Below are 57,671 nucleotides of genomic sequence, written 5' to 3' on the forward strand. Positions count from 1 at the left end.
TCACAATGGGCGACACGACAATAGCGAACGGCGCGTACAGACTAGGCGATCGGCACACCCTGCTGGGGCTGGGCGACGTGCGACCACTTTCCGCCCAATTGCATCGACGCGCCGGATGCGTTGGGTGTATACAACCCGCCCGACACAATCAGCTTCATGGCTTCTTCGACCGAAATATCCACCGCGATCACTTCCCGCTCCGGCACCAAAAGAAAATATCCCGAAGTGGGATTGGGCGACGTCGGGACATACACATGGACGAGCGGGTCGGGCGAGAGCGTCTGGATCTCACCTTTGGTCACGCCGGTCACAAACGCAAAGCAATAGTGCCCGTTCTTCGGAAACTGGATCAGTACTACGCGACGGTAGGTCTCTCGCTCGGCGAACGACAGGATATCCATCATCGACTTGATCGTCGAATAGATCCCGCGCACCACCGGCACGCGATTGAGCAAATTTTCCCACTGCCGCACGACATGGCGCCCGATGAAATTCGCGGCGAAGAGGCCGGTGAGAAAAATCAGCAGCACCAACGCAACGATTCCGAGCCCAGGGATATAGTACCCTCTGGTCACCAACCGCGCCGCCGCATCACCCAAAATCCCGTCCAGACTCAGGAACAGGGTCTTTAAAATCAGCACCGTTCCCCAAATGGGGATCATGACGAGCAATCCCGTCAAAAAGTACCGCTTTAACGAGGCTTTTAGCATGCGTCGGCAAGGGACCCGAGGTAGAGCGTCATGATACCGAGATTCGAATGGTTCGGGCAAGCCTTTTCTTGCTATTTTCAATAACTTGGAATAGGATTCCGCCCCGTCATTCACCATCCGAAATGGATCGAAAACGTGGCGCGACGTCGGCGGCGGTTCCCGGGCATCTTCATCACCCTGGAGGGCATCGAAGGCAGCGGCAAATCCACCCAGGCCAAGCGGCTGGGGGCGCACCTCCGGGCCCTCGGATACCGTATCGTGGAAACCAGGGAGCCCGGCGGAACGCCGCTCGCGGAAAAGATTCGTGCCGTCCTGCTCGATCGCACCGCCGAACCCTTCGCTCCCGAAACCGAAGCCTTTCTCGTTTTCGCGGCGCGGCGCCAACACGTGACGCAAGTCATCGAGCCGGCCCTGTCCCGCGGCGCCATCGTCCTCTGTGACCGCTTCAATGATTCAACCCTTGCGTACCAAGGATCCGCGCGCGGCCTCGACCTCGCCTCGCTGGAACGCATGAACGGTCTCGCCACCGACGAGCTCGAACCGGACCTGACATTGCTCTTCGACCTGCCGGCCAAGACCGGCCTCGCGCGCCGTCGTCGGGCCGCCGAGACGAACCGGCTCGACCGCGAAACGCTTCGTTTTCACGAAAAAGTCAGGGCCGGCTTTCGCTCCTTGGCCCGACGGGAACCTCGACGCATCAGCCTCATCGATGCGGATCGCCCCGAAGAGGCGATCGCGCGTGATGTCACCCAGGCCGTGATGCCCTTGCTCGCCCGTACGCCCAGACGAAAGGTTCGCCATGCCGTTCGCTGACGTCATCGGCCACGAGCGCGCCAAGCGACTGATCAAGGCCGCGATCCTGCAAGACAGGCTCGCGCACGCCTACCTGCTGCACGGGGAAGATCGAATCGGCAAACGCCTGCTGGCGGTCCGCATCGCGCAAACCCTGCTCTGCGAACAGATGCCGGACCCGCAAGACCCGGATGCCTGCGGGCACTGCCGCGCCTGCCAACAGATCGAGTCGCGCACGCACCCCGACTTCCTGCTGATCGAAGCCGATCGCGAACAAGCGAACCCGCAGATCAAGATCGAGTCCATCCGCGACATTGAGCAGCAGATGATTTATCGCCCACTGATCGGTGATCGAAAAATTTGCCTCATCGACGAAGCGGAACGCATGACGATCGGCGCGGCCAATGCGCTCCTGAAAACGCTCGAGGAGCCGCCGGACCACAGCCTGTTTCTGCTCGTCTCCAGCCGGCCCTACGCGCTGCCCTCCACGGTACGCTCCCGTTGTCAGGCCGTCAGGCTCCCGACGCCGGCTCAGACCCAAGTAGAAATGGCCGTCATCCTGAAACGGGAACTCCCGCCCGCTGACGCGCGCTTTCTTGCCCTGCTGAGCGATGGGCAGTTGGGACGCGCGCTCGAGTCGGACATCAAGTCGACGCGCACGACGCAACAAGAGTTCGCGACACTCTTCTCGCCGAAAGGCCTTCAGTCGATCTCGCAAGTCCTCACGACCGCCGAAGCACTGGCGAAGGCGGAGCGAGGTCCCGAAGCGTTCGACTGGCTCTTGCGCTGGCTGCGTGATGTGATGTTGCTCGCCGCAGGCGCCGATGCAGACCACCTGCTGAACCTCGAACAACGAAGCGAGCTGCAGTCGCTGGCCCGACACATCGACGTGAACGGACTGCTGGACCTCATCGGTGAACTCGAGAGGCTGGAGCGCCAGGCGCATCGCAACCTGAACATCCAAATGGCGCTCGAAACGATTCTGCTGCGGCTCAGGGCCCTCATAGGTTCTCAGGCGTCCACCTCTGCGCGGTAACGGGCCCCGGATCGATATTCGCGAGCGAGAGTCGCGCTAGCTTTAGGCCCCGCCGTCTTGCTATCTTCCAGATCACCTATGAGCAATCCGAACACGTTCTACATCACGACGCCTATCTACTACGTCAACGACGTCCCGCACATCGGCCATGCCTATACGACGATCGCCGCGGATGTGCTTGCCCGGTACTGGCGACTCCGAGGTCGTGACGTGTTTTTCCTCACCGGCCTCGATGAACATGGACAAAAGGTGCAGCAGGCGGCGGCGAAGGCTGGCATCGATCCCCAGGCCCATTGCGATCGACTTGCGCCGCAATTCAAAAACCTCTGGCATCGCTTGAACATTTCCAACGATGCCTTCATCCGCACCACCGATGGCGCGCACAAGACAGTCGTACAACGATATCTTCAGCAATTACATGATAAGGAATTGATTTACAAGGCTGATTACATAGGATGGTACTGCACCTACGATGAGCGATTTTGGACAGAAAAGGATGTGGCCGACGGTCTCTGCCCCGACTGCAAGCGCCCCATCGAGCGACTCAGCGAGCACAACTATTTCTTCAAGATGGGCCAGTACCAGGAACGGCTGATCGCCCACATCAACGCCCATCCGGAATTCATTCGCCCCGAGTCGCGGCGCAACGAGGTACTGGGCTTCTTGCAGACGCAAAAGCTCGGCGACCTGTCGATCTCGCGGCCCAAGTCAAGGCTGTCCTGGGGCATCGAGCTTCCCTTCGACCGTGACTATGTCACCTATGTGTGGTTCGACGCGCTCGTCAATTACATCTCCGGTCTGCAGTACCTGACGGAGAAGCCATCGGTCGATCGCTACTGGCCGGCCGACGTGCACCTGGTCGGTAAGGACATTTTGACGACGCACGCGGTCTATTGGTCCACGATGTTGATGGCGCTCGAGCTGCCGCTGCCCCGCACTATCTTTGCCCACGGCTGGTGGACGGTCGACGGCGAGAAGATGTCGAAGAGCCGGGGCAACGTGGTCGATCCCAACAAGATGGTCGAACAGTTCGGCGTCGATGCGTTCCGCTACTTCCTGCTGCGCGAAGTGCCGTTCGGCCAGGACGGAGATTTTTCACAGACAGCCATGGTCACGAGCATCAACAGTGACCTCGCCAACGGCATCGGCAACCTGCTGAGCCGTACCCTCACGATGATCGAGCGATTCGCCAAGGGCGTGATCCCCGAACCAGGCGTTCCCGCCCTTCCAGAGATCGAAGCGCGGCTCACCGAGGCCGCACGCACACTGCCCGAGCAACTGGAGCGCGGGTTCGCGGCGCTCGCCTTCCGGGAAAACCTACAGGCAATCTGGGGACTCATCGGCCTGTGCGACGAATACATCGACAAGGCCGCCCCCTGGCAACTCGCCAAGATGCCCGACGACGAGCCTCGTCTCCGCACGGTCCTGAATACCGCAGCCCGGGCGCTTCGACTCCTCGCCGTGCTGATAAATCCCATCATGCCCCAGACCGCGCAGCACATGGCTCAGCAACTCGGCATGAGATTCGACTTCGGCAAACCAATCGACGATTTCGCGTATCGGTGGGAAGCCCCGCTCGCCGGGGTACCGATCGCAAAAGGTACCGGGCTATTCCCCCGCATCGAAACCAAACCACAAGGAGCCAAACCCGTGAGCGATTCACCCGCGACCGCCCAACCACCTGCTGCATTCCCTGCCGCGCCCACGACCGCGCCGCAACCGGCTACCGCCGTTCCTCCCGCAGCAACGCCGGGACAAATCACCATCGACGAGTTCATGAAGATTCAGCTCAAGACCGCGAAGGTGCTCAGCGCCGAACGTGTCCCGAAATCGGAAAAGCTGCTGAAGTTGCAGGTGAGCCTCGGAACCGAGCAGCGCCAAATCGTCGCCGGGATCGGCAAGAAGTACGAACCGGAGGCGCTCATCGGCAAAACCATCGTGATCGTCGCGAACCTCAAACCGGCAAAGCTTATGGGCATCGAGTCCCAGGGCATGGTGCTCGCCGCCGGCGACAGCGAGGTCCGTGGACTGGCGACCTTCATCGAAGACGTGGAGCCCGGCACCAAAGTGAAATGAACCGAACGGACGTCCTCCGGCTGCTCAGCACCTGCCTTCTCGTGCTGCCTACCAGCACAGCGTCCGCGTATGTCGCCGAGCCGTCCGAAGCCGAGATCGAAGCCCGTCAGCACTACAACGATCCCATTCCCACCACAGTCCTGGTCCGCGTCGTCGCGCACGGCGCGCTCGTGCTCGGCCGAGAGGTCGGCGGTGCTCGCATCACGATCACAGAAGTCGCCAGCGGCCGCATCCTTGCTGCCGGTATTCAGCAGGGGGAAGCCGGCGACCAAAACCACATCATGCGCACGCCGCACCTCATGGAGGAACCGCTCTATAGTTCCCGTCCGGCGGCCTCCTTCAGCGCCACATTGGAGCTGGCGCAGCCCACGCTGGTGGAAATTGCAGCCGAAGGACCGCTGGCGTACCCGGCCGCGGCGCAGCGCGCGAGCAAAACCGTACTGCTCGTGCCGGGCCAGGACCTGACCAACGACGGCATCGTCCTGCAGCTCTACGGCTTTCTCGTCCAGATCAACCATCCCAAACCAGGCGAGTCACTCATCGCCAAAGATGACGTCATGCTGCGCGCCTCGGTCCGCACCCTGTCCGGTACCTTGGTTCGCCCGCACAGTGATTGGGATTCGAGGCGGATGCACATCTATGGCGAAGTGCTGATCGGCGACCGGGTGGTGGAACGTCTGCAAATGTTCTATGCGGGCGAGAAGGGCAGCTTCGAAGCTCCCTTTTTCGTACCGATCGCGAAAGATGCGCCGGACGGCATCACGCTTCGAGTCATCGCCGCCGACCCCGTCGGAGGCAACATCGGCATGGGCGTGGTCAAATACCCGGTCCTGACGGAACGGCTGAAGCCGCGCCAGAAGTGACCCGTTGACTCGCTCCGAAAATTCGTGATCTGGTAATGTGGCGATCCGGTGAAGCAGCGAATCGACGGCATCCATCACCAGGTCGACAAATCATTAACCTGACATTCTCCACGCGTCACGACGATGGATCCTAAACAGCGGCAATTTTCCATCTGGTATATGTTCATCGCACTCTGGGTGCTGATGCTCATCCAGATGTTCCTACCGACGTTGTTCAACCCAACCGAGATTCCTTACAGCGAATTCAAGACCGCCGTCGATGCCGGCAACGTGATGGAGGTAGCGGTATCTCCGCACCTCATCCACGGCAAGATGAAGGACGGCAAGGTCTTCGACACGATTCGGATCGAAGACCCCGACCTCCTGCGCGGGCTCGGGCAGCACCAGGTCAAGGTCACCGGCGTCATCGAAAGCACCTTCCTCCGAGACCTGCTCTCCTGGATCGTGCCGATTGCCCTTTTCTTCGGCGTCTGGTGGTTCGTCCTCCGGCGCATGGGTCAAAGCCAAGGCTTCATGACGGTCGGCCAGAGCAAGGCCAAGATCTACATGGAGAAGGAAGTCAAGGTCAGCTTCGCGGACGTGGCGGGCGTGGATGAAGCCAAGCAGGAACTGGAAGAGGTCGTGGAGTTCCTCAAGACGCCGGACAAGTTCCGCCGGCTCGGCGGCAAGATTCCGAAGGGCATCCTGCTGGTCGGTCCGCCCGGCACCGGCAAGACCCTACTCGCCAAGGCCGTGGCGGGAGAATCCGGCGTGCCGTTCTTCTCGATCAGCGGCTCGGAATTCGTGGAGATGTTCGTGGGAGTCGGCGCGGCGCGCGTGCGCGACCTCTTCGAACAGGCCAAGGTCAAGGCCCCCTGCATTATCTTCATCGACGAGTTGGATGCTCTGGGCAAGGCGCGGGGCATGGGCCCGATGGCCCACGAGGAGCGCGAACAGACGCTCAACCAGTTGCTCGTCGAGATGGACGGATTCGACTCCCGCACCGGGGTGATTCTGATGGCCGCCACGAACCGCCCGGAAATTCTGGACCCCGCCCTCCTCCGGGCAGGGCGCTTCGATCGTCAGGTGCTCGTCGATCGTCCCGACAAGATCGGTCGGCTCGCGATCTTGAAGGTCCATGCGAAGACCATCACCTTGGCCAACGAAGGTGATCTGGACACCATTGCCGCCATGACCCCCGGCTTTGTCGGCGCCGACCTGGCAAACCTGCTGAACGAGGCCGCTCTCCTGGCCGTGCGCCGGGGCAAGGACACCGTGAGCTTGAGCGAATTGCAGGAGGCCGTGGAACGGGTCATCGCAGGACTCGAAAAGAAGAACCGAGTGCTCAATAAGATGGAAAAGGAACGGGTCGCGCACCACGAGGTCGGCCATGCGTTGGTGGCGCTCGCCGTGCCGGGCGCGGATGCGGTCCAGAAAATCTCGATTATCCCGCGCGGCATCGCCGCACTCGGCTATACCCTGCAACTCCCCACCGAAGACCGCTTCCTGATGACGGCCTCGGAACTGCGCAACAAGATCGCAGTCCTCCTCGGCGGGCGCGCAGCCGAAGACATCATCTACGGGGAAGTCTCCACCGGCGCGCAGGACGATTTGCGCAAGGCCACCGATATCGCCAAGAGCATGGTGAAGGTCTACGGGATGAGCGAGAAGCTCGGCCAGGTCAGCCTGGAGCGAGACCGCCAGTCCCCCTTTCTCCAATCGATGCCAGGCCAGACGCCTGCCGACTACAGCGAGCAGACCTCACGGGAGATCGACTGTGAGGTGCGGCAGTTGATCGACGACCAGTATGCTCGCGTACGAGACATCATCCAGCGGCAGGAGCCCGTGCTCCGCAAGGCGGCGCAGGTCTTGCTGGAAAAGGAAACCATCACCGGCGACGAACTCAAAGCGCTGCTGCCACCCGCCTAGTCTCGCCCCGACAGCGGCACCCTCGATTCCCATCCTCTCGGAAAGCCCCCTAAACCCTTGCCCTGTTTCGTTGCCCGTGAGACACTGAGCCTATGGTCCCGCACACGTACCATGAATTGCGGCATCGTCTTCGAGTGGCATTGGCACTCAATGCCTTGGTGATCGTGGCGGAATTCGTCGCGGGGTTCCTGACCAACAGTATCGGGCTGATCGGTGATGCCGGTCATAATCTGGTCGATCAAGGTTCACTCTTCCTCGCCCTCTATGCCCATATCCTGACCGAGCGACCAGCCACCGCCAGCCGCACCTTCGGTTACCATCGGGCGGGTGTCGTCGCGGCCTTTTTGAATTCGTTTCTTCTCCTCCTGACCGCCATCGGCATCCTGCTGGTCGGCGCCAAGCGACTCCTCGAACCGGTGCCCATCGCCGGGGGTTGGGTCATGATTGTCGCCTTGGTCAGTTTTGCCGCAAACCTGGGCATTGCGCTCTTGCTGCAACATGGCGCCAAGGATGACCTGAACATCCGCAGCGCCTTCTGGCACATGTTGGCCGACGCCTGGGTGTCGCTGGGTGTCGTCGTCAGCGGCGCGATGATCCTCTACACGGGCTGGACCATCCTGGACCCACTGATCAGTTTCTTCGTAGTCGCGGCAATCCTCAGGGGCTCATGGCCCCTCTTCAAAGAATCGCTGGAGGTCCTGTTGGAATCCACGCCTCCCGGCGTGAGTCCGGCCCACGTGGCCGCCGCCATCGAGTCGATGCCGGGCGTGAAGAACGTGCATGACCTCCACATCTGGGCGGTCGAACCTCGCCTCGTCATGATGACGACCCACATTCAAGTGGACGACGACGCATCCCTCACCAACGATCTCCTCAATGCCATCCGCGCCAAGGTCTCCACCGAATTCGGCATCAAGCACCTCACGATTCAACTCGAAACCCAGTGCTGCCATCCCGACGCCGTGCATTGCGACCTCAACCGCCTGACGGCACAGCACGCGATGCCGGAACTCCATCACAGCCACCACTAGGGGCACGTGGCTTGGTGTGAGACGTCAGCCGGCAGACATGGTACGAAGCGCATCGCGAATAGTTGGACCTGAGACGAGAGACATCAGACCACCCCACTGTGTTGTCCTTTTCCATTTCTTAGTTGTTCGCTTGTCTGCGCGGTGACTGCTTTTCAGCCATCGTGCCGGCCGGGTACAATAGCCCGATGGAACAGATGTCGCCCGTCCCGTTTTACATGCTCTGCGGATCGCTGGGAGCCGGCAAGACCACCCTGCTCATGCGGCTGCTCGAGTATTGGAACGGGCAAGGCCATACAGTCGGCGTGCTGATGAACGAGGCCGGGCAAGTCAGTATCGACGGGCCTCGAGCCGGTACGTTGGCGGAGCAGGTGTTGAATCTGGCCGGCGGCTGCATCTGTTGCGACACCAAGGACGACCTCGCCTGGAGCATCGCCCAGCTGGTGCAAGACTACAAGTCGAGCCTGATCGTGCTGGAGTGTTCCGGCATGGCGGACCCGGCGGAGGTCGTGGATGCCGTGACCGATGCTTACGTCTCGCGGATGGCGAAGCTCGAACGCATCCTGGCGCTGGTCCATCCGGTGCCGCTACCGGACAGCGGCCAGGCCGAGGTCGTAACCAAAAACGCGATCCGTTACGCCGACGACCTGATCCTCAACAAACGCGACCTGTACATCCCCGGCCATTGGGAACAGTTTCGCGACAGCATCCTCCGGCAGAACCCTTATAGTCGGCTCTGGGAAACCAGCCACGCCCGTGTGGACGTCGCAGCGCTCTTGAGCGGTCCTGCGATGAGGCCCAAACCCACGAACGTAACATTCGGCGGCAAGCCGGACCTCCTTGCGGACTCGCACCAACGAGCATCCCACCACCCTCTGGTCACGACGGTGACACTCCCCACCCCGCTCGACCGGGAACGCTTTACGAAATGGATGGCGGAGCTGCCGGAGGGACTGGAGCGGGCGAAGGGATTTTTTCGATTTGCGAAAGAACCGGAGCTGCAGGAGTTTCAGTTCTCACGACCGCGCGTGAGTACCGTTGAGCCGGTCATGCTGCTGGACGAGCCGCCTCACGCCATCGTGCTCATCGGCCGAGGCTTCGACCATGACGGCTGCAGGCGAGGACTACTCGACTGCCTCACCACCCTTTCCTAACGGGCTGTTGAAACAGTCCGCCAGCTACGAGCCACGGTCGACGAGACAGGCGATCAACCGAAGGCAGCACCACAGCGGCAACTGCTAACAGTGAAGACTCGAGAATCGAATACGCTTTACGAGGTACGAGCTACGGCCGATACGCATGCTCGACTCAAGATGCCGCATCCGGAGAAGGAGCGCTAGGAGGCAGCGCAGCCTGGCCGACCGTGGCAGGCCTGAACCAGACTCGCCGACTAAGAAAGTACGCCACCCCCGCCCCGATGGCCCCGCCGATCACCCACCCACCCATCACATCCGACAGGTAGTGCGCGCCGATGTAGACGCGTGAAAAACCGATCGCTGCCACCAACGGCCAGCTGATCCAGCCGCTTCGCGGATACAGCACCTGGAAGAAGGCTGCCGCAGCCGCGGTGTTGACCGCGTGGTTCGAGGGAAAGGAAAAGGCCTTTCCACATCCCAGCAATGCATGCACGTTTTGAAGCGTGAGACAGGGGCGCGGTCGCTGAACCAAGTCCTTGCAGAAGGTCCCAATGCCATCTGCCATCCCGATTACGCCGGCGAGCGCCGCCGACCCGATCAGGCACTCGCGCCAATTCCGCCACAGCCAATAGGCCGCCGCCAACCCACCCGGATAATAGAGGTTGCGGGGCCTTGCCAGTTGGACCATGAGCCAATCCACCGTTTCGGATCGGCCTGCCACTCCATTGATGGCCTGGAAGAGTGCTTCGTCAAGGGACATGGATGGGACCATAAAGGGTCGGGCGGGATCAGTCAAATGGTTCGCAGAGATTGAGAGAAGGAAAGAGTTTCGGGTCCTGTTATCACCCCAGCCCATTCATCCCCATCCACCCGTCCCCCAGCAGGTCCATGACGCCACGAGCGAACGGGCACCAGTGTCGGCGCCGCCCAAAACTCCTTTTCTTGGAGAGCGAGCGATATGCGACTAGCGCCTTTCCTAGGTCCGCCTAGGGATCGCTGCTGGTAACTAGACGGGAGGGCTATTGGGCGAATCGAGGAGGCTGACTATGAGGACGATCGGTTTTGTATTGCTCACCGCGCTGTTCTTGGCAACGACCGGATGTATGACCGATGCCAGCACCGAGTTGGTGAAGGCGCCGTTTGACGCGACCACCCAACTGACGGATGGGACATCCAAAGCGATCGGGGAGTTTCTTGATCCACTCACCGAATTGACTTCAAGCACCACGCCCGGCGCCTTGACCGACGGACAATTGCTTCGGGCAAAGCAAAAGGTCACCGTCTTTGCGACGCACACCCATGAAAATCTCCGCGTGGATATTGCCCGCGGTCAGGGAGAATATCTGGTCTCACTGGCGAGCCTGGCCGGTGTGCCTACCGTCAACTGGCCTGAGTTCCAAAGCCGGATGAGCGAGTCCTATCAGACGCTGTTCGACGGCGAACAGTCACCGACTCAATCAACCGAACGCATCGTCGAAGCAGCCTGGGCCAGCGGGTATGGCACGCAGGTGGCGACGAACCGGTAGCTATTGCGGTGTTCTGAAATGGATGCGGACGGTGAGTTCCCCGTCGACCGGATCCTCGCCGTTCATTTGAGGCAGGAACGTCCACTTGCTGAGCGCAATCATGCTGGCAAGGTTCAGTTCCCGATGCTTTGCCGGCTCGAGAACCACGACCGTCACCTGATTGTCTTTCGAGACGAGGATACGAGCCTTCATCCAATCGTCAAGCGGTTTGCCGTCGAGCGAAGCTGGAATCGCCGGCCACGGTGTGGCCTTCGGCACCGGGCCTTCCTGCTGATTCTTGTTCAGCGGCATCCCGTGTACATGCACTTCGGGCAACTCGATGATGTCGGCATCGAGCGCATGATCCGCCTCATGCGTCGCCTCATCTCCTCTCACGGCCACCGCCGAAATCGGCAAACCAACGATACCTAGGGCCGCTATAATCGCCTTCCACCCCATAGTTTTCACATCCTACTCCATCAAATCAGAGTTGCTCAAACGGAGGCGCCAGAATTTCAATTGCTCAGCCCACATGCCACTGAGACCTCTTGCAGCGCACTCAAAGAGACCGTCGAAAAAGACGATATCTTTCGCCGTCGGCACAGATACCCAACAAGGTTGTCCGGCAAGAGCGCAGGGCACTCGGCGACTGAGGCGTACCCTTGCGGTACGTCGCAGGGAGACAAGTGCCTGAGAACGCCGCTGGCAACCTTGTTCGGCATCTGACTTAAAAGAACCACTGGCCGCGGAAGAAGAACGACCTCGGCATCCCCGCATGGGCCACACCGAGCCCGATACTCCCTTCCCCTTGGTTGATGAAGTACTTCTGGTCCAACAGATTGATAATGTCGAACCCCAGCAGAAACTTCTGTCCTTCCCAGGGCAACGGAACTACATGTGCGATCGACAGATTGTAGATCGTGTACGAAGGGCTATGCGTGCTGTTCGTCTTGGCCTCCGCGTCGGCCGCGGTGCGCAATCCCGAGGCATACAGCATCTGCCCTGTGACCGTCGTCCGTTCCAGGAACCGGTAGGTAACGATCGCCGAGCTCGTAAGGGTCTGCATATGGTCGCAAAACACCCCGCCCTTGCTGCCAATGTCGGCGATTTCCTTCGCCTCCAAGAGGAAATGGCCGGACTGCAGACCATAGCCTTTGCATTGACCCCAGGCGACGTTGCCGCGCGCCGTGAGATTGTCCGTTACTTGCAGCTTCAAGGCGCCGTCGATTCCGCGTTGCCACCCGCGCTCGAACGCAAAGTAGTTCAGGAGCGGAGTCGTGCCGAACTGACCGGCATCGGATAGAAAGTTGCTAAGCTTGTACCACCCGGTCAATTCGAGCGTGGCGAAGCGGGTGAGCGCGTGGTAGCTGCCGACCTCAAAATAGTGCGCCCGCTCGGCCCTGACCGTGTTGTTGGTGACATCTTCCGGCTGCGCCCTCGTCCCGATCGTGTTGAGTTTGGCAAACGAGATGGCTTCCAGGTTCGGCGGCGTAAACATGCGCCCGTAAAATGCATGGAACACGTTCGACTGGTTGTATTTGTAGGTCGCACCGACGCGCGGGCTGATCTGGCCTTCGTTCCGCAAATACTGCACCGCGTCACCCCGGACGCCGAGATTGAACGTCCACTGCTCAGTGGGACTCCATTGGTCCTGGATCCAGAATTCCTGCCGATAGCCGATTTGGCGATTGTCGGCGTTGAGGTTGAGCAGATCGCCTGTGGGATTGCCGACGCTGTCGTCAGCGAAAGTGAACAGCCGCGTCTTGTTGACCGCCTGCGTCCGTTCGATCTGGAAGCCCGCCTTGATCAGGTGCTCCTTGCTATGGACATAGGTGTGGTCGAGGCGAATGCCCGCAGAATAGGCGTTACGATCTTGATCCGCGGCCGAAAAGGGTTCCGCGGGATCAGCCGTGTAGGCCAGCACGTTCAACGGATCAGTCTTGAACGTGGCACGCGTGTGCCGCATATAGCCGGCCAGACTGAAGAAGTTACTGGCGTTCACGTCGTGCCGCCACACCATGTGGCCATATTGGTTGTTCTCCTTCTGGAACTCATTGATCGCCTGGGACGCCACCGGCGTAAAGCCCGGACGGGTTGCCTGCAGCAACGGCAGCATCTGTCCGCTGGGATCGAGCCCCAGCGCCGGATTGGTCGGTATTTGATATTTGGCAACGGAGTTCAGAAACAGCCAGGTCACGCTGTTCTTGTTGTCATGTTGATAGTCGCCGCGAATGAACGTTTGGTTCCGCTCGCTCTGGCCGTGGAAGATCGAATGTCCGAGCGTCGGCGGCTCGATCCCGCGATTCGTCGCCGTATGGCTGTTCAGGATGTAGAAGCGGAACTTTTCGCCAACCGTACCGCCATATTCGAACGATGGGTTGATCGTCTGATTCGATCCCCCCATCATCTGCACCGATCCAAAGGAAGGCTTGCTCCCGCTCTTCGTGGTGATGTCCAGTACCGCTGCGGTCTTATTCCCATACTGGGCCTCCATCCCGCCCAGGATAATGTCCGCCCGTTCCCAGGCTCGCGGGGAGATGACGTCGGAGAAGGTCGAAGAGACCGTCTCGGGAATCGGCACGCCGTCCACGCGAAGCTGGAGGTTTGCATGGTCCTGCCGAAGGTGCACCTGCTTCAACGACCCATACACGGCACCAGGCACCGTCGCCAGGACATCCTGCAACTCGACGTTGTTGCCGCGCGGCAGAGCTTCGATCTCCTTCCGGCCGAGGGCGTAGGTTTCGCTCGAAACCTTATATTGAATCGGCGCCAGCGGCGAACGAATCTCCAGCGCGATCTCCTTGGTCTTCGAGAGCGTCAGCTTGACGGAAGCCGGAGGGTCCTCCCCGATTCGGATCACGACGTACTCGCTGCGATAGGGGTCCTGCCCGGCGCTGACCGAGTAGGTACCATCCTCCGGCGCAGTCAGGACAAACCCACCGGCCGAGTTGGATACCGTACTCGCCACTGTGTTCCCTTCCTGATCCCTCAGTTCAACGATCGCCTGCGGCACTGCTCGAAGATCTTGATGCTGGACGGTCCCGACAATGGTCCGCGCCGCCGGACCGGATTGGGCCGGCTGTTGCGCCATCCCCTCTGATGGCACGACTGGCAAACTTCCCAGCCCCAATACGAGTAGGCAAGTCCTGACGAGACTGACAACGCGAGGCATGCACTCCTCCCCACAAATTCCATAACGGCTCTCCGCACCAAGGCCAAGCCCGGGACGACGCCGATCCACACACAGTTTCATCAATTGTGAGAAACGCCGCGGAACCTAGCTCAAGGGAGGCGCACGGGAGGCACGGGACGAGGGAGATGACTGTGAAGAAAAAGTCGGGACATGCGCCACCTGGGGCGGCGCATCAGCTAGGAAGGCGCAGGGAACCGGGACATCGCCCGAGAGCGAGTGGCCTGTGTGGTACTGAACCCACTGACAGAGATCGGTATCCGAATGCTCATGGCCGTCATGGTCGGCAGCCGCCAATTCGTGGTGAATTTCCAGGGCGGCGGCGAAGGGTGCCATCGTCACCAGAAGGCAGGTCACGAGCAGAGCAAGAAGACTGCGGCGCGATTTGACGAGCATCATTGCGTGCTGAAGTTCTTATAGGTAAAACGCGGTTAGTCTTACCAAACCTGGTGCTTGAACACAACTCTCCCGCCGGCACTGGACTTTCCCCCCGTGATTCCGCTATCTTAGTGGCCATTTCTAAAACATTGCTTAACCAAGGACCCCACGATGAGCAGGCCGATCGACAACCAGCACGTCATTGAAATTAAGCCGCTGCCCTCTCCCCGGGAGGTGAAGACCAGCCTGCCGATCACCGACAACGTTGCCGAGTTGGTGTTTCAAACACGCCGAGCCATCCGAGACATCCTGCATGGCCGCGACACGGAGCGGCTGATCGTCATCGTCGGCCCCTGCTCGATCCACGACCCTGGCGCTGCCTATGAATACGCCGACCGTTTGAGGCCGATCGCCGAGGCCGTACAAGACAAGCTCCTGGTCGTCATGCGCACATACTTCGAAAAGCCGCGCACGACGGTGGGATGGAAAGGCCTGATCAACGATCCGCATCTGGACGGCACCTGCGACATCGCAATGGGAATCCAGCTGGCACGCACCATCCTGCTCAACATCAACGGCAAGGGGCTCCCCTGCGCGACGGAACTGCTCGACCCCGTCACACCGCAATACATCGCCGACCTCTTGAGTTGGACCGCCATCGGCGCTCGTACGACCGAGAGCCAGACACATCGTGAAATGGCCAGCGGCCTCTCGATGCCGGTCGGTTTCAAGAACGGCACGGAAGGAAGCCTCCAGGTCGCCGTGAACGCCATGATCACGAGCCGTTCCCCGCACCATTTTGTCGGGGTGAATGCCGACGGGGTCACCTCCATTATCAAGACGACCGGCAACCCGGACCATCACATCGTGCTCCGCGGCGGCGGGGGTCGGACCAACTACAGCGTCGAGGACATCAGCAAGGCCGAAGCGACGGTGGCGAAGGAAGGGCTCGCACGAGGGATCATGGTGGATTGCTCCCACGACAACTCGGGCAAGAACCACCAGCGCCAGGTCGAGGTGGCCGGTGAGGTTGTGAAGCAATTCCGCGAAGGCCGTCGTTCGATCATGGGCCTGATGCTCGAGAGCCATCTGCAGGGCGGCCGGCAGACCTGGGAGCCCAACAAGGCCTTGGCCTACGGCATGTCGATTACCGACTCCTGCCTTGGCTGGACAGAGACGGCTGATCTCTTGCTAGGGATGGCCGACTCGCTCGCGACCAAGACCGTCTAGCAGCATATCGGCTATGCTCGCCGGTTTGCTTCTCGCATGCATTGAGGATTCGCACCCATCCGCGCGTGTACGTCACGTCCCCGCTCCCCGCGATCATGAGAGGCACCCATACCGAACACACTGAGGGTATGCCTGGCCGGCCCCTCGCTGAGGCGCCTGACCGCTGACGACCACACCATGCTCATCGACACCCACACCCACTTGGACGACGCCAAGTACGACACGGACCGCGACGCGATGATGGCGCGCGCCCAGGCCGCCGGTATTGCACACATGATTACGATCGGTTGCGACCTCGCAACCAGCCGCTCTGCGGTGGCACTGGCCGACCGATATCCCCATGTCTTCGCGTCCGTGGGCGTCCACCCGCATGAGGTCAAGCACATCACGGACGACTGGTACGACGAGTTTCGCGGGCTGGCGCAGGGCAATCCGAAAGTGGTCGCCTACGGTGAGATCGGCCTCGACTACCACTACAACCACTCCTCGCCGCAGGAGCAACGTGCGCGGTTTCGGGAACAGGTCCGATTGGCCAAAGAGTTGCGGCTGCCGGTGATCATCCACACGCGCGAGGCGCAGGAAGATACTATTGCAATCCTTCGCGAGGAGCGGGCCTCGGAAATCGGCGGGGTGTTCCACTGTTTTTCAGGAGATGCCTGGCTGGCGAAGGATGCGCTGGAACTGGGGTTCTACCTGTCTTTTTCCGGCATCGTCACGTTCCAAAATGCCACGGTGCTGCGGGAGATCGCCCGCACGGTCCCGATGGACCGGCTCCTGGTCGAAACCGATTGTCCCTACCTCACGCCGGTACCGCACCGGGGGAAACGCAACGAGCCGGCGTTTGTGGCCCACGTGGCACATCAGCTCGCAGCCATCAAAAGCACCGACCAGGCTTGCACGGCTGAAGACATCGGCCGCATCACGACCGAAAACGCCCGCCGCCTGTTCAGAATTCCTTGAGCTGCTGAAAGCGTTTACGCTGTGCTTTTGGGAGCTTGCGGGGGTTGCCGCGCTTGTCGGGTCGTCGGAAATCCCGTCCGTCGTCCCCACGATCCAGTTCCTTATACGCGGAAGGCGACGGCGGTGCTGGGCGCTCGCTCAGTTTCGCCCGAAACTCAGCGGCTCCCATGACAAATGCCCCGGCAGCACGGGCAGCGTTGATGATTTCGTGATCGGACGAGACCACGGCGCAATCACGCCCGTGTTGTCGGGCGAGTCGTTGAATGACTTGGTCGGCCCGCTCACCCCGCCGCGAATAGATGACCTCGATACCTGAGCGGAACTCTCGGTGCTCACTGCCCACTCCTCCTTGCCACCCATCGAATACGACCGTCACGGCATGGCCTTTTCGTTGGCGGTAGCCGACGAGGGAAAGGATCAGGCTGTCACGGGCCGATTCCAGTTTGGCTGCGCCGGTTTGGAAACCCATATTCGCGCGGCCCAGAAGGTTGTACCCGTCGACAAGAAGGTAGTGCGGCATTTAGAATCTGAGGGTTTGAGGCCTTTTCTTGACAATACCATAAACATCTGAGAAAAGGCCTATGATGTGCTCGCGACACGGGGAGTACGGCTTTTGATTCGCTTCTCCTATCTGGCTCGCGCCCTCTGCTTCCTCGTCCCCCTGGCAAGCACCCATTCGGCCTTTGCCGACCTTCCCGCGCTTGCGCCTTGGACTCCGTTACCTCACGCCGAGGCGATCGATAGCAAGGATACCTTCGTCCAGCTGATCAAGCAGGACGCGTCCAGCTCCTCCCGCTATCCGATCGTGGTCCGCGACCTGCGAACCTGGAGCACCACAGACGCCACGCGACTCGTGCTGGACGTCAATCGCAAGGTCACCTTCACCGAAACCAAGCTTCACAACCCGGACCGCATCGTCATCGAAATCGGCAATACAATCCTCGGCAAGTCCGCCCGCCAACGGGTTTCCGGAGGCAGCTTGCCGCAACCCTTTCAAGTCTCGCAGAGTCACCCGCGCGTCGTGGCCGTTACGCTGCCCAAAAGCCAGGTTGCGCGCTACAAAGTCTTCGCGCTCGCGGACCCGGACCGTTTGGTAGTGGACGTCTACCGCCCGTCGAAAAATCAGGTTAAGCAAGTCGGCGACCAGTCAATCCCACAACCCACCACGCCGGTAACGGTCGCACCGGCTCAGCCCGCCGCCGCCCTGCCGACCACGCCGACGATTCCGAGCCCGACGGTTACCGAACCGGCCAAGCCCATCACGCCGAAGCCAGCTGCCCCGACCACACAGGTCCGAACGATCGTCATCGACCCTGGCCATGGCGGTAAAGACCCCGGTACCGTCGGACGGCACGGCACGACCGAGAAAGACGTGACGCTGAAGGTTGCCTTGCTGGTGCGCGATCTGCTCACCAAGCTACCCAACACCCGCGTGCTGATGACGCGAGAGAAGGACGTGTTCATCGAATTGGAGGACCGCGCGAAGTTCGCCAACGGGAAGGATGCAGATCTCTTCGTGTCGATTCACGTAAACTCGCACCCGCACAAGGGTGTTCGCGGCCTGGAGATCTATCACTTCGGAGAGGCGAAGGACCAGCGTGCCCTTGAAGTGGCCGCTCGTGAAAACGGTACGCCGCTGAACAGCACCGGCGTGGGATGGGAATATCTCGTGGCCGACCTCCTGACCACCAAGAAAATCGAGGACTCGCTGGAACTGGCCTGGACCGCCAAGCAGGCCATGGTCTCGCACCTCAACGGCCACTACAGCACGATCGACCACGGTGTGAAAACCGCTCCGTTCTATGTCTTGCGATTCACAACGATGCCCAGCATCCTCGCCGAAATCGCCTTCATGTCGAATCCGACCGAAGAAGAGCAAATGCGCACACCGGCCTTCCTCAGCCAGGTGGCGGAATCGATCGTCGACGGGGTGAAAACCTACCTGCAGCCGACCCATCCGAACGGCAGATGACAGACGCCCTCCCTGTCGGCTAGAGTCAGCGTCTCGCGTCTATGTCTACGTTCAAACTCGTGCTCGAATACGATGGGACCGGCTATTCCGGCTGGCAGCGCCAACCCAACGCCCCGACCGTCCAGGCCGCGGTGGAAGACGTCTTAACCGGCATCGCTGAAACCACAATCACCGTCGTGGCGGCCGGTCGCACCGACGCCGGCGTCCACGCCCTCGGCCAAGTCATCAGCTTTCAAACCGATCGGCGGCTCACGGCCCGGGATTGGCTGCGGGCGGCGAACGCCCGTCTCCCCGAAGATATCAGCGTCATCTCATCAGAAGCGGTGCCCGATGATTTTCACGCCCGTTATTCCGCCACGGGCAAACTCTATCGCTACCGCGTCCTGAACCGTTCCGAACCCTCGCCCCTCCTGCGTCACCGCGCCTGGAATATCTACAAACCACTCAATGAGGAGGCGATGCGCCAGGCGGCGGCACAGTTGGTTGGCCGGCACGACTTCTCGGCATTCGAGTGCATGCCGACTGAGAACGACAACCCCATCTGCGCTCTTCACTCGGTTGAGCTCCAGCGGGACGGCGACCTGTTGGATTTGTCGTTCTATGCTGATCGGTTTCTCAAACAAATGGTCCGAAGCATGGTGGGAACATTGGTGGAGATCGGACAAGGCAAGAGACAGGCGACCGACATGCAGACGATCGTCAAGGGATGCAACCGGTCGGCAGCCGGAAGGACGGCCCCGCCGCAAGGCTTGTATCTGGTTCGGGTCGACTATGAATTCGGGAACCGCCGTCGCGTGGCCGATCAGGCGGACTGAGAGGAAGAACGGGAATGCATGCGGGATTTACGAAATGGCCTGTGCCGGTGAGGTCCCTGTTTCGGCCACCGGCTTCGCACGGCCGGGACGCCCATCGACATACCCGAACAGGTAGGTGACCACCACCACGAAAAAGATACCGACGAACCGGGAGATGTCTTCTTCATCATGCCCAACCAAGAGGCCTTCATCCGGATAGTCGGTGCCGAACATCGCGACCGTTACCATGAAGCCCAACAGCAGCGCGATGCTGCGCCAGGTTTGCAACTTGATCCCCTGCTCGGCGGCATTATTGAATCCGAAACGGTAGACGAGGTAGAGGATCCCACCACTGAACATCCAGCTAAGTCCGGTCCAAAGCGCCAAGTACCAGTCCATGGGGCCTCCTCGTTCCTCGGTTCCGCTCAAGTATAGCCGTCACACCCCCCCTGTCAAACGAGGGGAAGCCCCCCAATGACAGCCAGCAAATCCAACGACATAGCAGGACTTCCCCCGGGGATTCGGCCTGCGCTTGTCCCACGTCGAACTACGCGACTCGGAGACGTTTTCCCATTCGGCCGGGACATCGAATGGAATGGAGCCGGCAAATCTAGGTAAATCTCCCCTGAGACTCGTGCCGGACATTCTGGTATAGTTCGGCGAAACGTTGGCCCACGCTCTCAAAGGAGGATCCCATGGCGAAATGGTCTCGTGTCACTCTGACTGCCCTGCTCGGGCTCGTGCTGCTCACCCCGGCCGTCTCCTTCGCCGGCGCGCAACAAAACAAGATGAAGACCTGCAATGCCGACGCCGATGCCAAGGGACTCAGCGGTGAGGGGAAAGGTGAAGAGCGGAAGGCGTTTATGAAGGAATGTTTGTCAGCCAAGGCACCGGCCAAAGCTGCAGCCGGCAAAACTCAACAAGACAAGATGAAGTCCTGCAACAAGGAAGCGAAAGCGAAGAACTTGAAAGGCGAGGACCGCAAGAGCTTTATGAGCACCTGCCTCTCGAGCTAGTCTCACGGTGCGCCGGCGCGGTTCGACGAGAGCCGCGCCGGTCATCTTTTCAAGGCATCGCCCCGGTTAGGTCCGCGGCTCTCGATCCCGACTCTCCAACTTCTTCCGCAACACAATCAGTTCCTGCTCCAGAGCTGTGAACCGATCGGCAATGGGGTCTGGCAGATTGGTGTGGTCCATCGTGGCATCGGGTACCCGTTCTCCTTCGCTCTTGATGATACGCGCGGGAATGCCGATGACCGTCGAATTGGGCGGAACGGATTTCAGGACGACCGAGTTGGCACCGATCTTCACATTGTCGCCGATCCTAATACCCCCGAGAATCTTCGCTCCGGCACCGACGACCACATGGTTACCCAAGGTCGGATGCCGCTTGCCCCGCTCCTTTCCCGTTCCGCCAAGCGTAACGCCCTGAAACAGAGTGACGAAGTCGCCCACCTCAGCCGTCTCCCCAATCACAACCCCCATGCCGTGGTCGATGAAGAACCCCGTGCCGATCTTGGCCGAGGGATGGATTTCGATGCCTGTGATCCATCGCGCGACTTGGGAAATGAACCGGGGAAAGAACGGGATACCGTGGAGTTTCAGCCAGTGGGCGATGCGGTAGGCCAGGAGCGCGTGGAACCCGGCGTAGGTCAGAATGACCTCCGTCCGACTGGTGGCAGCCGGATCTCGATCAAAGATAGCTTGAAGGTCTTGCGCGATGGCCTTGAACATGGGGCTCGCCTTGGGCAAAGAACCTGGATGATACCGTCACGAGGCTCGCTCGATCAAACAAGCGGCTTGCGCAGCGATCGCCTCCTCATGCCCGATCGCATCAAGCCCTTCCCCGCTCTTCACCTTCACGTTTACGAGGTCCGGGTCGACCTGCAACACCGCTGCCATGCTCTTCTGCATCGCTGACAAGTGGGAACTCAAGCGCGGAGCCTGGGCGATAATCGTGGAGTCCACATTCACCAGCCGATAGCCTTTCGTGCGGAGCTTGCCCATGACATCTTCCAGCAGTTTCAGGCTCGAGATGTTCTTATAGCGCTGGTCCGAACTGGGGTAATGCCGCCCCAAATCCCCCTCGCCCATCGCCCCCAACAGCGCATCACACACCGCATGCACCAGCGCATCGGAATCGGAATGGCCCTGGAGCCCCTTGTGGTGCGGAATTTCGATCCCACCCAAAATCAATTTTCGCCCCTCGACCATCGGATGGATGTCCCATCCGCAACCGATCCTCGCCTTGCTCATCCTTTGCTCCTTGCCGAGGCCCTGCGCTGGAGAATGGCCTCACCGATCGAGAGGTCCTCGGGTCTCGTCACTTTGATGTTTTCGCCGCTGCCTTCTACCACCACCACGGTCTTCCCGATCAACTCGACCAAGTGGGCATCATCGGTCGCGTGGATCCCTTCCAGTTGCGCCTTGCGATGCCCCTCATCCAACCAGTCCTTCCTGAACGCTTGCGGCGTCTGCGCCAGCCAGAGGGGCCGGCGATCCACGGTCCGCTCGATGATATGCCCCTGCCCCACATGCTTCACCGTATCCCGCATCGGGAGGGCGATGATGGCCCCCCCATGCTGCTGAGCGGCGGCAACCACCTCGCGGATCATAGCCTGGGTCAGAAACGGCCGGACCGCATCGTGCACCAAAACAAACTCCGTCTCGGCATCCACTTCGGCCAGCGCGTGACGCACCGAATCCTGCCGCTGCTCACCGCCCGAAACTACCTTGGTCACCTTGGTGAAATGCCCCGGGCTCACAATCCGATCGAGACAGTTCCGGCGTTCGGCTTCCGGCACGGCCAGGATGATTTCGTGAATGACGGGCGAGTCCTGCAGTGCCCGCAGCGAATGCGCCAAGATCGGCAGCCCCCCGAGAAGGAGAAACTGCTTGGGAATGTGGCCGCCCATCCGCAGCCCACGGCCGGCAGCCGGCACCAATGCGACGGTTTTCGGGCCGGTCACCGGCCCTTTCGCCTCACGACGAGACACGATTCTCCCTCGCTGCCACGGGCTGCTCGGAAATACAGGCCGTATGCGACTCGCGAGGGCGCAACACCTCAACCACGTGCAACCTGAAACTCCTCCCGCTCCGGCTCTTCCTTCAGGCGGGTAAAGATCATCCGCCCGGCGGTGGTCTGGAGCACGCTGGTGACCGTCACGTCCACGTTCCGCCCAATGCAGCGGCGGGCGTTGTCCACCACGATCATCGTGCCGTCATCCAGATAGGCCACACCCTGCCCCGCTTCCTTGCCTTCCTTCAACACGAATACCCGGATCGTCTCGCCGGGCAACACGACCGGCCGCAACGCATTGCAGAGCTCATTGATATTCAGCACCCGCACACCCTGCAGCTCGGCCACCTTATTGAGGTTCAGGTCGTTGGTGACAATGCGTCCGCCCACCTTCTTCGCCAACACCACGAGTTTTGCATCGACCTCTTTGACGTTCGGAAAATCCTCTTCGCTGATCCGTACGTCGAGGTCGGCCATCTTCTGAATCTTGTTCAGAATATCCAGACCTCGGCGCCCCCGTGCCCGCTTCAAGGAATCGGATGAATCCGCAATGTGCTGCAACTCGTTCAGAATGAAATGCGGCACGAGGAATGTGCCTTCCAGAAATCCAGTCTCGCAAAGATCCGCCACCCTACCGTCAATGATCACACTGGTATCCAAGACCTTGATACTGACGCCGCTCGCGTTGTACGTCATCGCCCCCTGCAGGGGAGACGGAAACCGCTCCATGCCAAAACGCGCACCCAACACTAGCCCGAGGTACGGCAGCCCCAAGAGAAAGACCAGGCCGCCGATGTGAAACAGGAACGTTTCGACGTCGAATACCGCGCTGCCAACCCACTCCACCAACCCCGTGAGCACCAGCCCCGCCGCAACGCCTGCAGTTCCTCCCACAATGATACCGAATGATAATCTTCGTAGTGCGTGTTCTCCAGCGATGATGAGGCCTCCGGTAACTGCACCAATCGCCAGCCCCGACAGCAGGAACTGTGTGCTGGGATCTTTCGCGCGCAGAAACAGGGCCATGCCGGCGAGGGCACTGAGAAGGACAAATATGGCCCGTGATACCATACCGCTTCCCTCCTCTCTGTGATCGACCCTGGGCGGAAGGCCCGAAGCGATCACGGCCGCAACGTGAGGTAGATCGTTCTCCCCTGACGCCTCAACAGAAGCAGAACGGATTGATCTTTTGGCAAGCTCGAAGCCAGGCGTTCGTAAGACTTGAGTGACGTCACTGCCTTGCGATTCACTTCCAACACCACATCCCCTTCCTTCACGCCCGCCTCCTCCGCCGGGCTTCCGGATTTCACTCGGACGACCACGACTCCGCGTTCGCTGGATTTCAAACCAAACCGCTGCGCCAACTCGTCATTCAGCTCGCGGACGTCGAGATCCGACAACAACCCGGCAGGGGCCAGCGATTCGCCGCCTTCATCCGATCCGGCCTGTGCGAGGTTCTTGGGCTGCTCGGCGATTACGAGTTCGATGCTCTTGGACTTCTTCTCGCGAATCATCTTGATCGCGACGCGTTTCCCCACCGGCGTCTGCGCCACTGAGTTGCGCAGATGGGCGGGAGAATCCATGGCCTTCCCGTCGAATTCGAGGATAACGTCTCCCCGCTCCAGGCCCGCCTTCTTGGCGGGGCTGTCGTCCATGACATCGCTGACGAGAACCCCCTTCGTATCCTTCGGCACGCCGAATTGAGAGGACAGCTCCGGCGTCAACTCCTGAATCGACACGCCGAGCCAGCCGCGCACGACTTTGCCGTGCTGCACCAACTGGTCCATGATCGAATGGGCCATGTTACTCGGCACGGCGAATCCAATGCCCATATTGCCGCCGCTCTGACTGTAGATGGCCGTATTGATCCCGACGAGTTCCCCACGAACGTTCACCAGCGCCCCACCCGAGTTGCCGGGGTTGATTGCGGCGTCGGTTTGAATGAAATCCTCGTACTCGGCGATGCCGGCCGCGCGGCCGAGCGCACTGACGATCCCGAGCGTCACGGTTTGGGTCAGCCCGAAGGGGTTCCCAACGGCCAACACGAATTCTCCCACTTCCAACTTATCGGAATCAGCCCAAGGAACCGTGGGCAGTTCGGTCGCCTCGATCTTCAGGAGAGCCACGTCGGTTTTGGCGTCCGTTCCCACCAGTTTAGCTTTGAATTCGCGTTTGTCGGACAGGAAGACCTTGATTTCATCGGCTTTATTCACCACGTGATTGTTCGTGATGATCAGGCCGTTCGGATCCACGATGACGCCCGAACCCAGTCCCCGCTCCTTCCGCTCCTTCGGAGCCTCGAAGCGCTTCATCCATTCTTCCCCGAAAAATCGCCGGAAGAAAGGATCGTCGAAGGGCATGCTTTGCGAACCTTCGCCACGCCCCGTTCTGGTCGCAAAGATATTCACGACGGCCGGCTTGACGGACTTCGCCACCTCGACGAAGCTCTGCGTCCCGGCCCCGCCCAATGTCGGTTGCACCGCGCTCGCCACCGGTCTAGCCGTCGGCGCCGGTGCCGGCTGCGGCTCAGGCACCGCATGACCGGTCGGCAGCCATCCAAGGTCGGACGCCACCAACACCCCGATCAGAACCCCGACGATCAGGAGAAGTGCCGGAAAAACCCAGGAACCGCCGCGCCTGGGTCGCTCCTGAACATCGCGAAAATCTTCCATGACGTATTCCGAGAAGCCCCAATCCCGGTCTATGGTGTTTGCCCGGCGTAGATACTCATGATCGTGCCAAGGAACTTCACCGCCTCAGCTTTGGGGCGTTGGAACGAATTGCGGCCGATGATCGACCCGAACCCGCCTCCGTCACGGATCGCCCGGACTTCCTCAAACACGGTCTTCTCATCGCTCTTGGCGCCACCCGAGAAAATCACGATACGGCGACCGTCGAAGGAGCTCTGTACCACGTGTTTCACACGCTCGGCCAGGGTCTTGATCGGCACCTGCTCGGTCTCATACACCTTCTTGGCCGCGGCCTGCTCCAAATGCGCGGTCGGCAGTTTGACCTTGATGATGTGCGCGCCCAACTGAGCCGCGATCTGCGATGCATAGGCCACGACGTCCATGGCGGTCTCGCCTTCCTTGCTCAACGCCGATCCCCGCGGATACGACCACACGACCACTGCCAGACCAGAAGCCTTGGCTTCTTCGCTGATCGCTCGCAGCTGCTCGTACATAGCGTTGCAATGCGACGAGCCGGGATAGATCGTGAAGCCCACGGCGGAACAGCCCAAACGCAGGGCATCGCGAACGCTGCCGGTCACGGAAGGCAATGGATCCTTCTCGTCGTGCAAGACATCGTGATTGTTCAATTTCAGGATCAGGGGAATCTGCCCCGCAAAATGGCTGGCCCCCGCCTCGAGAAACCCCAGCGGGGCTGCGTAAGCGTTGCATCCGGCGTCGATCGCGAGTTGGAAGTGATAGTGCGGGTTGTATCCAGCCGCATTCGGCGCAAAGCTCCTGGCCGGCCCGTGCTCAAACCCTTGATCGACCGGCAGGATGACCAGTTTTCCAGTCCCTGCCAGCTTTCCGGAATTCAACAGGCGCGCGATGTTCATCTTCGTGCCCGCGTTGTCGCTCTCGTACCAGCTCAAAATCTCCTGGACCCGATTGCCCATGTTCTACCTCCCAACAATCCTCAATCAGATGACTCGCTACACCCGTCCCTGAATGAACGCTTCCGCCTGATCCACATCGTCCGAGCTGCCGATGACCAGCGGGACCCGCTGGTGCAGCGCCTTCGGCTCAACTTCGAGAATACGCATCGTTCCGGTCGTCGCCTTCCCACCGGCCTGCTCCACCACCAACGCAAGGGGGTTGCCTTCATAGAGCAACCGCAGTTTGCCCTCCGGCTTGTCCGACTCTCCGGGATAGAGGTAGATGCCCCCTCCCAATAAAATACGGTGGACATCCGCCACCAGGCAGCCGCAATACCGGCCACTGTAAGGCCTGCCGGTCGCCTTGTCCTTCTCCTTCACATGGTCCACGTACTTCTGGGTTCCTGCCGGCCATCGATGGTAATTGCCCTCGTTCGCCGCGTAGACCTTGCCTCGTTTGGGAATGCGAATGTTCTCGTGAGACAACAGATACTCGCCGATCGACGGCTCCAGGGTAAAACCATGCACCCCCTGCCCGACGGTGAAGACCAGCATGGTGCTGGAACCATACAGAAGATAGCCGGCCGCTACCTGCTCGACGCCCCGCCGGAGCAGATCGTCGTCGCCCGGTACCCTCGGCCCACCCTTGTGTCGCAATACGGAAAAGATCGCGCCCAGCGGCATATTCACGTCTGTGTTGGAGGAGCCGTCGAGCGGATCGAACAGGAGCATGTACTTGGCGCGGGCCCCTTGCTGCGGCATGTGGATCGGCTTTTCCATTTCTTCGGACGCCAACGCACACACCAAGCCGCTATGTTCGAAGACTCGGACGAATGTGTCGTTGGCGATCTCGTCCAGCTTCTTGACCACCTCTCCCTGCACGTTGGTTTCGCCGGTCGTTCCCAAAATATTGATCAAACCGGCCCGACGGAGATCATGAGCGATCATTTTGCCCACGAGACCGATCTGAGTCAGGAGGACGGAAAACTCGCCGGTGGCTTCAGGGTAGGCGGCCTGCTGTTCGATGATAAAACGGCTGAGCGTAATGGGAAACTTTGCCATAGCGTCGATGTCCTTCAGACAGAAAATTCCGACAGCCCGAGAGCATCACTCAGCAACGGGCGTTCTGTCGGCAAACTTGGCGCAATTATAGCGGTTTTGGGACGTGTGAGCAATCAAGGAGAGGGGGAAATCGGTGTACCGTATCCCTCGGTCAGCTCCGCAACGATCGACCCGATGACGACCTTCGCCTTCATCCGCACGGGAACCCGCCGATCGTCCGTCGTGAACCAGACCCGGAGGTTCCCCTCGTTGAGGAAAATGCCCTGAAAAGGCATGATGACCAGCACCCTTGCGGTCTCCTTCTTTCCCCAAGACCCCTCAAGGGTTTCCAACGCTTCGACCCGCACTTCTAACTTATAGTTCTTCTTGTCGTGGTGTACATTCAGCGCCAGCGAGGCTCCAGGCGAGAGCGGCAGGCTCTTTCGAACGTAGTACAGACAGGAAATCGCGTCCTGGGCATCGGCCGGAATCTGCAACTCGTCGCTCTTTCCGTCCTTGACGGCCGTCACGAGCCCATCCCGGTGCCGAAAGGTGTACTCGAAATCGTTCTTCCGCTTGCCTTCCTGCCGATGAAAGGTCATGCGCAGCGGGAGAAAGGACGCGAGATCGACGGTGGAGGCCACCCGATTGTCGACCGGATAGAACTTCGTCACGACGGGGCTCGACTGCGCCACCGTCTCGAACCGCACCCGAGCCGGCTCATCAGCCGAGGGGTCCGCCTCCACGGACATCGTCGCCACCCCCGCCCGCATTGCGAGCCAGGTGATGTCGTAGGAAAGACGTTCACCGGTCGCAAACGGTACAGAAGTGACGCGCGGAGACGTCTCCGCGCGGGCTGGTACCGGCTGAAGGACAAACGCGAAGAGGATGACGAGCAGCCAGGAAACAGCGGCCCGCACGAGCCCCGAGGGCAGCGGATCGCGGCGCTTAGCCGGAAATGGCACGCAGTGCCTGGGCGAGTTCGGTTTCAATCGTGGCGCGAATGACATCCAGCCGTGCCTGTGATGGAGCTTCGAATCGGAGCACCAGGGCAGGCTGCGTGTTGGAGGCGCGGATCAGACCCCATCCGTCGTCGAACACGGCGCGAACCCCGTCGATGGTCACCAAGTCCCGCAACCGGAGGTTCGTGGCACCGATCGGCCGCCCCTCGTTGAAGCAGGCAGCCAACTGCCCTCGCACCCGGTCGACCACCTGAAACTTCACCGTATCGGAACAGTCGACGCGAATCTCCGGCGTCACGGTCGTCTCCGGCAGGTCGGACACCAGATCGGACAACGGCCGTTTGGTCTTGGCCAAAATTTCAATGAGGCGGCAAGAAGCGTAGACCGCATCGTCGTACCCGAAATACCGGTCGGCGAAGAACATGTGGCCCGACATCTCTCCGGCCAACACGGCCGACTCTTCCTTCATCTTGGCCTTCATGAGGGAATGACCGGTCTTCCACATGATCGGGCGCCCGCCGCGCTTCGCAATATCGTCATAGAGGCACTGTGAAGCCTTGACCTCGGAGATGAACGTCGTGCCGGGCTGCCGCTCCAGGATGTCACGCGCATACACGACCATCAATCGATCGCCCCAAAGGATCTGCCCGCGCTCGTCGACGGCGCCGATACGATCGGCGTCGCCGTCATACCCGATCCCGACATCGGCCTTGTGCTCACGGACGGCCCGCATCAGATCCTCGAGGTTTTCCACGACCGTCGGGTCGGGATGATGGTTCGGGAACCGCCCGTCCAATTCGCAATAGAGGCCGGTCACCCGGCAGCCCAACAATTCCAATGCCTGCTTGGCCACCAGCGACGCCGCCCCATTGCCGCAATCGATCACCACGTGCAGATGGTCGGCGCGCACCCCGGCGAAGTTCTGCGCAAGATGTTGGAGGTAGTCGGGAATAATGGCGTGGGAGGACAATTGCCCCTGGCCCTCGACGAATCGGCCCGATTCCATAATGCGCCGCAACCGCTGAATTTCCTCCCCGTGAATCGCCTCTCGGCCGATGCAGATCTTGAAGCCGTTATACTGGGCGGCATTGTGACTGCCTGTAATCATGATCCCACCCTGTACCGGCAGGTGAAACAAGGAGAAGTACAGCAAGGGCGAGGCACATTGGCCCAGGTCGATGGCATTCAAGCCGCCGGCCAGCAACCCGCTGACCAGGGCGTCCCGGAGGGCCGGAGAGCTCAACCGTCCATCCCGTCCGATGCTGACCGTCGACACTCCGCGCTCGCTGGCCATGGTCGCGTAAGCCCGGCCGACCAGCTGCGCGATCTCTTCCGTCAGTTCTTTGCCGACGATACCGCGAAGATCATACTCGCGAAACAAGCCCATGCATGACTCCAATCAAGAAATTCGATGTCGTGATTGCGTGGCGAGGCGAAGGCTCGGCCGAATCACCGACAGGATCACGGGATCACGACATTCACTTCTGCGTTCGTCCGTAATCGTCCTGGAAACGCACGATGTCATCCTCGCCGAGGTACGGCCCGTTCTGTACCTCGATGATGTGGAGCGTGTCCTTGCCCGGATTTTCCAAACGATGCGGCGTTCGCACCGGAATCGCCGTACTCTGCCCGACGCTGAGGTCGAAAACCTCCTCGCCCCTGGTCACGCGGGCGAGCCCGGAGATGACCACCCAATGCTCGCTGCGCTTGTGATGCATCTGCAGGGACAACCGTCCCCCCGGCTTCACCGTCACGCGCTTGACTTTGTACCCGGCCGATTCCTCCAGCACCGTGTACGACCCCCAGGGCCGATGCACGGTCAGATGCTCGAGATGCTCCGGTGCTCCCTGCTGTTTGAGAATCTCGACTACTTTCTTCACGTCCTGCGAACGGGACTTCGGACAAACCAGCGTCGCATCCGGCGTGTCTACGACCACCATGTCGGTCAATCCGATCGTGGCAACGACCCGGCGATCGGCATACAACACGGAATTGGCGCTGCCCACGTCGATGACGCGGCCGCTCACGACGTTTCCCGCTTTGTCGCGCGGGGCGACTTCCTCGAGGCTGCTCCAATTGCCGACGTCGGACCATGAAAATGTGACCGGAATCATCACCGCCCGATCCGAACGTTCCATCACCCCGTTGTCGATCGACACCGAAGGTACCTTGGCATACGCCGCCTCGATGGCCTTCGGCGACGCACTCGAAGCCCGCAGATGGTTGACCTGCACCATGGCCTTCGCGACTTCCGGTTGATGGCGAGCGATCTCTCCCAAAATCGTGGCGGCTTTCCAGACGAACATGCCGCTGTTCCAGAAATAGTTGCCGCTCTTGAGATATTGCGCAGCCTTGGCGGCATTGGGCTTTTCGACGAATCGCGCGACCGGATGCCCCACCAGCTTTCCGCGCTTCGCCAGCGCGGATCGGCGATTCGGCTGAATATAGCCGTAACCGGTTTCGGGGCGGATCGGCTTGATCCCGAACGTCACCAAGTAATCCTGCTTTGCAAGCCGTGCCGCAAGCTCCACCGCCGCGATAAAGGCCTTCTCGCCCCGCACCACATGGTCAGCGGGCAGCACCACCATGACGGCCTCGGGATCCCGCCGCACGAGCTCAGCGGCTGCCAGCGCAATGGCCGGCGCCGTGTTGCGTCCAAGCGGCTCAACGACATAATTGTCCTTGAGCTGGTCCTTCCAATGGCTCAATTGCACACGGATCGAATCCGCCTGGCCCGGGTTGGTGGAGATCAATACCCGGTCGGCAGACGCGCAGGCCAGCACCCGCCGCATGGTCTGCTGGATCAATGTTTCGTTACCGATGATGCGGAGCAACTGCTTCGGATACAAATGCCGGCTCAGGGGCCAGAAACGCGTACCGCTGCCCCCTGCCAAAATCACCGGATAGAGATGTGATGCGCCCCGCATACGCTCCTTCGCTGTCGATTCCCGACTGTGACCGTCTTCCTCAGCCGTCCTGCTGGGCGTCCAGAATGAGATCGGCCAGTTCCCGTACGGCGCCTTCGCCGCCATTCTTGCGGCAGATATACCGGACGACGCTATGCACGACAGGCATGCCGTCGGCCGGTGAGGCCGACAATCCCACGGCCTTCAACGCCGGGAGATCGTTGACGTCATCGCCGATGTAGGCCACTTGTTCCAATGTAATGCCGTGTCTCGCGACCAAGTCGTGCAAGACGGAGAGCTTGTCGTACGCCCCTTGATGGACTTCGGGGATGGTGAGCTTCTGCGCCCGCCTCATCACCATCTTTGTCGACTCCTGGGTGATGATGGCCGTGATGATGCCGGCCTTCTGCAGAAGTTTGATCCCCATGCCGTCCCGAGTGTGGAATTTTTTGAACTCGTCGCCCGATTCCGAGTAGTACATGCCCGCGTCGGTCAAGACTCCATCGACGTCCGTGGCGAACAATCGGATCCCTCGGAGAATCCGCTGCAAGGCAGGCCGAGAAGGAGCGGCGTGGGTTGTGCGGCGACGTGTGCTGGGCATGAACCGGTTGTGAATTTCCGGCGATGTTAGCAATCCTGCGGGGGAAACTCAAGAACGGATGGTGCGGACGCCTCAGTAGGCATGCCGATGAACGAATCCTTTCCAGATCGTGAGCAGCATGATTCTAATATCAAACCAGATCGACCAGTGCTCGATGTAGTACAGGTCATGCTCAATCCGCTTTTCCAAGGACGTGTTGCCACGCCACCCATTCACCTGTGCCCACCCCGTAATCCCGGCCTTCATCTTGTGCTTGAGCATGTAGAGGGGAATCTGCTTACGAACCTCTTCAACGACCCAGGATCGCTCTGGCCTGGGGCCCACGATGCTCATATCTCCCATCAGCACGTTCCAGAACTGAGGCAGTTCATCGATGCTCGTACGACGCAACAGACGCCCCAGGGGCGTCACACGGGGATCGTCTTGGGGAGTCAACAAGACTGTATCGCCGGGGTGATCAACCCTCATCGTTCTGAACTTGAGCATCATGAACGGTCTTCCATCCAGCCCCATTCGCTCTTGCCGGTAAAAAATCGGGCCCGACGAGGACGCTTTAACGAGAGCCGCGACCACTAACAGCAAAGGCCCCGTCAGCAACAGGGCCAGGCTTGCGCCCACGATGTCCGCTGCCCGTTTCAGGACGATATTCCAGCCATGCAACGGCGTGCCCTGAAGTGTGATCACGGGAAGCCCATCGAACATCTCAGCTTCGGCTCGCAAGGTGATGAACTCGTAGATCGAAGGGGTGACCTTCACTTCAAGAGTCGTCGTGGCAAGGAACTGGAGCAGTTTTTCAGTGGATGCCTCGGCACTCGGCGGAACACAGATAAAGACGATGTCGAGGCCTGGGGCGTATTTCTCCAGGTCTTCATAGAGCCCCACCACCTCCACTCCCTCGAACCGGCGACCAAGTTTGCCGGGGTGCCGCGTCAAGTATCCATGAACCTTGATGCCAAATTCCGTGTGCAACGACAAAGAGTGAGCCACCCGCTGTCCCAATTTGCCCGCTCCGACGATCATGCAATGTCGCAGATTGTGGCCCCTGCGACGGATGAGACGAAGTCCCTCCCGGAAGGCCATCCGCGAGAACCCTAGCGCCACGACATTCAAAATCCAGAAATAGACGAACACGAGACGGGAATACTCGAATTGCCGCACGAAAAAGGTCAGTGCGACGAGGATCAACACCGACAAGGTATTCGCCTTGGCGATGTCGAAAAACTCTGCGGCGTGGGTACCCATGCGGCGGGGCCGATAGAGATTGAACGCACGGAACGAGACTCCCCAGACGAGCACGATGGGGATCAGCAAAGCCAGGTAGAGATCAAGCGGCGGGATTCCCATGTCGATCGGCGCAAGCCCTTCGAGGAAACGCACATAGTAGGCTAACATCCAACAACAGCAGATCACCGTCAGGTCGAAGATGAAGAGCAGACTTTGAAGAAATTGGGAGTGACGCTTCAACATAGGTTGCTATTTGACCATTCGAGCGAGATGTTTCCCTTTCCACCGCCGGGTACGCTGATACATCTTAGCTGGAGGCACTCTGCGCCGCAAATCGCCTCTGCCGTTCGTACCCCAGTATCAGGCTTGTGTCGGAGCATTGTTCTTGGACATGACCGTCGAGCTCAGTGCCGCCATCGCTCCTGCGCAGGCCTGAACGACCGCTTTCGCGATCAGGTAGGCGGGGCTGGCAAGCGTGGCCACCGGATCCTTCGCTGCGGACCGTGCCATGAAAGGCAATAGTGTGGCCATCAACATGGTCCACAGTGCAATTGGGATCCACAGCAGGGTGCCGGCCAGGACTGGAATCCCCAAGCTCGCGATTGCCAGAGGCGCCAGGAGAACTTGAAGTCGCTGGCTGTGAGGTGTGTAGGAGTTCCGAATCGCCTTTTCCGGAAACCGGCGCACGACCAACATTCCCCAATAGGCGTACCGAAATTTTCGTTTGAGATAATCCGCCACGCCGGCCGGATGCCGGTGGAACACGTAGGCCGAAGGGTTGAAGACCAGCAGGTGGCCTTTGGCGGCGACACGAAAAGACAGGTCGATGTCTTCCGTGGAAGGAACGGGAAACGCCGTATCGAATCCCCCGAACTCGAGAAAGACGGCACGGCGGTACCCGGCCGAATAGGTATCGATGAAATCGATCGCGGATTGGGCAGCGAGCTTTCGATATTTGTATTCAAATTCGAGTTGGATCACTCGGGCGGTCAGTTCGCGTTGTTTCGTTCGATAGACCCCTTTGACGCCCATCACCAGAGGATCCCCAAAACTGCGAAGCATCTCGCGCAACCATCCCTCACCCGGCACGCAATCGGCATCCGTGAACAGGATGATGTCGCCCGTCGCTTCCCGTGCGCCGCGGTTGCGCGCGGCGGCCGGTCCGGCATTCACCTCCTGTCGGATGGCTCGCACCAGGGGATAGCGGGCCACGACGGTCGGCGTCGAATCACGCGATGCGTCATCCACGACCAGGATTTCGCACGCGGGCCCCTGTTCGCTTTGCCGCAGCAGACTTTCGAGACATTCCCCGATCGTGTCCGCGCCGTTATAGACCGGCACGATCACGGTCACCCGCGGTGCGGTTGGATCGCTGCTGCCACGTTCATTCGCCATGCCGTCCTCGCCGCCTATCGAAATGTGTACGCCGCCAGGTCATTCCCTTCGGAGTCCGCCGGCAGGAGAATATTCTGCACTCCCCCATCGAGTTCCCAATCCTCACCGGCGTCGAAGTCCGGGAAATAGCCGTCCCGCCCCTGAATCCAGGAAAGAGTCCTGCGCCGATTCAGGACGACGACGACGTCATCATGGATGGCCTGATGATCCAGGAAAGGCTCACCTCGGCGCTCACGCGCGTAACGGGCTTCCGGCCACGCGCCGGGGAACTGCCGGAGAAACTCCTCGGTCTGCACGACAAACTGCGACGGCCCGTCGCAGTTCAGCCTGAGCGAAGGACGATACAGACAGGACAAGACCGTCCGTAATCGATCCCGATACCACGGCTCCATCACTCCCAGATTCGAGAATGTGACCAGTCCGTTCAAGCCCGTCAGCGCCTGCATGATACTCAGAGTATACGGATCCGACAAGAGAAGTGTGCGCCCGGTGCGGGCGTTGAGGCGCTGCGCAAGAGACACCTCTTCGGCCGTATAATGAGAGATGGGGCGCCCTTCGGGATAAGTTCCTCCGTAGGCGTATTGGAACCCATAAGTCACGATGGCGGTCTTATCCGTCAACACCGCCAGCAACAGCGAACCGATCAGTAGCCTCACGGTGTGGGCCCGCGATCGAGTCACCATGGCTGCCACCCACGCCGCAAACGTTCCTCCGAAGGCGATCAGGAGAAACGGCGACAGCCGACGCAGGTATGGGCTCCGGCCATGCCCTGCAAAGTCCGGCACGCCGTACACCAAGGTCATGATGATGAAGAACCCACCGACCAGCGCGCCGGTAGCCATATAAACCCCTCTTCTTCCCCCTCCTCGAAGAAACGCCTGCAATTCCGACTCGGCGAGTACTCCCACAATCAGGCAAACCATGAGGACGCCGAAATACAGGACGCGATGGAAATAGGGGAAACCGCTCAAGCTCGGAAACAGAATGAGCATCAGGATCAGCCAGGCGAATAACAGGATCGGCTGAAACGCCGAATCCTGCACCGAGGTTGGTACGGCTCCTGATTTCAGCCGAGCCACCATCGGAACCCGCCGAACTGCGGCGGCGCCGAGAAGCACCGTCCCCACAAGGTGCACGATCGGGGGCGCCAACCGCACCCATTCGATCGCGGCGTTGCGGCTACCCTCCGCACCGGTAATGGATTTTCCCAAAAGCCATTCGGCAATTCCCAGGAAACGCGCCGACGGTTTCTGCCCCGCGAAAAGTTCCGGCAGCAGCGACAAAAGCAGAGCCGTCAACAACACCGTCAAAATCCCCGCCGCCGCAACCCAGATGCGCCCCCCCCGCAGTTCCTGTCCCGATTGCGTCCCGACGAGACGCAGATACAGGAGGGCAACGCCCAAAGACGTCGTCAAGTACAACAACGACATCGCCGGGTGGAGCGTGACTCCGACCACCGCAAGCAGAGCGAGAACGGTCACGGAAGGGTCAGGCACCCCACGCCGGAGCAACCAAGCGACGAGGACATACAACGGCAGTACGGCATACCCGAAATTCCAGACGGCCGTCGCGCGGTACAGCAAGGCACAGCCGGCAAGCACCCCCAACAAGCGGAGTTCGAACCGAACTCCCCCTCCGGTCCGCCGGCCGTCCATAATCACCAATGACATGAACAACAAACAGAGCGAGAACAGCAGATCGCCGTTCGTCGGTGAGAACAAATTCTGGAGTGCGATCATCGACAAGCCCAACGCGATCATCCGGCTGTAGACACCGGGAGCCACCGTCCGCCAAAAGCAGTACAGCGCAGCGATCCGGATTGCCGCATTCAACGGAGGCAGCAGCCATTGTGAGATGAGGAGATCGAACCCATACCAGCCGTGCAGCATGCCGAGCTGCACCTGCAACATGGGAATATAGGAGTCTGCCGTGTAGGGGTTGAGGATGTGGAAGCGAGCCAGTTCGACCGCCCCCTTCATGAAATGGGTTTCCTGGAAGATGTCCCTGAGAGGGAATTGTGTAAACTTGAGATAGTAGAAGGAGTACAGCACCAGGACCAGTGACAGGAGGCCTCCGACGAGCCACCATTCTTGCGGCGACCGAGGCCGAAACGACATTGACTCACGCCAGCGAATCCACCCCCACCAGGACAGGAACAGGTCCAGCGGGAACATGATGCCGTACAGAGTCTGAAGCCAACCGCTCCGCTCGAACACCTGATACACCAGCGTTCTCGCCACGACTCCAAACAAAAATGCGGACAGGTATAGATACGGCAGGGAGAATTCCGGCATGCGCCATCGGTGCCCACAGACGGAGAGGTAGGCCAAGCCCCATCCGACCGGAACCAGCAGGAACAGCGGTGCCACAGCCACGTCGGTGACCGGATGCGCCGCGGGCAGCAAACAGAAGAATGCTGCTCCCCCCAAGTACCAGAGCACTATGTGCCGGATGGTCAACATCAATGGATGTGAGCGGAGCAGGCGTTGCGGCGCGCTTCGGGAACGGAGGAACAGACGGTGTCCCTCCCGGCATCCCGCTGCCGATGCACCGGTCACACATTCGTGGCCGGCGCGACCGTGCCTCCCGGCTTCTCGAACGAGGTGCCGTGCAGAATGCCCTCACAGATGAGGTCAAGAATCGGACTGGCGCCGGGCTTGAGTTCTCCCAATGAGGAATAAGCCACAATGGGTCTGGCTTCGGCCGGCTCCGTCAACACGGTCATCGGGTACATGCGGCGGAGAAAAAAGACATACGCATATTGCAGGGCCGATTCTCGATTGCGCTCGCGTCGTCCGGCATGGACTCCCTCCATCGCCTCCGTAATGTACCGCCGGAACTCCGCGCGATCGGTCGGGTCCAAGGTAAAACCACGACGACTGTAATGCGCGTCGCCTGCGACCACCACGGGGACACCGGCAGCGGCCATTTCGAGGCCGACGGTTGAGGCGTAGACACAGCCGACGGTGGCCATTCGCATCAGGACATAGGAGTCGATCGGCTCCTCCGGCAAAATGATCCTGACATTGTCGGGAAGCCGGTCAAATGCTTCGCCGACCCAATCGGCGACCCGATCATGAGATTCTCGCCCGAGCACCTGCGTTTCGGCCGGATGAATCCTGATGACGAGGTCCCATTGCGGATGTGCCTGAAACAATCGGATGGTTTCGGTGATCCAATCGAACATGCCCGAAAACAGGGTATCGCGGTCTTGCATCGCCGTATCCCAGACGACATTGCTGAACAACACGGCCAGCGGCCGGTTCGGACTCAAGCGAAGTTGCGCGCGAATTTTGGCTTCGTCGGACTGTTTGGTCTCCCAGTATGTCTCCACCATCTGCTCTCCCCGTGCGCGGCGATCGAGGAGGCCCACGATCCGATGGCGTTCCGTCTCCGAAAGCGGTACCTCAGCCACCTGCTTCCAAGTGTCGGTGATATCGTAGCGCGGGGCGGATTGATCATGAGAAAGAAAGACGGTGCCGGCGTCACGGCCACGCTCGAAAAACACACAGCGTATTCCACGCCGCTGAGCGATAGCCCAGGTCACCCGTTCGGCCATGAACAGCCCATTCAGCATGACCAGGACGTTGGGCCGAAACGCGTCGAGCACGGATTCAATCGCGGTCGCCCAGCGGATGCCCCCGCGGATAAAATCACGGAGCACCGCTTCGCCGTCCGGATGGCGCCCGATCTCGTGGGAACGCAACCGCCACCTGGTCGGAGGAACCGCAAAGCGGCCCAGAGGCAGACCGTTCCATTCATACGCCTGCAGCGAGGCCGCCGGCAGGGCGGCCACCTCACGGTCGGCCGTTCCGGCAACCGCAGCATCTTCATGCGCGTGGAGATCGAACAACCGTACGCCGGCCGCCGCGGCTAATTCCGTCACATACTCCCGACAACGTGCGCAACGAGGCCACGTTTCCTTCTCCGCCCAGGTGACCTCGCACACCGGCATCGCCCCGCCGCAAGTGGCCACCGCACACTCAGCCCCGCGTTGTCCCAAGGCTTGCGCGATCCCGATCTGAAACGTTGCATGAGTTCGGAAGTTCCGCGGAGTCACGAGCAATATGCGGGTCCGTTCGGAGGAGGAAGCTGCCGCTCCCGGCGCCCCCGCGCGGGCCACACGGGACAAATCCTCCAGTTCGCGCCCCAAGATGCCTCGATACCCGAAGAGGGAAGCCAACCGATGCAGATATACCGCCGGTGCGCCCTGATAGAGCGCCTTGGTCAAGGGGTGCCCATAAACCCACTTCTTGAGGACAGCGGCGTTCACCAACAGCTGCGTCCCCCGTCCATGACCAGCACCGATCCCGTCATGTAGGAGGAGGCGTCCGACGCGAGAAACGCGATCGCTCCCTTGTATTCGTCCTTCCCGGCCATTCGTCCCAACGGGATCAGCGCCGACAACTTGGTCACAAACTCCTCCGGCTGGTTCGTCCGTACCCCTCCCGGCGCGAAAGCATTGACGCGGACGTTCCGGTCGGCCCAATAAGTCGCGAGGTAGCGCGTCAACCCGATCAGACCGTGCTTGATGACGGAATAGGTCACCGGCTTCACCGGTTGCTCGTGTTCAGGCAAACCCGATTTGCGGTACAGCCGTTGATCCGGCGCAATCAGGCCGAGATCGGAAGCGATGTTGATGATGACGCCGGAACCCCGCTGGGCCATCGACGCCCCAAAGACCTGGGCGCACAACATGGCTCCCGTCAGCCCGACTGACAGTTCCAAATTCCATTGGTCGACGCTGAAATGTTCGAAGCGACTGCCGGACACCGTCCCCGCCGCCTGCACTTTGGGGTCGATGGCCGCATTGTTGACGAGTACATCGACTTGTCCGAACCGATCGACGAGCGCCTTCATCGCCCAGTTGAGCGATGCAGGATCGGTGACGCTGGCTTGAATGCCCATAGCCGGCACGCTGTACTCCCGGGCCAGACGCTGGGCGATGGTCTCTGCCTCCGCCCCACGCACATCTATAAGCACGGGAATGCCCCCGGCTTCCGCGACGGCCTCCGCGTGCATCGTCCCCAGCAACCCGGCTCCCCCGGTAATCACGGCGACCCGTCCATCCAAACGCCACAGCGCACGACAATTCGGCTTCATATGTCCTACCACGCTTTCGACTGTCCGCCATCCACGAGCAGACAGGCACCGGTTATGAAGGACGCCCGAGGGGAACTTAGAAACGCGACGGCATCGGCGATTTCCTCAGGGCGGCCCAGCCGTTTCATCGCGACCTGCGCCTCCAGATACTGCGCGACCCCCTCCGGGTCTTCCTGCACTTTCCGGTCCCAGACACCGCTCGTGCAACGGATGTTGCCAGGCGCCACCGTATTGACTCGGATCCCGTCAGCCGCCAGTTCCTTCGCCAACATTTTGCTGAGCGCGAGCAAGCCCGACTTGGCGCTGGCGTAGGGAATGGGAGCCGGAAGGGATTCCACCCCGGCTAAGGACCCGATGAACGTCAGACTGCCCCCGCCTCGAGTCCGCAGCAACGGTACCGCATGGGTCGCAAACAGAGAGGCGGCGATGAGGTTGATCGACAGCGCCTCCATCCATTCGCGCTCAGATACATTCCACCCCTTGGTGCCGCGCCCGAGTCCGAGATTGGCGACCGCAATATCGAGACCGCCCCACCGAGTCTCGGCCTGCTGTAGGCATCGGGCAATCTCCTCCTCCCTCGTCAGATCCCCGCAAAAGGCGATCACCCCATCGGCACCCCACCGATTGGTCAGTTCGCTCAAGGCCTGCCGCACAGCCGCCTCGTCTCGTCCCGTCAGCACGACACGCGCGCCTTCCTGCAGGAAGGTTTCGGCAATCGCCCGCCCGATCCCTCGGCTGGAGCCGGTGATGCAGACGGTTTTTCCGGACAGTGCGAGATCCATTCGGGTGACGGCGCTACGTGAAGTGGACTGCGAGGTAAGATTGCACCAGGTTCCGGTAGCGAATCGCGACTCCCACATCATCGGGATCACGCGCGGTTTGAAGAATGAACGGCCCGCGATACCCGATCTTCGCCAGCGTGGAAAAGATCGCGGGAAAGTTGGCATTCCCCGTTCCCAGCGGAACGGTCGTTCCGTGGAGGACGCGGTCCTTGATGTGGATATTGCTGATCAGACCACCGAGCGTGCTCAGCTCGTGCACCGGCTCGAATCCCAATGCCGCGCTGTTCCCGGAATCGAAGTTGGCCAGCACGAGCGGATGCCGGAAACGCTCCAAAAACTCCCGAAATTCCTCCGGAGGGAGGGAGGTCTCAAACACGACTTCAATCCCCCTCTGTTCGGCGCGAGGCAGACATCTGCTCACTGCCGTCACAACCTGTCGCTTGTCCGCTTCGGTGCAAAGCGACGCATGATCCACGCAAGGGATTTCCACCCGTTTGGCGCCGACTTCGGCGGCGGCCTCGATCAACCGATCAAGAAGGTCGACACTGTGCTGTTGCTGATCAGCCGAAACGCCGTGGAAGGGGTGATCCATAAAGTGATCCGCGCAGATCGCCGAGACCGGCACCTGGGTCGTGGCAATTAGGTCTTTGAGCTCAGCCCGTCCTTGTGGCGAGTACAGCGGATTCTCCTGATACCGTTCGCTGTCGAAAATGAACTCGATCGACCGAAAGCCATTCGCGCGGGCCAGCGCAAACTCATCCCGCCATCGTTCCCAGGGAAACGCCTGAATGCGCCCGTTGATTTGCGGAACCAATCGTCCCTGCATGAATCCGATTTCGTGCATCGCCCTAATCCACCGTCTCCTTCAACGCACCGTCCATCCGCCGTCCACCGACAACGCCTGGCCTGTGACGTACGCGCTGGCCGACGACGCGAGAAAAATCATCGCCCCCTTGAGATCCCTCGGCTCGCCGCAACGCCCCACCAGGGTCCGATCCCGAAGCCGCTGCAAGAACGCCTCGTCTTTGGGAGGCGCGTTGTACGAATCCCCCTGGAGATTCGGAAAAGCCCCAGGCAACAACGCGTTGCATCGTACGCCTCGCTTGCCGTAAAAGGCCGCGGTATAGCGGGTCAGTGCCAGCAACGCGGCTTTCGTAGCTCCATAGACCGGAGGATTGAATATCGTCGTCCCCTCATAAAGTGCCGGATCAGGACTGACCAGCGCATACATCGAACTGATATTGATGATCGCCCCTTCGCCCTGCCTCGCCATTGATTCCGCCAATACCTGCGTCGCCAACGCGTGCCAATAGACCCCCGACTCCAAAGCCCGCATCCATTGATGCCTGGAGATCGTCTCCATCCTGCCCGACGGATCGTTGAACCCCGTCTCCTTGCTGAATTCAAATGCGTTGTTGACGAGAATATGGACGGGGCCGCGCCCAGTGACCGCCTCGAGCGCCCCTCGAAAGGCCTCGGTATCGTAACAGTCCACTGCGGCGGGCTCGACGGCGTCGGGGCCGTAGCTTTCCCGCAGTCGCGCCACCACTCGTTGCAGCTTCTCCCCGCGGCCCATCAACACGACACGAGCCCCGGCATCCAGGAGAGCCTCGGAAAACACCCGGCCCAAATAGCCGGCGGCGCCGGTCACGATCGCGGTCTTGCCCGACAGGGAAAACAGCCGGTCGAGGGCGGAACGTCCTGCGTCAGCCATTGTGGCGGCCCTCCGCAGCCAGATGCCGAAGGATCAGATCGCACAGCTCCCGAACCGCCCCTTCGCCTCCCCGACTCGACAGCGTGATCGAGGCGAGTTCACGGACGTCGGGATGGGCATCGGCAACGACGATCCCGCAACCAGCGCTGCTCAAGCACTCCCGGTCGTTCACATCGTTGCCGACATAGACAACGGACGAGAGGGCGATCCCTCGTTCCGCTGCGAAATCCTTCAACGCCGCCCCCTTGTCTCGAATGCCCTGGCGACACTCCAACTGCAGTTTCCGACAACGTGCCGCCACCACCGGGTTACGTTCGGTCGACAACACCACAAGCGGAATGCCGGTTTCCCTCAGATAATCGAGACCCAACCCATCGCCTCGAAAGCACGACACGGCCTCGCGTCCGTCCTCCCCGACCAGAACCCGATTGTCGGTGAACACTCCGTCGAAATCGAACACCACGGCGCCGATCGTCTTCGGTAAGACGCCGGCCCGCTCGGTGCGCGCCTGACGGCGCAGAATCCAGTCCGCCAGTTCGATGTCTTCCGGATGGTCGACCTGGAATGAAGCCCAATACCCCATCGGATAGACGGCGATCTTCCCGCCGAGGCGATTGTGGTGGGTTCGGAGTATCGAGGGGCGGAAGACATAGATGGAGCCGTTCTCTCGCCACTCCACGGCCATGTCCTGCTCCCGCTTGCGATGGCGAAAGTCGTAGTTGAACGAGGTGACCTGTCCTGCCTGGGCACGCCATAGGAGCCACGTGGATTCGGTCGCGGAGAACAGCGAATCGGCTTGCTCCTTGAGGAGGTGTGCGACTGCCCCATCGATGTCCGTACGGGAACGGACCGGAGACGTGCACTGCAGAAACACGAGCAAATCAGGACGGTAGCCTTCGGATGCGGCCAACGACTCGACGACATGTTCCAGAGCCGACTCGGAAGTTGCAGAATCCACCGACAGCTCCGGTGGGCGCACGACTACCTCCGCCCCGGCCTGCCGGCTGACCTGGGCGATCTCCTGATCATCCGTGGATACCACGGTTCGGGTCACCGCCCGGGACTCCACGGCATGACGGACACTATGGACGATCAGCGGTTTCCCTCCGCAGGGCAATAGATTCTTCCGCGGCAGTCGCTTCGATCCCCCTCGGGCGGGGATGATGCACAGCACCTCCATCTTATTTTCCGACACGTCGGAGTTTCTCGATGATCGGCTTTTCCGCGTCGTACACGCGCTTCACCCCATCACCCAGCGCCGCTTCCACCGCCCGGATATCCCGCACCATACGATGGAAACCCTGCGGTTCGACCGAAGCCGCCTGGTCGCTTCCCCACATCGCACGATCCAGCGTGATGTGGCGTTCCACGATGCAGGCTCCCAGCGCCACGGCGGCCACGGATGTTTGCAGACCGACTTCGTGCCCGGAATAGCCGATGGGATGATGAGGAAATTCCTTGATCAGCGTCCGGATGGTCAGGAGGTTCAGCTCCTCGGGCTTGCTGGGATAGGTGCTCGTACAATGGAGAAGAATCAGGTCGTCGGTGTCGAGGACCCGTACCGCATGCCGGATCTGCTCCATCGTGCTCATGCCGGTCGACAGAATAATCGGCCGCCCCGTCTTGTGATGGTGCCGCAACAAGTTGTCGTCGGTGAGAGAGGCGGAGGCAATCTTGTAACAAGGCGGGTCGAACTGCTCCATGAAATCCACCGAGGCTTCATCCCAACACGAGGCCAGCCAGAGCAACCCTTTCTCCCGGCAATGGCGATCGATCGCGGCATACTCCTCACGCCCGAATTCCAGGCCGCGCTTCAATTCACCGTTGGTTTTCCCGAACGGACTCTCGCGCGGGCGAGCCAGTTCTTCAGCGGTATAGACCACATCCACCGTCCGCTTTTGAAATTTGACGGCATCGGCCCCCGCCTCCTTTGACGCGTCGATCAGCTGCTTGGCCAGCTCCAGATTTCCATTGTGGTTGATGCCGATCTCGGCGATGACGAAGGCGGGATGTCCGTCTCCGACTTCCCGATTTCCGATGCGAACCGTGCGACCCATAGCATGCCTCCTTTGTATTATCCCCGGTCTATTCAGTAGTTTCGCAGCTCCCCCTCAGGGAGATTTCGACCGCATTGGAGCCTCGGAACGGCCAATAGGATGCCAGCGGGCGATTCGCCACCGTGATGCCGCGATCGCGGAACAATGCGGCTACCCCGGCAAGATCTTTCGCATCAAATCGTTTCGATGCGCGGTTCCGCATACCTGTTCGATTCCATCCCTGCTTCAGCCACACTTTAGCGATGTAGTAAACCAACACATAACCGAATCTGAAGAGCCATTTCAAATCTTTTCGAGGCACGGATCTCTGGCCCTGTAGGGCCTTCGCAATATATTCGGCGACGCGAACGGCGGCTTGGCCGTCATTGCGATAGGTCCATTCGGCAACGGTCTCTGCCGCAGCCTCCCTTGCGCGGGCCAGTTGGCGTTCCATTTCAGGATCCGACGTTCCGCCGAGGATCGTCCGCAGGAGGGCGACGAGGGATTCGCGGCTCCCGGCCTTGAGGCTGCAGCGGGATGCCACCGCCACCTCCAGCAGCGGGTGCTGAAACAGCTCCAACGAAATCACCGGCTTCCTCCAGAGCGCCGCCTCGAACGCGACCGAGGAGTTCAACTGAACGACCGCCGCACAGCCTTTCAGCCATGAGGCCACCACGCCCTCCTGCGTAAGCGTCAGGTTGGAGATCCCGCGTAGCGGTTCGTAGGTCGAGGCATTCTCGAAAGGATGCGGCCGCAACACGAACGGCACGGAGGGAAACGTCGCGCAGAGCCAACGCACGAGGTCCAGGAATCCGGTCAATGCGCGATCAGCGGCCGCCCGGGCCTCTTCTAACTCGTTCTGGGCCAGCCCCATCGTCTCCATCAGGTTGCGGATCTCCTGCTCCGGCGTGGCAAACCGAGGGTTGTTCAAAGGAAAGCTACTCGTCAACAACACGTAGGGCCGGTGCTCGAATGGGGGATCGGGAACCAAGGCCCTCCAGTCCTCATGGTACACGTCAAACCGGGGACATCCCGCCAGATGCAGAACAGTTCCAGGACTGCCCAAGTCCTTTTGAAACGCCGCATACTGCCGGTTCCCCCAGAGAAAGTAGTCGTCGATCCGCGCTTTGACTCCGCTCTCCTTTACGATATTCAGCAGCTCACGGTACTCACAGCGGAGCACCCCTCCCTCGGTATCCAGGACCCCGACGCGGATCCCCATCCCACGGTAGCGAGCGATGGCCGGCGCATTGGCTTTGCGGGCGTAGTTCACTAGGACGTAGTTCGGACACCACTTGATCACATGCTGCTGCTGATCGTACATCGGGACGAGCAGGACTCGAAACCCGCGCAGGGCAAGCTGCGAGGCCAGCAGCCCGAGCCCGAGCAAGTCGCGTCCCGGATTGTCCAGCACCAGACAGGCAACTTTTCGGTCGGTTCCCGCTGGTTCGGCGTTCAGCATGGGCTCCGTCATTCGGGCACCCGCGCGGCGGTTCCTCGCCGCAAGACGGCAGCCAGAGGCCCATCCTGCATCCGCAACAGCTGGAAGGCCAAGAGGGCAAATGCCATCAACATGAGGCAATTTTCGATGACCCGCCCCTGCGACCATCGGACTCCCAATAACGCGACCAACCCGCCGACAAGCATGAGGCCCCACATACGCCCCCATGGCACGATCACGGAATAGGCGCGCTGTCCGGCCAGAAGATACAAGCCCGCCAGTGCTCCGTAGCACACGGTAAGCGCCCAGGCCGCGCCCCAGGCGCCATAGGTTTTGGTCAACAAGACGTTGGCCGTCACCACGATGCACACATGGACGAGTTGAATCATCGGTTGCCATTTTGTCTTTTCGCCGACCTGCACCGCGGCACTGCCCAGCGGCGCCAACCCGAAGAGGAAATAGCCGAAGACAAATACCGGCACGAGCGGCGCGGCCTCAGCGTAGCGGGATTCGAACCCGAACCAAGTCAGCACCGGAATCGCAAATAACAACACGCCGAGCGCGGCGAGCATCAACACCGCTACATAGACCGCGATGGCGCTGCCGAGGAGACTGCGCGCGTCGGCGCGCTCTCCCGCGACCCGCACATAGAACGGAAACCAGGCCGGCTTGACGGAATCGTAAAACAGTTTCACGGCCTGACCGACTTGATTCGCCAGCGAATACAGACCGATCTCGTGGAGCGTCGTCCATTTATCGAGAAAGAACCGGTCTGCGCGGTTCGCCACGGCTTCGAGCACCGCCGAGGGCACCAAAGGCAGCGCAAACCGCAGGGCTTGAGCCAGCGGCGGCCAGGACAGGGACCAGCTCGTCTGCGAGAGAAACCAGACGGTCGTGCAGACAGACACCACCGCCGCACCGACCAGCTGCACTCGGACGATCCCCGGCACACCCCATCCCCCGTAGATCGCGACCAAGGTGAGACCGACCGTGAAGAGGGCCGTCGCGAGTGAAACCGCCAGCAGCAGCTTGCTCCGCTCCATCACGCGAAGCAGGAACATCGGGCATAATCCGACGCCCGACCAAAACGCCCACCAAATCCCCAGACGCAAGTTGGGTTCGAACGACACACGCGTCACCATCGATTCGAGCAGCGGCCGTCCGAATTGATCGAGCAGGACGGTGCCGACCAGCAGCGACCCGACGCAGACCAGCCACACCGAACCTAAGGCCGCGGCGGCATGCCCCTGCCGATGCCACTCATGATAATAGCGAAGGATCGCGTGCGGCAGGCCAAGCGACAGGACGGCGGGCAACACGAACGGTAGCAGAGAGATCAATGCCAATTCGCCGAACTCGTCCGGAGTGAGCTGCGAGACATAGGCCGGCAGGAGGAGGACCGCACTGGCGCGTTGGAGAAGGTTGCCGAGGCCGTAGATGCCGACGTGCCCCGCCAGCCTACGTAGGGCTTGGGCAGAACTCAAACCGCTGTAACCGGGATGTCCGGCGGTTGAGTCGGGAATCCCCATCAAATCCCATTCAGCAGGTAACTCTGCGTGGGACGAGTATGCTCAATGGCCATAGTGGAGCCGTCGCGCGACCGCAGCACCGTGATCCCCGCCAACGTATAATTCTGCACGCGCGTCACCGTTGTTCCCAACCCGCCGCTCGGGCGAAGAAACTCACGGACGGTTACTCCAAATAGATCTTCCAGCGACCGCTCGATCCCGCCGAATGCCGGCACGGGCCCGAAGTCGGCGTCCAGAAACCGTCCGTCCGGCCGGTAGAGCCGCACGGTGGGATGGACGGTATCGGAATACTGGGGATTCGACGAATGATTGATCAGCATGAGCCCGGTGAGGTGAGTATCCGAGACCAACACTTTGGGATTCACGCTCATGAACCCGACATGTTTCTTCTTGGAGAAATCGTTGAGCGTCCGCGCGAAGGCTCCCGTCCGGTAGTTGGTGAAAAACCGGTCTCCTTCGTAACTCATCGAAAAAATATTGATATCGGACAGGGCATGCGCATGCTCGCCGATGTCCATGACCATCATGAACATGCCGTCCTCCACGGGAAGGCCTCGTGCTTCGCAGAGCTCATTCACATTGATCTCGAAGGTCTGCCCCGCCGACCAGGCACCGATCTCGCCGAAGTCGCAGAGAAATCGACCGTCGCGCGCCGTCAAGCCTCCTCGGACCGTCATCCGCTGAGCCCGACCGATCAACAACGGGATGAACATCCCCACATCCGGCATACGACCCTGCCGAATCCCGGCAAGGGTTTGCTTCGCGGCTTTTTTCCAGCTGAACTGACAGAAGTCCAGCCGCACGGCCTGACTCACCCTATTGGTACAGCCGCGAAAGATCGGAAACCCAAACCGCGGCTCGTGCTCTTTCCAATACGACGTAGGAAACATTGTCTTTCAGAAGTGATGAATGTTGAAGTCGCCGCCGACGTGTCGGGACAACGTCAGCGGCTGGTTGATGTGCCGACCCGACACGTGAACCGAACCAGGCTGCCCCTTGAGCTGTGCCCGCAAGTCGGGGACCAACTCAGCCAAGGGCAACACCACCGAGGCCCGGGGCCGCAACGTGAACGCCTTCCGATAAATCGACGTCCCGTCGCCTCGCCGGATGTCGACGTGGAACGTGCCGTCGCATTGGGCCGGATCTTCTCCGAAATAACTGTTCTGCACGATCACCGAAACGTCCACCGAAGAAGAGGACGGGATGACCGCCGGTTCGTATTGGATCCGGTGATCGTCCTCATACCGCATGCGGTCGGTTTCGTGTGTGAAATCCGCATGCCCCCGGGTATCCCAGTAGGTGGCGAAGAACAAAGTGCCCACGTACTTTTGATGCCGTAAGGGAGGCATTGCATGAGGAACCAATTGCACTCCGATGCTTCCCTGAAAACGCGCCACGAGATCGGACAGCCGGCATTGCCATTGTCCCAACGAAGCGAGCTGGTGCGTCGCCCGTGCGACTTCCTCCCCTTGTTCGTCGAAGAGATAGACATGGGCGGTCGATTCCACGGGGCGGTCCTCGGTCAGAAGACTGTAATAATTGAAGAGCGAGATCCTGGTGTGGAAGGAGTCGTCCTCCCGTCCCCAGATCAGCGTCGGGACCGTCCGGTCGAGCACGTAGGGATGGGTGTTTAACTGGGCGCTCATAACGTCAACGCGGCCCTGTGAAACATGTTAGTGGTAAGCCGCGCGTCGGCGCCGCTCTGCCGGTTCAACAACGTCCTGGCAATCCACAAGCGGCGGGTCACATAGTTCCACTGTAGCGCCTGTACGAGCCGCTTGGCCAGGGGCATGGTGGCGGAGGGTCTTCCCACCCGCGTTTCACGCGCAAAGGGCTGCGCCAAGGCCAGGAGACGAGCGGCGCCGTCCGTCTTCCGGGTGAGGGGATATTCCCGTTCCAGCCGATAGGCCTCGATGATCCACTCCAGTATAGTCACTTCCTGCTCAGACAGCGCTTCCTTCCAGCGTCCGATCGGACGCTGGTCGAACGGCTTCAACCGGTCACGCAAATCCGACGCCAACGAATTACCCCGCCACAACTCACCGCCGTACGAGGGGATCAACAGTGCCTCGTGCCAGGCAAGTCCCAACCAGGCCGCAATTTCCCTGATGACCGGCTCGCCCAGCTGAATCATGTGCTCGTAATACACCAACCGGTACTGCTGCGGATACTTCGCCACATTGGCGTAGGCACTTTCCAAACTCGCCAACAGGCGGTCGCGAATGAAATTGGTGGCGTGGTAGCCGATGCCTTGATACTCAGGCTCGTCCATCATGCGTTTCAGCGCCAGATAATTGTCGCGGGGATCACGCAGCACGTGCAGAATCTTCGCCCGAGGAAAATTATCAAGGATCCGCGCGACCGAATCGTAATGGCGCGGAGTCTTTTCGATGACATGCGTGACGCGTTCGTGCGCTTCCTCCGGCAGACTGTCCTGCGCGAGCGAAGCAAATATGGACCACAGGCGTCGCGGCAACGCGGGATCGGTCGGATCACTATCCAGTGCGGCCAGACGCCGGTCGAATGTCTCCGGCGTCACGCCTGCATGAATAGTATGCTGCGACATCAGTTTGCCGTAGAACGTACGAAGTCGTTCCGCCAACACCTCCCGGCCGCTCACCCCTCTCAACGGCAAGTGGAACACCGCCGACTCAAGCAGCGTGACCACGTTCGGATGGGAATCGAACAGGGACAAGAGAAACGTCGTGCCTGACTTCGGCGTCCCGACGATGAACACCGGCTGAACCGATTCTGAATTCATACCGCTGCCCTCGCTCCGGATGCGTGCGCTGCGTTCATACGCGTCCTCCTGCCCCGCACAACGCCTCTCTGAACGTCCGAATGACACGGGTTTGATCCTCCTCGCTCAGTCCCACCGAGGATGGGAGACTCAATGCGCGCTCGTACAGCCGGTCCGCCGTGTCACAGGCATAGGCGGGACAGTCACGATGGGCGGGCGACCGATGCAGAGGCTGCCACAGCGGACGCGTTTGAATGCCGTGCCGTTGGCAAAAGGTCAGTACCTCGCGCCGGCTTCTTCCGGCGCCGACCCCCTCGACGAGTACCGAATAGAGCCACCACGCGCTCCGCGCCTTCGGGGATTCCTCCATCGCGCTCACACCGTCCAGGCCGGAAAATGCCTCGGTATAGCGGGCGGCGATCCGGCGCTTGGCGTCGAGAAACGCCTGAATCCGCTCAAGCTGCGCACATCCGATGGCAGCCTGCACGTTCGTCAGCCGGTAATTGAATCCCACTTCGTGGTGGATGTATTCGACGGGATCGTCCTTGGCTTGGGTCGTCAGATACTTCGCCTTTCCGGCCCAGTCCTCGCGATCCGTGACGAGCATACCGCCCCCGCCGGTAGTCAGCAGCTTGTTGCCGTTGAAACTGAAGCAGGCCGCATCGCCCCACTGGCCAACCGCCCGTCCTTCATAGGACGCCCCCAAGCTTTCCGTCGCGTCTTCGATCACCGGCACGTCATACTCGCGCGCGAGCGCACAAATGGTCTCGATGTCACAGGGATGCCCCAGGATGTGAACGGGAAGAATCGCCCGCACCCGACGACCGGTCCGCTTGTTTCTCAGGTGCCCCTGACTCCGGTCGCACTCCGTCCGCAAGAACTCAGCCAACTTGTCGGCATCCATCTGCCAATAGCGAGGCTCCGCATCGATGAAAAGCGGCCACGCCCCCAAATAGCGCACCGCGTTGGCCGGGGCGATGAACGTCAGCGTCGACACCAGCACCTCATCGTCCGGCTGAACCCCGGCAACTTTGAGCGCGACGTGCAATGCGGCGGTACCGCTGGAGGTTGCGACCCCATACGTGGTCCCCACGTACGACGCCACCGCCTGCTCGAACCGATCGACATAGGCGCCGACCGATGATACCCATCCGCTGTCCAAGCAGTCTTTGACATATTCCCACTCACGACCGCGAACTTCCGGTTCGGACAGCGGAATGAACGGCTGCGAGACGGTCGGCGGTTGGCGATCAGACGGCATACACACCTGGTCGATAGCGGTCGAGATGCCCCTGCATCCACTCGATCGTCCGACGAAGCCCCTCTTCAAGCGTGACCGACGGAGTCCAACCCAACAGAGTCTGCGCCCGTCGGTTATCGGCCAGCAGTCGCTCCACCTCGCTGGTCGCAGGACGAAACCGCCGCTCGTCGGTCACCAATTCGATCGACCTCCCCACCAGGGATCCGATCAGCAGCGCCAAATCCCGAATCGCGATCTCCCGTCCGGAGCCTAGGTTCACGGTGTGCCCCACCGCGTCCGGCGCGACGGCGGCCCGTACGAATCCTTCGACGGTATCGGCCACGAAATTCAGGTCGCGCGTCGGATCGAGGTTTCCCAGCCGAACCTGCGTGCCGGTCAAACACTGCGTGATGATCGTGGGAATCACGGCGCGAGCGGACTGCCTGGGGCCATAGGTATTGAAGGGGCGCACCGTCACGACCGGCACACCGAAAGACAGATGACAGGCTTCGGCAATCTTGTCGGCGGCGATCTTGCTCGCCGCATAGGGTGACTGCGCCTGCAGGGCATGGGTTTCGGGGATGGGCACCACGCGGGCCGTGCCGTAGACTTCGCTCGTGGAGGTATGCACGACGCGCCGTACCCCGTTGGCGCGCGCCGCCTGCATCACATTCAAGGTTCCCTCGACGTTCGTTCTCACGAAGGATAGCGGCGCCTGATACGAATAGGGAATCGCGATCAAGGCGCCGAGATGAAACACCACGTCGCAGTCGCGCACCGCCTCGGCGACGAGATCGCGATCCGTGAGATCTCCCGCAAGCACTTCCATGTGCTGCGCGTGGGGAGACCGGTCGAGCCATCCCCAGGACCCGTCGGCCCGGTAATGCACCAAACAGCGGGTCTTGGCGCCGAGCTCCGTCAACCGCTCGCTTAAGTGGCTGCCGATGAACCCCCCGGCCCCCGTGACCAGCACCCGCGTCCCAGACCAGTTCATTTGTCCTGTTGCCATTCTTTGATGAGTTCCTGTGCCTGCTCGTAATCCGCCGGCTGCCCGATGTCCAGCCACCCTTCCCGGATCGGGAAACTTGCCACGCGGCGCCCCTCTCGGAGCAATTGCTGGATGAGATCCGTCATGTCCGTCCGCTCACCGGGCGCCAGCAGCCGGTACACGCTCGGCTCGAGCAGGTAGATTCCGGCATTCACAAAGAAATTGAAAACCGGCTTTTCCGTCACCCCGCGCACCATGACGCCGTCGGACTCGATGACGCCGAACGGCACCTGCACATCGTATTGGCGCACCGCCACGGTCAAGTCCGCCTGTTGAGCTCGATGGAACTGGAGCATCGCCTGAAAATTCACCTGGGTCAGAATATCCCCGTTGATGACCAGCGTCGTCTCGGTGGGAGCCTCGATGAGACCGAGGCAACCGGCGGTCCCCAGCGGGCGATCCTCCGTGACATACGATAAATCGACCCCGAACTCCCGTCCGTCTCCGAAATGGGATTCAATCTTCTCCCGCTGGTGGTGGGTGCTGACGTTGACGCGTTTGATGCCGGAATCGCGCAAGTGCGAGATGATGATCTCGAGCAGCGGCTTGTCCCCGACCGGCAGCATCGGTTTCGGAGTCTGCTCGGTGAGGGGGTAGAGCCTGGTGCCTTTTCCCCCCGCCATGATGACCGCCTGCAGCGGCAGGACCTGCCGAGGCAGGAACTCATCGCGTGTCACCAATCCGACCACCCGCTGCTCCTGGTCGAGAATCGGCAAATGCAGAATGCTGTGCCGTTGGAGCAATTGGAGGTACCAATTGGGATCCTGGCCCAATGCCGCCGAAATCGGTTGCGAAAACACCGACCCGGCCTTTTGTTCGAGCAGGACTTCGACCGGATTGCCGAGGTCGATCCGTGTCAGCATGGCCCGGCGGAGGTCTCCGTCCGTCACGGTCCCGACCAACCGGTGCCGTTCGTCCACGACCAAAACAATCCCCAGGCGGCTGCGATCCATCATCGCCGCCGTCTCGCCGACCGTTGCGGTCCGGGCAATACAGAAACTGTCCGTGTTCGTATTCAACGCTTGCGCCGCAAGTCAGTTCGCTCTCACACCGTCAGGTTAACGGATGCCGGAGCTGCCACTGATCCCCTTCCTTCTTCCACAAATGAGGCGAGCGGAATTCGTCGCACAACTGCATGAACCGTTCGGGGGCAATCCCCAAATACTCCATGACTTCCTTGAAGTATTGGTTCGGGAACTCCCCGTCGAACCGTCGCACCAACGCCACCCCTTCTTCCCTCGTGAGGTGACGGTTGCGGATCTCCTGTGACGCATCATACGTCGCCCGGCCGATCCCGAACTTGATGTAGGTCGTGTAGTAGTGAAAGCCGTCGATTTTGTCGTCGAGGCTGTTGTACTTGCTGTACGTCCCCTCAGTCCGCACCGGATTCGCTTCAAATCCCGTATGTTCGATCGCATAGTAATAGCATTCCTGAGGCGTCCACTTCAGGTAGTAGCCCAGATAATGCACCTCGACCTTGCTCCGTTCGAGGTCCTTGTAATCCGCCGGAAGATAGGCCAACAGGTCGTTGAGACTCAGACCATGCCGCTCGATCAATTCGTCGATCGAGACCCCGCCCAAACTGACATCCGAGAGATTCTGCAGCGTGAAAAAGGACTTGTCCCGCAGCGACTGCTGATTGTCCGCGATGGGATTCCCGTACTCAGCCTCGTTCTCGCCGTAAAACACGAGCGGGATCTCGTACCGAATCGCCATCTTCGGCGCCAGATTCTTTTGCCCGAGAATGAACGACTGGAACGGATGAAGCAGATTCTCGATCGCCAGTTTGGTCAGCAGCCGATGGGCTTTCCCGTTCGGCTTGAACGTCACGTTGTCGAATCCGCCGACTTCGATCCAGTTGCGAAAATTGCGCAGACCGATATCGGTGTAGAGGATCGGCGGCCACGTTACGGTCAACGGATGCATCCCATACTTGTACTTCAGCACATGGGCGGCATACGCGCTGTCCTTTCCGCCACTGCCGGGCACCACGCAATCATAGTATCCGTCCTTTCGGCGGTATCGATCGAGCAAGCGTAGCAGCTCGTCTTCCCGCTGTTTCCAATCGATGGCTTCCTTGCGCTCCGCGAACCGGCAGGCGTCGCACACGCCCGCCTCGTCGAAATGCAGCGACCGGTGGCGATGGTTTTTCCCATGCTTGAATTCAACCGAGGAAGCTGGACGCTGATTCGACATCACGCATCGGGCGCAGTAACGGACGGTTTCGGGTAGTCCATATTTCGCTTCAAGCTTTTCCTGCACGGTGTGCTCCCTGTTCAAGAGTCATCGCCTTGGCGGCGAAATTTCGATAGATGCGTAAGCCGGAAGGCCCGCTTCGTTCAGGATGAAACTGGCATCCGGTGACGTTGCCCTCGATAAGGGACGAACAAAACTCGAACGCGCCGTACCGCGTAACGGATAGAACCTTGTTCCCTTGCTCCGGGCGACAATAGAACGAGTGGACGAAGTACATGTACTCTCCCGATGCCAGCGTCTGGAGCGCGGTCCCATCCCAGGCCGGCACCAACTCCCCGCCCGGGACGGCTCCCTGCGGCGGATGCACCGCTTCCCATCCGACGTGCGGGACCTTGGACACCAACTCCCGCTCCGCCTCCATCGGCAACTGAACGACATCCCCTCGAATAAGATCCAACCCACGGTGGCGCCCGAACTCCCGGCTCTCACTCATCAACAACTGCATCCCCAGGCAGATGCCCAGCAGCGGCGTGCCGTTTGCCGCAACATCACGTAAAACCGGGATCAAGTCAAGGGCGGCCAAATTGCGCATGGCCTCGCCGAACGCTCCCACGCCGGGAAGAATGACGCCGGATGCGTCGAGGATATCCTGCTTCTTGTTCGTCACTACGGCATCGACTCCGACGCTTTGGCAGGCACGCAACACGCTGAACAAGTTACCCATCCCGTAGTCGACGATGACCACGCTCCCTGTCGACCGATCAGACATGGGGCACCGACTCGCCGACAACGCGGCAGGGAATGTCGGCCTCGCGAAGCACCCGTTTCACGTCCTTCACGGATGCGCCCTCCACCTTGGAAAAGCCCCGAGCCTGCTTCAGAAACTCCACGTTTCCTTCCTCTCCCGCGCTGTATCCCGCGCCCGTTCGTTTCAGCAGATCATAGTGCAGCATCGACGCCAAACAGACCGCATCGGCCGCTCCTTCGACCACCACTTCCCGAATGTGTCCGAGGGTGCCGGCCCCCCCGCAGGCCACCACGGGAATGGTGACGGATCGTGCCACCTGGCGCGTCAATTCGAGGTCGAATCCCTTACCGGTGCCTTCGCGATCAATGGAGGTGAGCAGAATCTCGCCGGCTCCCAATTCTGCGGCTCGCCGGGCCCACTCCACGGCATCGACGCCCGTCCGCTCTCGGCCGTTGTCCGTATAGGCCTCATACCCTCCGGCCGGCGTGCGAATGGCTTCGATGGACACGACGACGGTCGAGGAGCCGAACTTCCTGGCCGCTTCCCGTACCAGTTCCGGGCGGGCGATCACGGCCGTGTTCAGCGAGACCTTATCGGCACCCGCCACCAGGACTTGCCGGATATCTTCGAGCGAACGCACCCCCCCTCCGACCGTCAACGGGATGAAAATGTCGTGCGCGGTGCGGCGAACGAAATCGATGAGGCTATTTCGCTGGTAGAGACTGGCCACGACATCCATGTACACCAGTTCGTCGATGCCTTCCCGATAGTAGGCTTGCGCGAAATGTTCCGGACTGCCGAGGACACGGAGTCCTTCCAGATGCACCCCTTTCACAAGATTGGGGCCCTTGATATCCAGCCGCGCGATGACCCTGACACTCATGACCGACTCCGCGACGATAAGGAACAGGCAGGCACGCCGGCGACCGTATCGCCCGCGACCACGTCTCTGATGACGACCGCCCCCGCCGCCACCACGGCCCTGGCTCCGATGGTGATCCCTTCACGAACGGTCGCGCCGGCTCCGACATGAGCCGCCTCGCCGACACGGATGCCTCCCGCGAGCGTGGCACCGGACGCAAGGTGTACATGGTCGGCAACGACGCAGTCATGCTCCAGAATCACGCCGGAGTTGACAATCACGTTCGCACCGATCACGGCGCGAGGCCCGACGATGGCACCCGCCAGGACCACGGTCCCGTCCCCCAGCACCGCCGAGGGCGAGACGACAGCCGAGGGATGCCGGAGGCTCCAGGGTTGAAGGCCGCTCGCGAGGGCCCGCTCGTAGACACGGATACGCGGTCCATTGTCACCCGTTCCCCCGAGGCCCACAAGAAAATGGGTCACGCCCTCCGACCTCAGCTTCGGCATCAGCTCATCGCCGCCGCGAATCGGAATGCCGAGCAACTCCTTGCCCCATCGAATCGGGTCCGACTCGAGCACGCAGACGATCTCGACCTCCCCTGCCGCCGAAGCCGCCTCGAGCAACACGGCGCCATGCCCACCGCCGCCCGCGATGACACCACGTGGTTTATCCGCCATGCCGCGCAGCTCCCCAATCGGCCCCTTCCGGCGACGGCTGGTCGTGAAACACCTTCCTCAGCAGCGACGAGTCCAACGGCACATCCCTCAGCTTCGCGAGAATCCGTTCGGCTGCGCGACCGTCTCCGTACAGATTGGGGCGGCCCGCCAACCGCTGTCGCATCGCCGGCGTCAACGCCTGTTCCAGGCCACGTTCGATGTCCACCGCGTCATACCCGACGTCGATCACGTTCACATCCCTGAGACGGCCTTCCTGCCTGGTCCCAACGTTGATCACCGGCAGATGAAAGGTCATGGCCTCGATGATGCCGCTGGATGAATTACCCACCATAGCTCCCGCAACCGCCATCAAACTGAAATACGCCTGCGTCCCCAGGTTCTCGATGAGGCGGCTTCGCGGGACCCGCCGGACGAACGCCTCGATCTCCCGACGGATGGAATAGCCGGCGGTATCCGTATTGGGAGCGGTGAATATGATGGGACGATCCACCGTCGCCAACGCCTTGCACAGTTGCTCCGCCTGCCGGGCCGCGGATTCGTACTCGAGTGTCGTCGGATGCATGGTCACAAGCACCGGAGCGGGATCGAGCGGCAGTCCGACCAAGTTCTCAAGGGCCTGCCGCGACAGCAACGGAACGGTTGCAACATTGTCCAGGCCCAGCGCGCCGCTCACCGCGACCCGCCAGGGTGCTTCCCCCATTTGGACAACGCGCCGCGCATAGGCATCCGTCGCGGTAAAGTGCAGATGGCTCAACTTCGTGAGACTGTGGCGCAGCGCCTCATCGATCGCCCCCAGCGTGAGTTCGCCGCCATGGATATGGGCCAGCGGGATCGTGAACGGAACCGCCGCCATGGCGGCGGCGTGCATTTCGAAACGGTCGCCCAACAGGACAAGCAGATCGGGGCGCCGGCGTGAAAAGACCTGCGCAAATCCAATGGTGGCCAACCCCATGGCTTTGGCGATTCCGGCCGGCCGGTCGGATGCCAATGCCGCCTCCACCCGCTCGGCGACGCGAAATCCGTCACGCTCAATAAGGGTGACGGTCTCGCCGAACGTCGGAGACAGATGGGCGCCGGTCGCATACAGGAGCAGCTCCAGCGAGGGGTCCGCGGCGATGGCGCGCAGCAGCGGCACGTAGATGCCGTAATCGGCCCGACTGCCCGTGACGACTCCGATCGCCCTCATGCCAGGACGTCCTTAGTGATCGGAGTACCGGCCGCAA

55 protein-coding genes (1 of these 55 cut by a window edge) are annotated in these 57,671 nt (G+C 60.8%); 13 read left to right on the top strand and 42 right to left on the bottom strand.

Annotated features, from left to right (window positions below; genetic code table 11):
* Positions 1-41 precede the first annotated feature (41 nt).
* The gene (locus tag KF814_14525) at positions 42-662 is read right to left on the bottom strand and encodes a DUF502 domain-containing protein (GenBank protein MBX3237360.1); all 621 of its coding nucleotides are present in this window, start codon (positions 660-662) and stop codon (positions 42-44) included.
* Positions 663-845: 183 nt separating this feature from the next.
* Between KF814_14525 and KF814_14530 the strand changes: the two genes are divergently transcribed.
* The 7 genes from KF814_14530 to KF814_14560 all read left to right on the top strand — a co-directional run bounded on the left by KF814_14530 (position 846) and on the right by KF814_14560 (position 9,567).
* Positions 846-1,523, top strand: a complete 678-nt coding sequence (locus tag KF814_14530; GenBank protein ID MBX3237361.1) for a dTMP kinase — start codon at positions 846-848, stop codon at positions 1,521-1,523.
* Entirely contained in the window at positions 1,510-2,538 is a 1,029-nt protein-coding gene (holB, locus tag KF814_14535) for a DNA polymerase III subunit delta' (protein ID MBX3237362.1), read from the top strand. The genes KF814_14530 and holB overlap by 14 nt, the downstream gene beginning before the upstream one ends.
* A gap of 78 nt (positions 2,539-2,616) precedes the next feature.
* The gene (gene metG, locus KF814_14540) at positions 2,617-4,614 is read left to right on the top strand and encodes a methionine--tRNA ligase (protein ID MBX3237363.1); all 1,998 of its coding nucleotides are present in this window, start codon (positions 2,617-2,619) and stop codon (positions 4,612-4,614) included.
* Positions 4,611-5,477 (top strand): hypothetical protein, encoded by an 867-nt coding sequence (locus KF814_14545; protein MBX3237364.1) that lies wholly within the window; start codon positions 4,611-4,613, stop codon positions 5,475-5,477. Before metG ends, KF814_14545 begins: the two co-directional genes overlap by 4 nt.
* Before the next feature lie 123 nt (positions 5,478-5,600).
* Positions 5,601-7,385 carry an ATP-dependent zinc metalloprotease FtsH gene (gene ftsH, locus KF814_14550; GenBank protein ID MBX3237365.1) on the top strand — a complete coding sequence of 595 codons (1,785 nt, stop codon included), beginning with the start codon at positions 5,601-5,603 and terminating at the stop codon, positions 7,383-7,385.
* Between the two features lie 92 nt (positions 7,386-7,477).
* Entirely contained in the window at positions 7,478-8,416 is a 939-nt protein-coding gene (locus tag KF814_14555; GenBank protein MBX3237366.1) for a cation transporter, read from the top strand.
* Between the two features lie 185 nt (positions 8,417-8,601).
* A complete protein-coding gene (locus tag KF814_14560; GenBank protein ID MBX3237367.1) occupies positions 8,602-9,567 on the top strand; it encodes a GTP-binding protein in 966 nt (321 codons plus the stop codon).
* A 154-nt stretch (positions 9,568-9,721) separates the two neighbouring features.
* Here KF814_14560 and KF814_14565 read toward each other — a convergent pair whose 3' ends face one another.
* Positions 9,722-10,309, bottom strand: coding sequence for a phosphatase PAP2 family protein (locus KF814_14565; protein ID MBX3237368.1), 588 nt, complete (start codon positions 10,307-10,309; stop codon positions 9,722-9,724).
* Positions 10,310-10,595: 286 nt separating this feature from the next.
* Here KF814_14565 and KF814_14570 point away from each other — a divergent pair, with 286 nt between their 5' ends.
* A complete protein-coding gene (locus KF814_14570) occupies positions 10,596-11,075 on the top strand; it encodes a DUF3015 family protein (GenBank protein ID MBX3237369.1) in 480 nt (159 codons plus the stop codon).
* Here the strand turns inward: KF814_14570 and KF814_14575 are convergent, their stop codons facing one another.
* From KF814_14575 to KF814_14585, 3 genes are all read right to left on the bottom strand, one after another.
* Positions 11,076-11,513, bottom strand: a complete 438-nt coding sequence (locus KF814_14575) for an energy transducer TonB (protein ID MBX3237370.1) — start codon at positions 11,511-11,513, stop codon at positions 11,076-11,078.
* A 268-nt stretch (positions 11,514-11,781) separates the two neighbouring features.
* The gene (locus KF814_14580; GenBank protein MBX3237371.1) at positions 11,782-14,226 is read right to left on the bottom strand and encodes a TonB-dependent receptor; all 2,445 of its coding nucleotides are present in this window, start codon (positions 14,224-14,226) and stop codon (positions 11,782-11,784) included.
* A 105-nt stretch (positions 14,227-14,331) separates the two neighbouring features.
* Positions 14,332-14,643, bottom strand: coding sequence for a hypothetical protein (locus tag KF814_14585; protein MBX3237372.1), 312 nt, complete (start codon positions 14,641-14,643; stop codon positions 14,332-14,334).
* Between the two features lie 150 nt (positions 14,644-14,793).
* On the opposite strand from KF814_14585, the gene KF814_14590 reads away from it, so the two are divergent.
* Both KF814_14590 and KF814_14595 read left to right on the top strand, forming a co-directional pair.
* Positions 14,794-15,852 carry a 3-deoxy-7-phosphoheptulonate synthase gene (locus tag KF814_14590; protein ID MBX3237373.1) on the top strand — a complete coding sequence of 353 codons (1,059 nt, stop codon included), beginning with the start codon at positions 14,794-14,796 and terminating at the stop codon, positions 15,850-15,852.
* 177 nt (positions 15,853-16,029) lie between these two features.
* Positions 16,030-16,812 (top strand): TatD family hydrolase, encoded by a 783-nt coding sequence (locus KF814_14595; GenBank protein MBX3237374.1) that lies wholly within the window; start codon positions 16,030-16,032, stop codon positions 16,810-16,812.
* Here KF814_14595 and KF814_14600 read toward each other — a convergent pair.
* A complete protein-coding gene (locus KF814_14600) occupies positions 16,799-17,332 on the bottom strand; it encodes an NYN domain-containing protein (GenBank protein ID MBX3237375.1) in 534 nt (177 codons plus the stop codon). The genes KF814_14595 and KF814_14600 overlap by 14 nt on opposite strands.
* 93 nt (positions 17,333-17,425) lie before the next feature.
* Here KF814_14600 and KF814_14605 point away from each other — a divergent pair, with 93 nt between their 5' ends.
* Complete coding sequence (locus KF814_14605) at positions 17,426-18,784, top strand: N-acetylmuramoyl-L-alanine amidase (GenBank protein ID MBX3237376.1); 1,359 nt, start codon at positions 17,426-17,428, stop codon at positions 18,782-18,784.
* A gap of 41 nt (positions 18,785-18,825) precedes the next feature.
* The gene (gene truA / locus KF814_14610; protein ID MBX3237377.1) at positions 18,826-19,599 is read left to right on the top strand and encodes a tRNA pseudouridine(38-40) synthase TruA; all 774 of its coding nucleotides are present in this window, start codon (positions 18,826-18,828) and stop codon (positions 19,597-19,599) included.
* 27 nt (positions 19,600-19,626) lie between these two features.
* Here truA and KF814_14615 read toward each other — a convergent pair whose 3' ends face one another.
* Positions 19,627-19,977 carry a hypothetical protein gene (locus tag KF814_14615; GenBank protein MBX3237378.1) on the bottom strand — a complete coding sequence of 117 codons (351 nt, stop codon included), beginning with the start codon at positions 19,975-19,977 and terminating at the stop codon, positions 19,627-19,629.
* Positions 19,978-20,273: 296 nt separating this feature from the next.
* Between KF814_14615 and KF814_14620 the strand changes: the two genes are divergently transcribed.
* Positions 20,274-20,594, top strand: coding sequence for a phosphate starvation-inducible protein PsiF (locus KF814_14620; GenBank protein ID MBX3237379.1), 321 nt, complete (start codon positions 20,274-20,276; stop codon positions 20,592-20,594).
* Positions 20,595-20,660: 66 nt separating this feature from the next.
* Here the strand turns inward: KF814_14620 and cysE are convergent, their stop codons facing one another.
* The 35 genes from cysE to neuB form a co-directional block, all read right to left on the bottom strand.
* Positions 20,661-21,311: a serine O-acetyltransferase gene (gene cysE / locus KF814_14625; protein ID MBX3237380.1), complete on the bottom strand. Its 651-nt coding sequence runs from the start codon at positions 21,309-21,311 to the stop codon at positions 20,661-20,663.
* Between the two features lie 36 nt (positions 21,312-21,347).
* Positions 21,348-21,833, bottom strand: a complete 486-nt coding sequence (gene ispF, locus KF814_14630; GenBank protein MBX3237381.1) for a 2-C-methyl-D-erythritol 2,4-cyclodiphosphate synthase — start codon at positions 21,831-21,833, stop codon at positions 21,348-21,350.
* Positions 21,830-22,573: a 2-C-methyl-D-erythritol 4-phosphate cytidylyltransferase gene (ispD, locus tag KF814_14635; GenBank protein MBX3237382.1), complete on the bottom strand. Its 744-nt coding sequence runs from the start codon at positions 22,571-22,573 to the stop codon at positions 21,830-21,832. The genes ispF and ispD overlap by 4 nt, the downstream gene beginning before the upstream one ends.
* Before the next feature lie 68 nt (positions 22,574-22,641).
* On the bottom strand, positions 22,642-23,667 hold the full coding sequence (locus KF814_14640; protein MBX3237383.1) for a TRAM domain-containing protein: 1,026 nt from the start codon (positions 23,665-23,667) through the stop codon (positions 22,642-22,644).
* Between the two features lie 50 nt (positions 23,668-23,717).
* A complete protein-coding gene (locus KF814_14645; protein MBX3237384.1) occupies positions 23,718-25,268 on the bottom strand; it encodes a DegQ family serine endoprotease in 1,551 nt (516 codons plus the stop codon).
* A gap of 29 nt (positions 25,269-25,297) precedes the next feature.
* Complete coding sequence (locus tag KF814_14650; GenBank protein MBX3237385.1) at positions 25,298-26,221, bottom strand: class I fructose-bisphosphate aldolase; 924 nt, start codon at positions 26,219-26,221, stop codon at positions 25,298-25,300.
* A gap of 36 nt (positions 26,222-26,257) precedes the next feature.
* Positions 26,258-27,262 carry a class 1 fructose-bisphosphatase gene (gene fbp / locus KF814_14655; protein ID MBX3237386.1) on the bottom strand — a complete coding sequence of 335 codons (1,005 nt, stop codon included), beginning with the start codon at positions 27,260-27,262 and terminating at the stop codon, positions 26,258-26,260.
* 113 nt (positions 27,263-27,375) lie between these two features.
* Positions 27,376-28,206 carry a DUF3108 domain-containing protein gene (locus tag KF814_14660; protein ID MBX3237387.1) on the bottom strand — a complete coding sequence of 277 codons (831 nt, stop codon included), beginning with the start codon at positions 28,204-28,206 and terminating at the stop codon, positions 27,376-27,378.
* The gene (locus tag KF814_14665; GenBank protein MBX3237388.1) at positions 28,190-29,590 is read right to left on the bottom strand and encodes a phosphomannomutase/phosphoglucomutase; all 1,401 of its coding nucleotides are present in this window, start codon (positions 29,588-29,590) and stop codon (positions 28,190-28,192) included. The genes KF814_14660 and KF814_14665 overlap by 17 nt, the downstream gene beginning before the upstream one ends.
* A 91-nt stretch (positions 29,591-29,681) precedes the next feature.
* Entirely contained in the window at positions 29,682-31,130 is a 1,449-nt protein-coding gene (locus tag KF814_14670) for a mannose-1-phosphate guanylyltransferase/mannose-6-phosphate isomerase (protein ID MBX3237389.1), read from the bottom strand.
* A gap of 40 nt (positions 31,131-31,170) precedes the next feature.
* Positions 31,171-31,632, bottom strand: coding sequence for an HAD-IIIA family hydrolase (locus KF814_14675; GenBank protein MBX3237390.1), 462 nt, complete (start codon positions 31,630-31,632; stop codon positions 31,171-31,173).
* 150 nt (positions 31,633-31,782) lie between these two features.
* A complete protein-coding gene (locus tag KF814_14680; GenBank protein MBX3237391.1) occupies positions 31,783-33,177 on the bottom strand; it encodes an undecaprenyl-phosphate glucose phosphotransferase in 1,395 nt (464 codons plus the stop codon).
* Between the two features lie 117 nt (positions 33,178-33,294).
* On the bottom strand, positions 33,295-34,329 hold the full coding sequence (locus KF814_14685) for a glycosyltransferase (protein MBX3237392.1): 1,035 nt from the start codon (positions 34,327-34,329) through the stop codon (positions 33,295-33,297).
* A gap of 14 nt (positions 34,330-34,343) precedes the next feature.
* On the bottom strand, positions 34,344-36,734 hold the full coding sequence (locus KF814_14690; GenBank protein MBX3237393.1) for a hypothetical protein: 2,391 nt from the start codon (positions 36,732-36,734) through the stop codon (positions 34,344-34,346).
* A 149-nt stretch (positions 36,735-36,883) separates the two neighbouring features.
* A complete protein-coding gene (locus tag KF814_14695; protein ID MBX3237394.1) occupies positions 36,884-38,602 on the bottom strand; it encodes a hypothetical protein in 1,719 nt (572 codons plus the stop codon).
* A complete protein-coding gene (locus KF814_14700; protein ID MBX3237395.1) occupies positions 38,599-39,432 on the bottom strand; it encodes an SDR family oxidoreductase in 834 nt (277 codons plus the stop codon). The genes KF814_14695 and KF814_14700 overlap by 4 nt, the downstream gene beginning before the upstream one ends.
* Positions 39,433-39,437: 5 nt before the next feature.
* Positions 39,438-40,214, bottom strand: coding sequence for an SDR family oxidoreductase (locus tag KF814_14705; GenBank protein ID MBX3237396.1), 777 nt, complete (start codon positions 40,212-40,214; stop codon positions 39,438-39,440).
* A 13-nt stretch (positions 40,215-40,227) separates the two neighbouring features.
* Positions 40,228-41,058 carry a sugar phosphate isomerase/epimerase gene (locus KF814_14710; GenBank protein MBX3237397.1) on the bottom strand — a complete coding sequence of 277 codons (831 nt, stop codon included), beginning with the start codon at positions 41,056-41,058 and terminating at the stop codon, positions 40,228-40,230.
* A gap of 21 nt (positions 41,059-41,079) precedes the next feature.
* Positions 41,080-41,928: an SDR family oxidoreductase gene (locus tag KF814_14715; GenBank protein ID MBX3237398.1), complete on the bottom strand. Its 849-nt coding sequence runs from the start codon at positions 41,926-41,928 to the stop codon at positions 41,080-41,082.
* Positions 41,921-43,123 carry an acylneuraminate cytidylyltransferase gene (locus KF814_14720; GenBank protein MBX3237399.1) on the bottom strand — a complete coding sequence of 401 codons (1,203 nt, stop codon included), beginning with the start codon at positions 43,121-43,123 and terminating at the stop codon, positions 41,921-41,923. Before KF814_14720 ends, KF814_14715 begins: the two co-directional genes overlap by 8 nt.
* On the bottom strand, positions 43,110-43,985 hold the full coding sequence (locus KF814_14725; GenBank protein MBX3237400.1) for an N-acetylneuraminate synthase family protein: 876 nt from the start codon (positions 43,983-43,985) through the stop codon (positions 43,110-43,112). The genes KF814_14720 and KF814_14725 overlap by 14 nt, the downstream gene beginning before the upstream one ends.
* A gap of 28 nt (positions 43,986-44,013) precedes the next feature.
* The gene (locus KF814_14730; protein ID MBX3237401.1) at positions 44,014-45,438 is read right to left on the bottom strand and encodes a hypothetical protein; all 1,425 of its coding nucleotides are present in this window, start codon (positions 45,436-45,438) and stop codon (positions 44,014-44,016) included.
* Complete coding sequence (locus KF814_14735) at positions 45,435-46,934, bottom strand: oligosaccharide flippase family protein (protein ID MBX3237402.1); 1,500 nt, start codon at positions 46,932-46,934, stop codon at positions 45,435-45,437. The genes KF814_14730 and KF814_14735 overlap by 4 nt, the downstream gene beginning before the upstream one ends.
* A complete protein-coding gene (locus KF814_14740; GenBank protein ID MBX3237403.1) occupies positions 46,934-47,824 on the bottom strand; it encodes a hypothetical protein in 891 nt (296 codons plus the stop codon). The genes KF814_14735 and KF814_14740 overlap by 1 nt, the downstream gene beginning before the upstream one ends.
* A 6-nt stretch (positions 47,825-47,830) precedes the next feature.
* The gene (locus KF814_14745) at positions 47,831-48,580 is read right to left on the bottom strand and encodes a hypothetical protein (protein ID MBX3237404.1); all 750 of its coding nucleotides are present in this window, start codon (positions 48,578-48,580) and stop codon (positions 47,831-47,833) included.
* Positions 48,577-49,695 (bottom strand): sulfotransferase, encoded by a 1,119-nt coding sequence (locus tag KF814_14750; GenBank protein MBX3237405.1) that lies wholly within the window; start codon positions 49,693-49,695, stop codon positions 48,577-48,579. The genes KF814_14745 and KF814_14750 overlap by 4 nt, the downstream gene beginning before the upstream one ends.
* A gap of 34 nt (positions 49,696-49,729) precedes the next feature.
* Positions 49,730-50,935, bottom strand: coding sequence for a LegC family aminotransferase (locus KF814_14755; protein MBX3237406.1), 1,206 nt, complete (start codon positions 50,933-50,935; stop codon positions 49,730-49,732).
* The gene (locus KF814_14760) at positions 50,925-51,908 is read right to left on the bottom strand and encodes a GDP-mannose 4,6-dehydratase (protein MBX3237407.1); all 984 of its coding nucleotides are present in this window, start codon (positions 51,906-51,908) and stop codon (positions 50,925-50,927) included. The genes KF814_14755 and KF814_14760 overlap by 11 nt, the downstream gene beginning before the upstream one ends.
* Positions 51,905-52,981 carry a nucleotidyltransferase family protein gene (locus KF814_14765; GenBank protein MBX3237408.1) on the bottom strand — a complete coding sequence of 359 codons (1,077 nt, stop codon included), beginning with the start codon at positions 52,979-52,981 and terminating at the stop codon, positions 51,905-51,907. The genes KF814_14760 and KF814_14765 overlap by 4 nt, the downstream gene beginning before the upstream one ends.
* 34 nt (positions 52,982-53,015) lie before the next feature.
* Complete coding sequence (locus KF814_14770; protein ID MBX3237409.1) at positions 53,016-54,224, bottom strand: N-acetyl sugar amidotransferase; 1,209 nt, start codon at positions 54,222-54,224, stop codon at positions 53,016-53,018.
* Positions 54,208-54,927, bottom strand: a complete 720-nt coding sequence (gene hisH, locus KF814_14775) for an imidazole glycerol phosphate synthase subunit HisH (GenBank protein ID MBX3237410.1) — start codon at positions 54,925-54,927, stop codon at positions 54,208-54,210. The genes KF814_14770 and hisH overlap by 17 nt, the downstream gene beginning before the upstream one ends.
* Positions 54,920-55,789, bottom strand: a complete 870-nt coding sequence (locus KF814_14780) for an imidazole glycerol phosphate synthase cyclase subunit (protein MBX3237411.1) — start codon at positions 55,787-55,789, stop codon at positions 54,920-54,922. Before KF814_14780 ends, hisH begins: the two co-directional genes overlap by 8 nt.
* Positions 55,786-56,448 carry a NeuD/PglB/VioB family sugar acetyltransferase gene (locus KF814_14785; GenBank protein MBX3237412.1) on the bottom strand — a complete coding sequence of 221 codons (663 nt, stop codon included), beginning with the start codon at positions 56,446-56,448 and terminating at the stop codon, positions 55,786-55,788. The genes KF814_14780 and KF814_14785 overlap by 4 nt, the downstream gene beginning before the upstream one ends.
* On the bottom strand, positions 56,438-57,634 hold the full coding sequence (gene neuC, locus KF814_14790; protein ID MBX3237413.1) for a UDP-N-acetylglucosamine 2-epimerase (hydrolyzing): 1,197 nt from the start codon (positions 57,632-57,634) through the stop codon (positions 56,438-56,440). Before neuC ends, KF814_14785 begins: the two co-directional genes overlap by 11 nt.
* Positions 57,631-57,671, bottom strand: the end of a protein-coding gene (gene neuB / locus KF814_14795; protein MBX3237414.1) for an N-acetylneuraminate synthase. 1,012 nt of this gene lie beyond the right edge of the window; only the last 41 of its 1,053 coding nucleotides appear in the window; its start codon lies beyond the right edge, outside the window; the stop codon is at positions 57,631-57,633. Before neuB ends, neuC begins: the two co-directional genes overlap by 4 nt.

The organism is Nitrospiraceae bacterium (assembly GCA_019637075.1).
In the GTDB taxonomy this organism is placed as follows: Bacteria; Nitrospirota; Nitrospiria; order Nitrospirales; family Nitrospiraceae; genus JAHBWI01.

Bases quoted from the DNA above. Each gene is read 5' to 3' on its own strand.
- KF814_14525 (MBX3237360.1), bottom strand. From the start codon at position 662: ATGATCCCCATTTGGGGAACGGTGCTGATTTTAAAGACCCTGTTCCTG.
- holB (MBX3237362.1), top strand. From the start codon at position 1,510: ATGCCGTTCGCTGACGTCATCGGCCACGAGCGCGCCAAGCGACTGATC.
- metG (MBX3237363.1), top strand. From the start codon at position 2,617: ATGAGCAATCCGAACACGTTCTACATCACGACGCCTATCTACTACGTC.
- KF814_14545 (MBX3237364.1), top strand. From the start codon at position 4,611: ATGAACCGAACGGACGTCCTCCGGCTGCTCAGCACCTGCCTTCTCGTG.
- ftsH (MBX3237365.1), top strand. From the start codon at position 5,601: ATGGATCCTAAACAGCGGCAATTTTCCATCTGGTATATGTTCATCGCA.
- KF814_14555 (MBX3237366.1), top strand. From the start codon at position 7,478: ATGGTCCCGCACACGTACCATGAATTGCGGCATCGTCTTCGAGTGGCA.
- KF814_14560 (MBX3237367.1), top strand. From the start codon at position 8,602: ATGGAACAGATGTCGCCCGTCCCGTTTTACATGCTCTGCGGATCGCTG.
- KF814_14565 (MBX3237368.1), bottom strand. From the start codon at position 10,309: ATGTCCCTTGACGAAGCACTCTTCCAGGCCATCAATGGAGTGGCAGGC.
- KF814_14570 (MBX3237369.1), top strand. From the start codon at position 10,596: ATGAGGACGATCGGTTTTGTATTGCTCACCGCGCTGTTCTTGGCAACG.
- KF814_14575 (MBX3237370.1), bottom strand. From the start codon at position 11,513: ATGGGGTGGAAGGCGATTATAGCGGCCCTAGGTATCGTTGGTTTGCCG.
- KF814_14580 (MBX3237371.1), bottom strand. From the start codon at position 14,226: ATGCCTCGCGTTGTCAGTCTCGTCAGGACTTGCCTACTCGTATTGGGG.
- KF814_14585 (MBX3237372.1), bottom strand. From the start codon at position 14,643: ATGATGCTCGTCAAATCGCGCCGCAGTCTTCTTGCTCTGCTCGTGACC.
- KF814_14590 (MBX3237373.1), top strand. From the start codon at position 14,794: ATGAGCAGGCCGATCGACAACCAGCACGTCATTGAAATTAAGCCGCTG.
- KF814_14595 (MBX3237374.1), top strand. From the start codon at position 16,030: ATGCTCATCGACACCCACACCCACTTGGACGACGCCAAGTACGACACG.
- KF814_14600 (MBX3237375.1), bottom strand. From the start codon at position 17,332: ATGCCGCACTACCTTCTTGTCGACGGGTACAACCTTCTGGGCCGCGCG.
- truA (MBX3237377.1), top strand. From the start codon at position 18,826: ATGTCTACGTTCAAACTCGTGCTCGAATACGATGGGACCGGCTATTCC.
- KF814_14615 (MBX3237378.1), bottom strand. From the start codon at position 19,977: ATGGACTGGTACTTGGCGCTTTGGACCGGACTTAGCTGGATGTTCAGT.
- KF814_14620 (MBX3237379.1), top strand. From the start codon at position 20,274: ATGGCGAAATGGTCTCGTGTCACTCTGACTGCCCTGCTCGGGCTCGTG.
- cysE (MBX3237380.1), bottom strand. From the start codon at position 21,311: ATGTTCAAGGCCATCGCGCAAGACCTTCAAGCTATCTTTGATCGAGAT.
- ispF (MBX3237381.1), bottom strand. From the start codon at position 21,833: ATGAGCAAGGCGAGGATCGGTTGCGGATGGGACATCCATCCGATGGTC.
- KF814_14640 (MBX3237383.1), bottom strand. From the start codon at position 23,667: ATGGTATCACGGGCCATATTTGTCCTTCTCAGTGCCCTCGCCGGCATG.
- KF814_14645 (MBX3237384.1), bottom strand. From the start codon at position 25,268: ATGGAAGATTTTCGCGATGTTCAGGAGCGACCCAGGCGCGGCGGTTCC.
- KF814_14650 (MBX3237385.1), bottom strand. From the start codon at position 26,221: ATGGGCAATCGGGTCCAGGAGATTTTGAGCTGGTACGAGAGCGACAAC.
- fbp (MBX3237386.1), bottom strand. From the start codon at position 27,262: ATGGCAAAGTTTCCCATTACGCTCAGCCGTTTTATCATCGAACAGCAG.
- KF814_14665 (MBX3237388.1), bottom strand. From the start codon at position 29,590: ATGGGCTTGTTTCGCGAGTATGATCTTCGCGGTATCGTCGGCAAAGAA.
- KF814_14670 (MBX3237389.1), bottom strand. From the start codon at position 31,130: ATGCGGGGCGCATCACATCTCTATCCGGTGATTTTGGCAGGGGGCAGC.
- KF814_14680 (MBX3237391.1), bottom strand. From the start codon at position 33,177: ATGTTGAAGCGTCACTCCCAATTTCTTCAAAGTCTGCTCTTCATCTTC.
- KF814_14685 (MBX3237392.1), bottom strand. From the start codon at position 34,329: ATGGCGAATGAACGTGGCAGCAGCGATCCAACCGCACCGCGGGTGACC.
- KF814_14700 (MBX3237395.1), bottom strand. From the start codon at position 39,432: ATGAAGCCGAATTGTCGTGCGCTGTGGCGTTTGGATGGACGGGTCGCC.
- KF814_14705 (MBX3237396.1), bottom strand. From the start codon at position 40,214: ATGGATCTCGCACTGTCCGGAAAAACCGTCTGCATCACCGGCTCCAGC.
- KF814_14710 (MBX3237397.1), bottom strand. From the start codon at position 41,058: ATGCACGAAATCGGATTCATGCAGGGACGATTGGTTCCGCAAATCAAC.
- KF814_14715 (MBX3237398.1), bottom strand. From the start codon at position 41,928: ATGGCTGACGCAGGACGTTCCGCCCTCGACCGGCTGTTTTCCCTGTCG.
- KF814_14725 (MBX3237400.1), bottom strand. From the start codon at position 43,985: ATGGGTCGCACGGTTCGCATCGGAAATCGGGAAGTCGGAGACGGACAT.
- KF814_14730 (MBX3237401.1), bottom strand. From the start codon at position 45,438: ATGACGGAGCCCATGCTGAACGCCGAACCAGCGGGAACCGACCGAAAA.
- KF814_14735 (MBX3237402.1), bottom strand. From the start codon at position 46,934: ATGGGGATTCCCGACTCAACCGCCGGACATCCCGGTTACAGCGGTTTG.
- KF814_14740 (MBX3237403.1), bottom strand. From the start codon at position 47,824: ATGTTTCCTACGTCGTATTGGAAAGAGCACGAGCCGCGGTTTGGGTTT.
- KF814_14745 (MBX3237404.1), bottom strand. From the start codon at position 48,580: ATGAGCGCCCAGTTAAACACCCATCCCTACGTGCTCGACCGGACGGTC.
- KF814_14750 (MBX3237405.1), bottom strand. From the start codon at position 49,695: ATGAATTCAGAATCGGTTCAGCCGGTGTTCATCGTCGGGACGCCGAAG.
- KF814_14755 (MBX3237406.1), bottom strand. From the start codon at position 50,935: ATGCCGTCTGATCGCCAACCGCCGACCGTCTCGCAGCCGTTCATTCCG.
- KF814_14760 (MBX3237407.1), bottom strand. From the start codon at position 51,908: ATGAACTGGTCTGGGACGCGGGTGCTGGTCACGGGGGCCGGGGGGTTC.
- hisH (MBX3237410.1), bottom strand. From the start codon at position 54,927: ATGTCTGATCGGTCGACAGGGAGCGTGGTCATCGTCGACTACGGGATG.
- KF814_14780 (MBX3237411.1), bottom strand. From the start codon at position 55,789: ATGAGTGTCAGGGTCATCGCGCGGCTGGATATCAAGGGCCCCAATCTT.
- KF814_14785 (MBX3237412.1), bottom strand. From the start codon at position 56,448: ATGGCGGATAAACCACGTGGTGTCATCGCGGGCGGCGGTGGGCATGGC.
- neuC (MBX3237413.1), bottom strand. From the start codon at position 57,634: ATGAGGGCGATCGGAGTCGTCACGGGCAGTCGGGCCGATTACGGCATC.